53 protein-coding genes, 1 tRNA gene and 1 riboswitch (1 of these 55 running past the window's edge) are annotated in these 57,671 nt (G+C 56.4%); of the genes, 12 read left to right on the top strand and 42 right to left on the bottom strand.

The annotated features are described in order from the left end of the window. Positions 1-391: 391 nt before the first annotated feature. The 3 genes from WMO26_RS08920 to WMO26_RS08930 all read left to right on the top strand — a co-directional run bounded on the left by WMO26_RS08920 (position 392) and on the right by WMO26_RS08930 (position 3,773). Positions 392-2,311, top strand: a complete 1,920-nt coding sequence (locus WMO26_RS08920; protein ID WP_349219752.1) for a GTP-binding protein — start codon at positions 392-394, stop codon at positions 2,309-2,311. Between the two features lie 101 nt (positions 2,312-2,412). After that, on the top strand, positions 2,413-3,105 hold the full coding sequence (locus WMO26_RS08925) for an MIP/aquaporin family protein (RefSeq protein WP_349219754.1): 693 nt from the start codon (positions 2,413-2,415) through the stop codon (positions 3,103-3,105). 125 nt (positions 3,106-3,230) lie between these two features. Beyond that, positions 3,231-3,773, top strand: coding sequence for a glutathione peroxidase (locus WMO26_RS08930; RefSeq protein ID WP_349219756.1), 543 nt, complete (start codon positions 3,231-3,233; stop codon positions 3,771-3,773). Between the two features lie 122 nt (positions 3,774-3,895). Here the strand turns inward: WMO26_RS08930 and nadA are convergent, their stop codons facing one another. The 24 genes from nadA to WMO26_RS09050 form a co-directional block, all read right to left on the bottom strand. Further along, positions 3,896-4,807, bottom strand: a complete 912-nt coding sequence (gene nadA / locus WMO26_RS08935) for a quinolinate synthase NadA (protein WP_349219757.1) — start codon at positions 4,805-4,807, stop codon at positions 3,896-3,898. After that, positions 4,804-5,730 carry a bifunctional riboflavin kinase/FMN adenylyltransferase gene (gene ribF, locus WMO26_RS08940; RefSeq protein WP_349219759.1) on the bottom strand — a complete coding sequence of 309 codons (927 nt, stop codon included), beginning with the start codon at positions 5,728-5,730 and terminating at the stop codon, positions 4,804-4,806. Before ribF ends, nadA begins: the two co-directional genes overlap by 4 nt. Positions 5,731-5,831: 101 nt before the next feature. Then, on the bottom strand, positions 5,832-6,731 hold the full coding sequence (gene truB / locus WMO26_RS08945; RefSeq protein ID WP_349219760.1) for a tRNA pseudouridine(55) synthase TruB: 900 nt from the start codon (positions 6,729-6,731) through the stop codon (positions 5,832-5,834). After that, positions 6,709-7,677 (bottom strand): DHH family phosphoesterase, encoded by a 969-nt coding sequence (locus WMO26_RS08950; protein WP_349219762.1) that lies wholly within the window; start codon positions 7,675-7,677, stop codon positions 6,709-6,711. Before WMO26_RS08950 ends, truB begins: the two co-directional genes overlap by 23 nt. Then, positions 7,674-8,030, bottom strand: coding sequence for a 30S ribosome-binding factor RbfA (gene rbfA / locus WMO26_RS08955; protein ID WP_349219763.1), 357 nt, complete (start codon positions 8,028-8,030; stop codon positions 7,674-7,676). The genes WMO26_RS08950 and rbfA overlap by 4 nt, the downstream gene beginning before the upstream one ends. A 27-nt stretch (positions 8,031-8,057) precedes the next feature. Then, complete coding sequence (infB, locus tag WMO26_RS08960; RefSeq protein WP_349219765.1) at positions 8,058-10,670, bottom strand: translation initiation factor IF-2; 2,613 nt, start codon at positions 10,668-10,670, stop codon at positions 8,058-8,060. Continuing rightward, on the bottom strand, positions 10,667-10,993 hold the full coding sequence (locus tag WMO26_RS08965) for a L7Ae/L30e/S12e/Gadd45 family ribosomal protein (RefSeq protein WP_349219767.1): 327 nt from the start codon (positions 10,991-10,993) through the stop codon (positions 10,667-10,669). The genes infB and WMO26_RS08965 overlap by 4 nt, the downstream gene beginning before the upstream one ends. Further along, positions 10,983-11,252, bottom strand: coding sequence for an RNase P modulator RnpM (gene rnpM / locus WMO26_RS08970; RefSeq protein ID WP_349219769.1), 270 nt, complete (start codon positions 11,250-11,252; stop codon positions 10,983-10,985). The genes WMO26_RS08965 and rnpM overlap by 11 nt, the downstream gene beginning before the upstream one ends. 49 nt (positions 11,253-11,301) lie before the next feature. Beyond that, positions 11,302-12,351: a transcription termination factor NusA gene (gene nusA, locus WMO26_RS08975; protein WP_349219770.1), complete on the bottom strand. Its 1,050-nt coding sequence runs from the start codon at positions 12,349-12,351 to the stop codon at positions 11,302-11,304. A 7-nt stretch (positions 12,352-12,358) separates the two neighbouring features. Continuing rightward, complete coding sequence (rimP, locus tag WMO26_RS08980) at positions 12,359-12,844, bottom strand: ribosome maturation factor RimP (RefSeq protein ID WP_349219772.1); 486 nt, start codon at positions 12,842-12,844, stop codon at positions 12,359-12,361. 591 nt (positions 12,845-13,435) lie between these two features. Next, complete coding sequence (locus tag WMO26_RS08985) at positions 13,436-14,653, bottom strand: AfsR/SARP family transcriptional regulator (RefSeq protein ID WP_349219774.1); 1,218 nt, start codon at positions 14,651-14,653, stop codon at positions 13,436-13,438. Positions 14,654-15,228: 575 nt separating this feature from the next. Continuing rightward, on the bottom strand, positions 15,229-16,212 hold the full coding sequence (gene hypE / locus WMO26_RS08990) for a hydrogenase expression/formation protein HypE (RefSeq protein WP_349219775.1): 984 nt from the start codon (positions 16,210-16,212) through the stop codon (positions 15,229-15,231). After that, positions 16,209-17,252 carry a hydrogenase formation protein HypD gene (gene hypD / locus WMO26_RS08995; protein ID WP_349219776.1) on the bottom strand — a complete coding sequence of 348 codons (1,044 nt, stop codon included), beginning with the start codon at positions 17,250-17,252 and terminating at the stop codon, positions 16,209-16,211. The genes hypE and hypD overlap by 4 nt, the downstream gene beginning before the upstream one ends. After that, complete coding sequence (locus WMO26_RS09000) at positions 17,249-17,461, bottom strand: HypC/HybG/HupF family hydrogenase formation chaperone (RefSeq protein ID WP_349219778.1); 213 nt, start codon at positions 17,459-17,461, stop codon at positions 17,249-17,251. The genes hypD and WMO26_RS09000 overlap by 4 nt, the downstream gene beginning before the upstream one ends. 5 nt (positions 17,462-17,466) lie before the next feature. Beyond that, positions 17,467-19,731 carry a carbamoyltransferase HypF gene (gene hypF / locus WMO26_RS09005; RefSeq protein WP_349219780.1) on the bottom strand — a complete coding sequence of 755 codons (2,265 nt, stop codon included), beginning with the start codon at positions 19,729-19,731 and terminating at the stop codon, positions 17,467-17,469. Beyond that, a complete protein-coding gene (locus WMO26_RS09010; RefSeq protein WP_349219782.1) occupies positions 19,728-20,069 on the bottom strand; it encodes a hydrogenase maturation nickel metallochaperone HypA/HybF in 342 nt (113 codons plus the stop codon). Before WMO26_RS09010 ends, hypF begins: the two co-directional genes overlap by 4 nt. A 57-nt stretch (positions 20,070-20,126) precedes the next feature. Further along, positions 20,127-20,510: a 4Fe-4S dicluster domain-containing protein gene (locus tag WMO26_RS09015; RefSeq protein ID WP_349219784.1), complete on the bottom strand. Its 384-nt coding sequence runs from the start codon at positions 20,508-20,510 to the stop codon at positions 20,127-20,129. 22 nt (positions 20,511-20,532) lie between these two features. Continuing rightward, the gene (locus tag WMO26_RS09020) at positions 20,533-21,612 is read right to left on the bottom strand and encodes a hydrogenase large subunit (RefSeq protein WP_349219786.1); all 1,080 of its coding nucleotides are present in this window, start codon (positions 21,610-21,612) and stop codon (positions 20,533-20,535) included. 13 nt (positions 21,613-21,625) lie between these two features. Further along, on the bottom strand, positions 21,626-21,961 hold the full coding sequence (locus WMO26_RS09025) for an NADH-quinone oxidoreductase subunit C (protein ID WP_349219788.1): 336 nt from the start codon (positions 21,959-21,961) through the stop codon (positions 21,626-21,628). A gap of 1 nt (position 21,962) precedes the next feature. Then, positions 21,963-22,418, bottom strand: a complete 456-nt coding sequence (locus tag WMO26_RS09030) for an NADH-quinone oxidoreductase subunit B family protein (RefSeq protein WP_349219790.1) — start codon at positions 22,416-22,418, stop codon at positions 21,963-21,965. 13 nt (positions 22,419-22,431) lie between these two features. Then, positions 22,432-23,304: a respiratory chain complex I subunit 1 family protein gene (locus WMO26_RS09035; RefSeq protein WP_349219792.1), complete on the bottom strand. Its 873-nt coding sequence runs from the start codon at positions 23,302-23,304 to the stop codon at positions 22,432-22,434. Position 23,305: 1 nt separating this feature from the next. Further along, complete coding sequence (locus WMO26_RS09040) at positions 23,306-25,213, bottom strand: NADH-quinone oxidoreductase subunit 5 family protein (RefSeq protein ID WP_349219851.1); 1,908 nt, start codon at positions 25,211-25,213, stop codon at positions 23,306-23,308. 331 nt (positions 25,214-25,544) lie between these two features. After that, positions 25,545-25,760, bottom strand: coding sequence for a nitroreductase family protein (locus tag WMO26_RS09045; RefSeq protein ID WP_349219794.1), 216 nt, complete (start codon positions 25,758-25,760; stop codon positions 25,545-25,547). Positions 25,761-25,837: 77 nt separating this feature from the next. Then, entirely contained in the window at positions 25,838-26,152 is a 315-nt protein-coding gene (locus WMO26_RS09050; protein ID WP_349219796.1) for a nitroreductase family protein, read from the bottom strand. 320 nt (positions 26,153-26,472) lie between these two features. On the opposite strand from WMO26_RS09050, the gene WMO26_RS09055 reads away from it, so the two are divergent. Beyond that, positions 26,473-30,012 carry a lipocalin-like domain-containing protein gene (locus tag WMO26_RS09055; protein WP_349219798.1) on the top strand — a complete coding sequence of 1,180 codons (3,540 nt, stop codon included), beginning with the start codon at positions 26,473-26,475 and terminating at the stop codon, positions 30,010-30,012. Positions 30,013-30,232: 220 nt separating this feature from the next. On the opposite strand, the gene WMO26_RS09060 is transcribed toward WMO26_RS09055, so the two are convergent. From WMO26_RS09060 to WMO26_RS09070, 3 genes are all read right to left on the bottom strand, one after another. Continuing rightward, a complete protein-coding gene (locus WMO26_RS09060; RefSeq protein ID WP_349219800.1) occupies positions 30,233-31,396 on the bottom strand; it encodes a YibE/F family protein in 1,164 nt (387 codons plus the stop codon). A 111-nt stretch (positions 31,397-31,507) separates the two neighbouring features. Further along, complete coding sequence (locus WMO26_RS09065) at positions 31,508-33,496, bottom strand: metallophosphoesterase (protein WP_349219802.1); 1,989 nt, start codon at positions 33,494-33,496, stop codon at positions 31,508-31,510. A 9-nt stretch (positions 33,497-33,505) separates the two neighbouring features. Beyond that, the gene (locus tag WMO26_RS09070; RefSeq protein WP_349219803.1) at positions 33,506-34,348 is read right to left on the bottom strand and encodes a hypothetical protein; all 843 of its coding nucleotides are present in this window, start codon (positions 34,346-34,348) and stop codon (positions 33,506-33,508) included. 65 nt (positions 34,349-34,413) lie between these two features. Between WMO26_RS09070 and WMO26_RS09075 the strand changes: the two genes are divergently transcribed. Then, positions 34,414-34,842 (top strand): hypothetical protein, encoded by a 429-nt coding sequence (locus tag WMO26_RS09075; protein WP_349219805.1) that lies wholly within the window; start codon positions 34,414-34,416, stop codon positions 34,840-34,842. Here the strand turns inward: WMO26_RS09075 and WMO26_RS09080 are convergent. The 8 genes from WMO26_RS09080 to WMO26_RS09115 form a co-directional block, all read right to left on the bottom strand. Then, positions 34,839-35,369, bottom strand: a complete 531-nt coding sequence (locus WMO26_RS09080) for a CarD family transcriptional regulator (RefSeq protein ID WP_349219807.1) — start codon at positions 35,367-35,369, stop codon at positions 34,839-34,841. The genes WMO26_RS09075 and WMO26_RS09080 overlap by 4 nt on opposite strands. Positions 35,370-35,766: 397 nt before the next feature. Further along, positions 35,767-38,295, bottom strand: coding sequence for a diguanylate cyclase (locus WMO26_RS09085; RefSeq protein WP_349219809.1), 2,529 nt, complete (start codon positions 38,293-38,295; stop codon positions 35,767-35,769). Positions 38,296-38,469: 174 nt separating this feature from the next. Next, on the bottom strand, positions 38,470-38,973 hold the full coding sequence (locus WMO26_RS09090) for a MerR family transcriptional regulator (protein ID WP_349219810.1): 504 nt from the start codon (positions 38,971-38,973) through the stop codon (positions 38,470-38,472). A gap of 778 nt (positions 38,974-39,751) precedes the next feature. Further along, complete coding sequence (locus WMO26_RS09095; RefSeq protein WP_349219812.1) at positions 39,752-40,087, bottom strand: thioredoxin family protein; 336 nt, start codon at positions 40,085-40,087, stop codon at positions 39,752-39,754. A 12-nt stretch (positions 40,088-40,099) separates the two neighbouring features. Further along, the gene (locus WMO26_RS09100; RefSeq protein WP_349219813.1) at positions 40,100-41,104 is read right to left on the bottom strand and encodes a permease; all 1,005 of its coding nucleotides are present in this window, start codon (positions 41,102-41,104) and stop codon (positions 40,100-40,102) included. Continuing rightward, entirely contained in the window at positions 41,095-41,391 is a 297-nt protein-coding gene (locus WMO26_RS09105) for an ArsR/SmtB family transcription factor (RefSeq protein ID WP_349219815.1), read from the bottom strand. The genes WMO26_RS09100 and WMO26_RS09105 overlap by 10 nt, the downstream gene beginning before the upstream one ends. Positions 41,392-41,671: 280 nt before the next feature. After that, a tRNA-Ala gene (locus WMO26_RS09110) sits at positions 41,672-41,747 on the bottom strand. 220 nt (positions 41,748-41,967) lie between these two features. After that, on the bottom strand, positions 41,968-42,528 hold the full coding sequence (locus WMO26_RS09115; RefSeq protein ID WP_349219817.1) for a nitroreductase family protein: 561 nt from the start codon (positions 42,526-42,528) through the stop codon (positions 41,968-41,970). A gap of 203 nt (positions 42,529-42,731) precedes the next feature. On the opposite strand from WMO26_RS09115, the gene WMO26_RS09120 reads away from it, so the two are divergent. From WMO26_RS09120 to WMO26_RS09140, 5 genes are all read left to right on the top strand, one after another. Next, positions 42,732-42,917, top strand: coding sequence for a hypothetical protein (locus WMO26_RS09120; protein ID WP_349219818.1), 186 nt, complete (start codon positions 42,732-42,734; stop codon positions 42,915-42,917). A 72-nt stretch (positions 42,918-42,989) separates the two neighbouring features. Then, positions 42,990-43,430, top strand: a complete 441-nt coding sequence (locus WMO26_RS09125) for an FHA domain-containing protein (protein ID WP_349219819.1) — start codon at positions 42,990-42,992, stop codon at positions 43,428-43,430. A gap of 14 nt (positions 43,431-43,444) precedes the next feature. Continuing rightward, on the top strand, positions 43,445-44,716 hold the full coding sequence (locus WMO26_RS09130; protein ID WP_349219821.1) for an FtsW/RodA/SpoVE family cell cycle protein: 1,272 nt from the start codon (positions 43,445-43,447) through the stop codon (positions 44,714-44,716). After that, positions 44,713-46,098, top strand: a complete 1,386-nt coding sequence (locus WMO26_RS09135; RefSeq protein WP_349219823.1) for a penicillin-binding transpeptidase domain-containing protein — start codon at positions 44,713-44,715, stop codon at positions 46,096-46,098. The genes WMO26_RS09130 and WMO26_RS09135 overlap by 4 nt, the downstream gene beginning before the upstream one ends. Positions 46,099-46,153: 55 nt before the next feature. Then, positions 46,154-46,309: riboswitch (FMN riboswitch) on the top strand. Positions 46,310-46,508: 199 nt separating this feature from the next. Then, the gene (locus tag WMO26_RS09140; protein WP_349219824.1) at positions 46,509-47,024 is read left to right on the top strand and encodes an ECF transporter S component; all 516 of its coding nucleotides are present in this window, start codon (positions 46,509-46,511) and stop codon (positions 47,022-47,024) included. Positions 47,025-47,030: 6 nt separating this feature from the next. Here the strand turns inward: WMO26_RS09140 and WMO26_RS09145 are convergent, their stop codons facing one another. From WMO26_RS09145 to WMO26_RS09165, 5 genes are all read right to left on the bottom strand, one after another. Beyond that, complete coding sequence (locus WMO26_RS09145) at positions 47,031-47,594, bottom strand: flavodoxin family protein (protein ID WP_349219825.1); 564 nt, start codon at positions 47,592-47,594, stop codon at positions 47,031-47,033. Between the two features lie 120 nt (positions 47,595-47,714). Further along, entirely contained in the window at positions 47,715-47,900 is a 186-nt protein-coding gene (locus WMO26_RS09150; protein ID WP_349219827.1) for a DUF6440 family protein, read from the bottom strand. Beyond that, complete coding sequence (locus WMO26_RS09155) at positions 47,897-48,493, bottom strand: hypothetical protein (protein ID WP_349219829.1); 597 nt, start codon at positions 48,491-48,493, stop codon at positions 47,897-47,899. Before WMO26_RS09155 ends, WMO26_RS09150 begins: the two co-directional genes overlap by 4 nt. 29 nt (positions 48,494-48,522) lie before the next feature. Then, complete coding sequence (locus tag WMO26_RS09160) at positions 48,523-48,792, bottom strand: TIGR03905 family TSCPD domain-containing protein (RefSeq protein ID WP_349219830.1); 270 nt, start codon at positions 48,790-48,792, stop codon at positions 48,523-48,525. Positions 48,793-48,900: 108 nt separating this feature from the next. Then, positions 48,901-50,073, bottom strand: a complete 1,173-nt coding sequence (locus WMO26_RS09165; protein ID WP_349219832.1) for an NAD(P)-dependent malic enzyme — start codon at positions 50,071-50,073, stop codon at positions 48,901-48,903. A 249-nt stretch (positions 50,074-50,322) separates the two neighbouring features. Here WMO26_RS09165 and WMO26_RS09170 point away from each other — a divergent pair, with 249 nt between their 5' ends. Both WMO26_RS09170 and WMO26_RS09175 read left to right on the top strand, forming a co-directional pair. Further along, positions 50,323-51,984 (top strand): class I adenylate-forming enzyme family protein, encoded by a 1,662-nt coding sequence (locus tag WMO26_RS09170; protein WP_349219834.1) that lies wholly within the window; start codon positions 50,323-50,325, stop codon positions 51,982-51,984. A 24-nt stretch (positions 51,985-52,008) separates the two neighbouring features. Further along, positions 52,009-53,076, top strand: coding sequence for a polysaccharide pyruvyl transferase family protein (locus tag WMO26_RS09175; protein ID WP_349219836.1), 1,068 nt, complete (start codon positions 52,009-52,011; stop codon positions 53,074-53,076). A gap of 341 nt (positions 53,077-53,417) precedes the next feature. Here the strand turns inward: WMO26_RS09175 and WMO26_RS09180 are convergent, their stop codons facing one another. Beyond that, positions 53,418-57,290: a rhamnogalacturonan lyase family protein gene (locus tag WMO26_RS09180; protein WP_349219838.1), complete on the bottom strand. Its 3,873-nt coding sequence runs from the start codon at positions 57,288-57,290 to the stop codon at positions 53,418-53,420. A 252-nt stretch (positions 57,291-57,542) separates the two neighbouring features. Continuing rightward, positions 57,543-57,671: the end of a PHP domain-containing protein gene (locus tag WMO26_RS09185; protein ID WP_349219839.1), read on the bottom strand. The gene runs 1,185 nt beyond the window's last position; the window shows 129 of its 1,314 coding nt (coding positions 1,186-1,314); its start codon lies off the right edge, out of view; it ends in the stop codon at positions 57,543-57,545.

The raw sequence follows: 57,671 nt of genomic DNA on the forward strand, positions 1-57,671 counted from the left end.
CACCGTAGGGTGCGCGCCCTTTTCTTTGTTTCGTCTTCCCGGTGGCCGATTCTTTCCACCCTAGGCACCGAACGCGCCAGGCTGCCTTCGGAATCCGGCAGTCCAGCGACCTGAGCGGGCGCTACCGGCAAAGCAGACTCTTTCAGGAGGGCTGACGCAGGTGGAAAGGAATCTCCGTTCGGATGCGCCATGCCATTGCATCCACTGCCGGCAATCTACGAAAGGCCGTTTCTCATTGAGTACAAGCTGGGACGCCCAGGGTATGAACGCCGTAACTTTCCCGGTTTTGCAAGGCTTTTCCGTCTGGTTACGAAGCGGACGTTTCGGACAGACGCTTTGGTATCCCCGGAAGCGCGGGGCTTCTATCTTTTCATAAGGCAGGTGTCGATTCTTGTCCGTTTCTCCAAACGTCGTAAACATCGGTCTGGTGGCCCATGTGGACGCCGGCAAAACCACACTGACTGAACGGCTTCTTTACGCGGCCGGCGCCATCCGCGCTCCTGGCCGGGTGGACGAAGGCACCGCCCAGACCGACTTTCTGGATCTCGAGCGAAAACGCGGCATTTCCATCCGCACGGCTTCCACGGTGCTTTCCTGGAAGGGGCGCACCATCAATCTCATCGACACCCCCGGTCATACCGACTTTGCGTCCGAGGTAGAGCGGGTGCTGCGGGTGCTCGACTGCGCGGTGCTGGTGATTTCGGCGGCGGAAGGAATCCAGTCTCAAACTGAGGTGCTGGCCGGGGCTCTCGCCAAACTAAAGACTCCCACCGTCCTTTTCTTTAACAAAATCGACCGGGCCGGGGCGGACCTTTCCCGGGTGCTGCAAGAAACAGGCGAACGGCTGGGACTGTCGCCGGTGGTGGTAGACCGTCTTTTTGAAGACGGTCCGGCGGAGGATAGATTGGTGGAGGCGCTGGCGGAGGAGGACGACGGGCTTCTGGAAGCCTACCTGTCGGGCGAGCCCCTTTCCAAGGAGCGGCTTTTTTCGTCGCTGGCGGCCGGCGTAAGAGCCCGCCGGCTCTTCCCCGCTCTGACCGGCTGCGCCCTCAAAGGGACCGGCGTTGGGGCGCTGCTGAATCTACTGGCGCTCACGGCGCCCCAAAACAAGGGAGATGCGCAAGCACCAGTGTCCGGCGTTATTTTCCGCATGGAGCACGATAAGTCCATGGGTCGGGTTTCTCACGTCCGTCTTTACGCGGGAACCTTAAAAAACCGGGATACGGTACGAAACGCCACCCGAGATCTGGAGGAAAAGGTGGTGCAGATCCGGAAAACCAGCGGCGCGAAGTACGAGGACACCGGGCTTTTGCAGGCGGGAGACATCGGGGCGGTCTGCGGCCTTGCCCACGCCAGGGTAGGGGACATCTTGGGCGATCCGGGACCAGTTCCGGGCGGATGCTCCTTCGCTCACCCGCTCTTAAGCGTGCGGGTGTTCCCCTATGAGGAGGGCGACTACCCCGCTCTGGTGGCGGCGGTGGAGGAGCTTTGCGCGGAAGACCCGCTTCTTACGATGGCGTGGGTCCCGGAGGAACGAAACCTGCTCATTCGCATCACCGGGCTCATCCAGCTGGAGGTTCTAGAAGCGCTGATGATCACCCGTTTCGGCCTGCGGGTTTATTTCTCCGATCCTACGATTATCTATAAGGAGACGCCCGCCTCAGTCGGGGAAGGCTTTGTGGCTTACACCATGCCCAAGCCCTGCTGGGCGGTGCTGCGGTTTTTAATCGAACCGGGACCACGGGGCAGCGGGATCGCTTACAAAAGCATCGTCAAAAACGACGACATCCTTTACCGCTACCAGGCGCAGGTGGCCCAGGCCCTGCCGGACGCCCTTCGCCAGGGTCCCCTGGGCTGGGAGGTCACCGATGCAAAAATCACCCTCATCGCCGGCGAGCACCACAATGAGCATACCCACCCGCTGGATTTTATCGTGGCCACTCCCATGGCTATCATGGATGGGCTTGTAAACACCGGCACGACTCTCTTGGAACCCATGCAGGCCTTTCGTCTGTCTCTCCCGGAAGAGGCGGGAGGCAAAGCCATGGGGGAAATCATCCGGATGCGGGGTCAGTTCGATACGCCGGTGATCCAAAAGGGGATGTTCACCTTGGAAGGGCGGGTCCCCGCCGCCACCTCGATGGAATTCCCGGTCTGGGCGGCGTCGGTTTCCTCGGGGCGGGCAAACCTGTCGGTGCGGTTTGACGGCTACGAGCCCTGCCCGGTGGAGCTGGGCGCGACAACGCCTTACCGGGGCGTCAATCCCCTGGATCAGGCCCGGTATATTCTCAGTATCCGGGGCGCGCTTTGAACCGGCACAAACTTGTGAATTCTGTTGCAAAGTCCTTGCAACTTCGGCCAGAAAATGGTACAATCATTGACGAAAAAATCAAAACAGTAGGAGGAACCCACATGGATTTTGCCAGAAAATGCATCGCTGAATTTTTCGGGACCACCATGTTTGTCCTGATTGGCTGTCTCGGAATCAGTATGTATGCGAGTACCCTGGACGCTCTGGGGCTGTGCCTAATTTTTGCCTTTGTATTCATCGCCATGTATTTTGTAATCGGCCGAGTGTCCGGCTGCCACCTCAATCCCGCCGTTTCCTTGGGAATGGCCATCACCGGTCGGATCTCGTGGAAGGAATTCGCCGGTTATGCCGTCAGCCAGCTAGTGGGCGGGTTCGCCGCCTGCGGCCTGATTACCCTGTTCAATTCTTTGTTCGGTGTTTCTGGGTACAGCGCGAATGCCGTGTATGTAGACACGTATAAATACCCCTATGTGGTGGAATGCCTGGTCATTGAGATTATTTTGACTATGCTGTTCGTCCTGGTCTTTCTGGCCGCCACCAAGAAGGGCAGGTTCTCCGGCGTGGCCGGCATCGGCATCGGCCTGAGCCTGCTGGTCTTCTATGTAATCGACTACGGGTTTACCGGCGCGTCCCTTAACCCCGCCCGCAGCCTGGCCCCCGCCATTTTCACCGGCGGTACCAGTCTGACGAACGTATGGGTCTTTCTGGTAGGTCCGCTGGTAGGTGCAGTGCTTGCCGCGTTTTTGTACAAGTTCTTTGCAAAAGGAATGGCAAACGACGAAAGCGCACATTAAACCGAGGAAGAGGGCCGCATGATAGCGGCCCTTTTTGGGCCCCGATTCTGCATTTGCGTTTGTTTGCATGAATCGGCCCCGCTATACATACACTAACCCTATCGTGAAAGCTTAGGAGGCAGATTATGAACGTATACGATTTCAAAGTGAAGAAAATGGATGGAAGCGAGGTATCTCTGCGCGACTACGAAGGCAAGGTGCTGCTCATCGTCAACACGGCCAGCAAATGCGGCTTTACCCCGCAGTTTGCCGAACTGGAAGCGCTCTACCAGAATTATAAGGACAAGGGCCTTGTGGTTTTGGGCTTTCCTTGCAACCAGTTCAAAGAGCAGGACCCGGGCAGCAATGAAGAAATCATGGAGTTCTGCACACGCAATTACGGCGTTACCTTCCCCATGTTCGCGAAAATCGATGTAAACGGCCCCAATGCCGCGCCCTTGTTTCGGTTCTTGACGGCGCACACCACGTTCGAAGGGTTTGACATGAGCCACCCCATCGGCCCGGTTCTAGACGAGCTTTTGTCCAAAGACGGGGACTACAAGGCGGACAACCAGATCAAATGGAATTTCACCAAGTTTCTCATTACCAAAACCGGCGAAATCGTCAAACGGTTTGAGCCGACCACCACGCCCGCCCAGATGGAATCGAGCATCCAAAGCTTACTGTAAGGAATTAAAAAAGCCGCCCCCAATTGCGGGCGGCTTTTTTACCGGCTGGGACGACGGTATGGTTCCAAATTCAGAAAGCAAAAACCTCGGCGGCTTCTAATATGCCGCCGAGGTTTTTCTATTCATTCACCCAGCCGGATCATCTCCATGATCGGCCGTCTGGCCGCCTGGGCCAAGGCCGGATCAATCTGGATTTCCGCGCCGCCCGTACCCAAGAGCGCCCGGTAAACATCGGTAAGCCCCGTCAGGCGCATGTTGGAGCAGAGAAGCTTCTTGCTCAAAACCGGGAACCGGCGGTCCGGATGGTGGAGGGACAGCCAGTCAGAAATGGATTTTTCCGTACCGATGATCACGTCCTCCTTACACTGCTCGGCAAAGGACAGGATGCCGGAAGTAGAGCCCACATAGTCCGCATATGTGAGCACCTCTTCCCGGCATTCGGGATGAACCGCCAGCTTTGCCTTGGGATAGCGTTCCTTCATCAAGGCGCAGTCCCGGGCAGTTACCGCCGCATGAACCGGACAGCACCCGTCCCACAGCTCGATTTCCCGCTCCGGCAGCTGCCGCTTGATCCAGCCGCCCAGGTTTGCGTCGGGAATAAACAGAATCGGGTTATCCGGCAGCTTTTTGACGATGGTAAGCGCACTTGACGAAGTGACGCACACATCGCACTCCGCCTTGAGCCGGGTGGTGGTGTTTATGTAAGCGACGACCGTAAAATCGGAGTTGTTTTCCTTAAAGCGCCGTACCCGCTCGGGCGGGATTTGGTCGGCCATGGGACATACCGCCTGGTCCACCGGCAGAATCACCTTTTTCTCTGGGTTCAGCAGCTTGACGGTGTCCGCCATAAAGCGCACGCCGCACAGCACAATGGTGCTTTCCTCGCGCTTCTGGGCCGCCACCGACAGGGCGAACGAATCCCCACGGATGTCCGCAATCTCCAAAATTTCCGGCGACTGATAGCTGTGCGCCAGAATGGCCGCACCCGTCTCCTTTTTGAGCCGCAAAATTTCTTCCTGGAGTTCCTTCATCATTGGCCTTTTTCCTCCTCAAGCACCAAAGCGGGCTTCAGCCGCCTGGCGATCTTTCCCGCCTCCACCCCGTCGAGATGGATACGGGTACGCAACAGGTCGATGCTGTCAAACTTCTGCTCGGGCCGCATGAAGGACAGCAGACAGACCGGCACCTTTTCCCCGTACAGATCCCCTTCGTAATGGGGAATCCAGGTCTCATAGAGAGGGGCGGGCGCGCCCACCGTGGGCCGCACGCCGAAATTGGTCACCGCGGGCCAATAGCCTCCCTCAATTCGGGCAAGAGACGCATAGACGCCGAACTTCGGTTGTACAAATCCCTTGGGAACCGATTGGTTGAGGGTGGGCGTGCCCATCAGGCGACCCAGCTGCTGGCCCCGGACCACCTCAAAATCAATGACAAAGGGGCGCCCCAGCAGCCGGGCCGCCTCTTCCATTTTTCCTTCCCGCACCAGCGCCCGGATCCGGGTGGAGGACACCGGCGCCCCGTCCACCTCAATGGGCGGGATGATGGACGCGGCAATTCCCCGCTCCTCACACAAGCGCACCAGCGTAGAAGCATTCCCGCCGGCGTTTCGGCCGAACCGGTAGTTGTAGCCGCACACCACACGTTTGGCATGCAGCGATTCAATGAGCACCCGGTCTACAAATTCCGGCGGGGTCATATGGCGGATGCTCTCAAATTTCGGACGGACCAGAAGCCCCACCCCTTTTTGGACGAGCAGCCCTTCCATGATAGAAAAGGGCATCAGCTCCTCTTCCAGTCCTGGCTTTGTAAAGGTGAACACACAGGCGAGCAGCCCGTCGCTAGCAGCGGCCAGCGCCCGGTCAATCACCGCCATATGGCCCAGATGCAGCCCGTCAAAGCACCCCAGCGCCACTGCGGTATTCTCTGTCTGATTGGGAAGCTCTCCGGTTATAACCACAGCATAAGCTCCTTTGTTCTAGAAAAATCCTCGTTTCATTTACGATGCTTTTTCCAAAGAAAAACCGGTTTTCTTTGGAAAAAGCGCCGCAAAAGCGGCGATCACTCGGAAAAAATCCGTTTGACCTTTAGTTCCTGGGCCTTTTCATCCACCAGCCCCAAGCCGGCGAACTGTCCCTGTGAATTATACACCCGCACGAACGCGCCGTCGGTTTTCGGAGCCTGGTCCACCCGCGAAAGAAACAAAGCGCCCCCGTTTCGAAACCGGGTAAACTGGGCGTCGGTCACCCGCACCGCCTGGTAGCCCGAAAGCCCTAAGTCCACCGGCAAAAGCCGGTCACAAAGAGTCCCTTTTTCCGAAAGGGCCCGGGCTTCCTCCAGGGTCAGGCAGTCATCCAGCGAAAAGCCGCAGGCCTTGGTCCTTCGCAGAGAGGTCATCACCGCGCCGCAGCCTAGGGCTTGTCCCAGATCATGGATGAGCGTGCGCACATAGGTTCCAGCTGAACAGGAGATGGAAAGGTTGTATTCCCCTGCCTCCTCCCTCTCGCCGGTTAGCGCGAGCGTAAACACCGTCACCTTACGGGCTTCCCGCTCCACCTCAATCCCCTGGCGGGCCAGCTCATAAAGCCGTTTGCCGTCTTTCTTTACCGCCGAATACATGGGCGGCAGCTGCAAAATCCCCCCAGTAAACCGGGGCAGGAGCGCCTCGATCTCCGCTTTCCCGCAGGAAACGGGACGTTTCTCCATTACCGTACCCCAGATGTCCTGGGTATCGGTGGTGATCCCCAGCCGAAAGCCAGCCTCATATTCCTTGTCGTGGCTGGGAAGTAACTCGGCGGCGCGGGTGGCGCTTCCGGCCAGAATCGGCAGTACGCCGGTGGCCATGGGATCCAGGGTTCCCGTATGCCCTACCTTGCGGGTGCAAAGCAGCCGCTTCATCACCGCCACCACGTCAAAGGAGGTAAAGTCCTGAGGCTTGTCAATGCACAGAATTCCGTTCATCTTCCCGCTCCGCCGCAATTTCTTTCAAGATCTTGTCGCAGGCCTCCCGGGCCGTGCCGGTCACCGTACAGCCGGCGGCGCGCATATGGCCGCCGCCGCCAAGTCTCCCGCAGATGGAGCTGGCGTTGAACTCTACGCCGGTACGCACGGAAATCTTCCATGCCCCGTCGCTTTTTTCCCGCAGGGTCACACCGATTTGCACCCCATCGATCTGCCTGGGGATCGGGGTCAGGCCGTCTAAGTCGCTTTCCAGCGCTTTCGACTTCTGCAGCATCTGCTTCGTTATGTACATCACCGCGCAGATGCCGTCAAAATAATATTCCACCGACTCCAGCGCCAGCCGCTCGATCTCAAACCGGGCCCTCGACTTGATCTCGAACATAAGCCGGTTGATGGGATACGTGTCGATCCCCACCCGCATCATCTGGGCCGCAATGGCATGGCTTTGCGCCGTGGTGTTTGCATATTTGAAGCAGCCGGTATCGGTGGAGATGCCGGTATAGATGGCGGCGGCAATGTCCTCATCAATGGTCACGTCCAGCTCCAGCAGCACCTCAAATACCACCTCGGCCGCCGCTGCATATTCCTTGAGCAGCAGGTTTGCGGCATACTTGGTGTTAGAATGATGATGGTCGATGCACAGGTCCACCCGGTCGGCGTATTCGCTCAGGCCGCTGCCCAGCAGAGGAGCGTCGGCCACGTCCACCGCCAGGATAAACCCTGGCTCGAACGCGCATTCCTTCATGTCATGATAGAGATAGGAGTACTTTTGCGGGATCGGGTCGGAGCAGACGACGCGCGCCCGTTTTCCCATGGAAAGCAGGCCGCGGCACATGGCAAAGGCGCATCCCAGGGTATCCCCATCCGGGTACTGGTGGGTGAGGATCAGAATATCGTCCGCTTCACGCAACATCTGCGCCGCCTGGGCGGTGGTCACCTCTCTCACCCTTCTCCCCCCTCTTTGCTGATCTTGTTCAAAAGCGCGGAAATGTCCGCGCTGTGCGCGATGGAATCGTCGGGCACAAAGCGCAACGCCGGCGTATGACGCAGGTGCAGCCGAGTGCTCAGCTCGTGCCGGATGAAGCCGGACGCGCTCTTTAACCCTTCCACCGCGGTCTTGGCCGACTCCAAGCCGTTGACCGAGCTGATATACACCTTTGCCACCGACAGGTCGTTTGCAACCTCACAGCGCACAATGCTGATGATGCCCGCTACCCGCGGGTCTTTTAAAGAACGGAAGATATCCGTCAGTTCTCTATGAATGTCTTCGGTCGTCCGGTCCATTCGATGTCCTGCCATTGCGAATCCCTCCCCGTATATCGGATATTATTCCTGATATTCTTCCATGATATACGCTTCAAAGATGTCGCCCTCTTTGATGTCGTTAAACTTCGTCAGGCCGATGCCGCATTCGTAACCCTGGGCCACTTCCCGCACGTCGTCCTTAAACCGCTTGAGGGAATCGATCTTGTCCTCGGCGATGACGATGCCGTCGCGCACCACCCGGATTTCCGACTGGCGGGTCACCTTGCCGTCGAGCACATAGCAGCCCGCCACAGTGCCCACGTTTGAAATCTTGTATACCGCGCGCACCTCGATGCGGCCCTGAGCCACTTCCCGGAACTTGGGCGCGAGCATTCCCTTCATGGCCGCCTCGATTTCCTCAATGCAGTCGTAAATGATGCGGTACAGACGAATGTCCACCCCGTCGCGTTCGGCGTTGGTCTGAGCCACCGGGTCGGGACGCACGTTAAAGCCGACAATGATGGCGTTGGAGGCGTTGGCGAGCATCACGTCCGACTCGGATACGGCACCCACCGCTCCGTGGATGACGCGGACCTTCACCTCGTCGTTGGAAAGCTTTTCGAGGGACTGGCGCACCGCTTCCACCGAGCCCTGTACATCCGCCTTGACGATGATGTTGAGTTCCTTCATTTCGCCTTCCTGCATCTGGCTGAAGAGGTTGTCGAGGGTAACCTTCTGGTACGCGGCGAACTGTTCTTCCTTCATTTCCTGCTTGCGCTGCTCCACCAGTTCTCTGGCGAGTTTCTCGTCGGAGACGGCGTTGAACACGTCGCCGGCACTGGGCACTTCCGCAAGGCCCGTGATTTCCACCGGTACGGAGGGTCCAGCTTCTTCCACGCGGTTGCCGCGGTCGTCCACCATGGCGCGCACACGGCCAACCGCCGTGCCCGCCACGATCACGTCCCCGGCGTGGAGCGTACCGTTTTGCACCAGCACCGTCGCCACCGGGCCGCGGCCCTTGTCAAGCCGCGCTTCGATGACCGTGCCCTTGCCCGCACGGTCGGGGTTGGCTTTGAGCTCCATCATATCCGCCTGGAGAATGATCATTTCCAGCAGGTTGTCGATCCCGGTACGCTGCTTGGCGGACACCGGCACGCAAATGGTGCTGCCGCCCCATTCCTCGGGCACCAGCTCGTATTCGGTCAGTTGCTGCTTGATGCGGTCCGGGTCGGCACCGGGCTTATCGATCTTATTGATGGCCACGATAATGGCCACGCCTGCGGCCTTCGCGTGGTTGATGGCTTCCACCGTCTGAGGCATGATGCCATCGTCCGCCGCTACCACCAGCACGGCGATGTCGGTCACCTGAGCACCTCTGGCCCGCATGGAGGTAAACGCCGCGTGGCCAGGGGTATCCAGGAAGGTTACTTCCCGGTCGCCCAAATACACCCGGTAAGCACCGATGTGCTGGGTAATGCCGCCCGCCTCGGTGGAGGTGACGTTTGCGTCGCGGATGGCGTCGAGCAGGGAGGTCTTGCCGTGGTCCACATGGCCCATGACCACCACCACCGGCGTTCTGGGCTGGAGATTCTCATCGGTGTCCTCACTGTCGTCGATGATGCGCTCTTCAATGGTAACCACTACTTCCTTCTCGGTCTTGGCATGGAATTCCATGGCGACCAGCGTAGCGGTATCGAAGTCGATCTCCTGGTTGATGGTGGCCATGACCCCCATCATCATAAGCTTTTTGATGACCTCGGAGGAAGTGGCCTTCAGCCGTGCGGCCAGCTCGCCTACGGTGATCATCTCCGGGATGGTAATGGTCATCTGCTTTTTTTGACGCTCGGCCGCGATTCTCTTCAGGCGCTCGGCCTCGGTCTCCCGGCGGGAATTGTATTGTTTGCGGCCCCGGTTATAGAACTGGGAACGCTGGGTCAGCTTCTGCTTTTGGACAATATTGTCCTTCTTGGCACGGTCGGGAGCCAGCTGCTCGAACTTTTCGTTGTACTTGTCAAGCTGCACCACTGCGCTGCGGGTATCCACCGTACGGCGCTCCCGCGGGCCCTTGATGGGAGCCTGCTGCTGAGGCCGCTGGGGGGGCTGGGCCGCGGCCCGCTGGCTGGTGGGACGGGGCTGACCGCCCACCGGAGTGATCTTTCCGCCGGGTCTTGCCTTGCTCTGGCTCTGGGCCGCCGGGCGGGCCTGTGAGCCTGGCGCGGGGCCCACGGGGGTAATCCGTCCGCCGGGACGGGCTTTGCTCTGGCCCTGGCCAGCCGGCGCTGCGGGACGAGCCGGTGAGCCCGGCGCAGGCGCTACGGGCGTGATCTTTCCGCCGGGACGGGCTTTGCTCTGGCCCTGGCCAGCCGGTGCTGCCGGCGCCGCGGGAGGCGCTGCCGGCGCTTTCGCGGCCGGGGCCTCGGCGGGTTTCGCCGGCTCCTCTTTAAAGACCGGGGCAGGCGCCTTAACAGGCGCTTCCTTCGGCTCTTCCTTGACGCCGGAGGCAAAATACTCGTCGAAGTTCTCCACCTCGTTGTCTTTTGTAAACTTTTCGAACACCACGTCCAGTTCTTCTTCCGTGAGCGCGGTCATGTGCTTTTTGGGCTCCTCAAAATATTCCCCCAGCAGATCTACCACCTGCTTACTGGGCAGGTTGAAATCCTTTGCCACCTCGTGGACTCGGTATTTATTCATCATAACGCAGTTCCTCCTTCATTCTCGAAGCGGCAAAGCTCCCTGACCTTTTTGGCGAATCCGGCGTCGTTGACCGAAATCACACCCACCCGTTTTCCGATTGCCATGCCGATTTCATCCATACTCTGCCCAAGGTGCAGGCATTCCTGCCCCCACTCTTCGCAGACCGATTCGATTCCCGACGCCGAACGGCTTGAAAAATCCCGCGCCAGAAGCACGACCCTGGTTTCGCCCTTGGCGATGGAGCTTTTCACCGGGTCCATCCCCATGGTGATCTTCCCCGCCCGCCTGGCGATCCCTAATAGGTTAAGCAGCTTATCCTTCATCTGTCGCGATTTCCTCCTCCATCTGGTCGTACACCTGCGGGGAAATGGCGCAGGAAAACGCGCGTTCCAGCCGTCTGGCCTTTCTGGCCGCCCGCAGGCACGTCACATTCTTGCACACATAGGCGCCCCGCCCCGGCTTCTTTCCCGTCAGGTCGAGCGAAATCTCGCCCTGGGGGCTTTTCACTACCCGCACCAGTTCCTTCTTCGGCTTCATCTCGCCGCAGCCGGTGCACATTCGCATGGGAATCTTTTTTTGCATTCGAATACCTCTTGTATCATAAAATCACGGTCAAAAGAGACCGCTTTGGTTATTCGCCGTAAAAGCCGCTTTCGGGGCGGATGTCGATCTTCCAGCCGGTGAGCTTGGCGGCAAGGCGGGCGTTCTGGCCCTTGTTGCCGATGGCCAGGGAAAGCTGCCCGTCGGGTACCGTGGCCTTACAGGCATGGGCGCCGTCCGGATCCACTTCCACACCCAGAACGGTTGCCGGAGAAAGAGCCTCGGCGATGAACTTGGCCGGGTCGTCGCTGTACTTGACAATGTCGATCTTCTCGCCGCCCAGCTCGTCGACGATCTTGCCGACCCGCACTCCCTTGTTGCCGATGCAGGCGCCCACCGCGTCCACCTTGTCGTCCCGGCTCATCACCGCCAACTTGGTGCGTGAGCCTGCTTCTCTGGAAACCGCTTTGATCTCCACCGTGCCGTCGTAAATCTCCGGCACCTCCATCTCAAAGAGGCGCTTGACGAGCCCCGGATGGGTCCGGGAAATGATCGCCTTGGGTCCGCGCTCGGTCTCCTTGACCTCCACCACGTAAACCTTCACGTGATCGCCCTCGTGCAGCTCCTCGTCAGGCACCTGCTCGTTCTTCATCAGAATCGCTTCCGCCCGGCCGATTTCCACTGTCACCGCTCCGGTCTTCGGGTCGATGCGCTGGACCACCGCCGTCACCAGCTCCTGCTGGCGGCTTTGGAACTCCGCCGCGATCTGGCCGCGCTCCGCTTCCCGGATGCCCTGGCGGATGACGTGCTTGGCGGTCTGGGCCGCGATACGCCCGAACTGCTTGGTCTCCAGCTTCACCCGGACCACATCGCCCATTTGTGCCTTCTTCGAAGACTTGCGGGCTTCGTCCAGCAGAATCTCCGTATCCGGGTCCTCTACCTCTTCCACCACCGTCTTTTTCAAATAGACCTCAAACTTGTTCTTATCCGGGTCCACTTCGATTTCCACATTGTCGTGCCCGCCGTAATCGCGCTTGACCGCGATGACGATGGCCGCGTTGATCTTTTCGAGCAGATAATCCGCCGGAATTCCCTTTTCCTTCTCAAGCAGGCGCAACGCCTCAAAAAACTCGGTGTTCATTTTTTCCTTAACCTCCAAAATAATCGTCAACCAAACGGCACAAAGCCGTGTCCTTCTGCGAAAAGCGCAGTACGCCGCCCTGTTCGTCCGTCAGTTCGATCACGCCGCCCTCGAACCCGGTCAGCGTGCCTTTGAATTCCCGCCTGCCTTCCAAAGGGCGGATCAGGCGCAGATATACCGTTTCTCCCATGCACGCTTCAAAATGAGCGGGCCGGGTCAGCTCTCTCTCAATGCCCGGGGACGAAACCTCCAAGCAATAGGATTGCGCAATCGGGTCGGCTTCATCCAAAACCGGGTCAATGGCCCGGGAAAACGCCTCGCAGTCGTCCAAAGACACGCCGCCCTCCTTGTCGATGAAAATGCGCAGATACCAGGACGCGCCTTCCTTCAAAAAGCGCACGTCCCACAAATCGAGATGCAGCTCGGCGGCCACCGGCTCGCACAGGTTCCAGACCGTGGCGGCCGTATTGCCGCCGTGGGATGCATTTGCCATAGATTCCTCCACATCCGCCGCCAAGCCCGGTTCCCGCAGCTTTGGTCCCCGGTGAAATCGGCGTAATACAAACGAAAGAGCGGGTGCAGCACCCACTCTTTCATCAACGGTTTATTTACAAGTATGTATTATAGCACGTGTCTTGCCGATTTACAAGCCCTTTTTGAAAAAATCCCCATAAAAACACAGTTTCTTGTATCAAAACGGCTGCTCACCCCGCCCCCGCATCCGTGCCGGTATATCGGATGGGACGGATGCCTTTCGCTATATCGCATTCAGCGATGTTATAAATGCCCTGGTATACCCTTATCCGGGACATACCGGGCTTTCCCGAACAAGAGGAATGCCGACCAAATCATTGGCCAAGAAACTGCTTTTCTGGGATAAAAAGCAGAGCCTCAAACCATAGATTGGCCGGCAATATGGAGAAGGTACAGCCGCGCCGTTCCAAAATTGGGGATCCTGAAACAAGCGCTGCTGTAAAACGTGATAACGAAGAAAAAGAAAGGAAACCATCCATTTTCCTATTCGATAAACCGAGTATACCGTCTCCCAGTCACACGACGGTCACAAATTCCAGATTCTCTCTTTTTAGCTTCGGTCCCTATAAGAGTCTGCCGGTTCAATGGCGCGCAGATTGGTGTGAATCTTCACGTCATCGCCCTGATAGGTCTGCATAAAAAAGCGCGTGATCCGCTCGAGCACCCCTAGCCCGTCTTCATACCGGCTCAGCGGCAGCATCACTACCAACTGGGTAGAGCTGTAAGTGGAAACTACGTCGCCGCGCCTGAGCTGGCTGCATACGCAGCTTCGCAAAACCGCCATCACGTTCGGAATGGTGCTGGAGTCGGGAAGCTCGTCCTGTCTGTCCGTGAAGGTGAACAACGCAATATAGATGCTTTGGCCGGTGCGCAGGATCCAGCGCGCCAACATCCGATAAATATTTCGAAATACGTCATAGTCGCAGTAAAACGCGCCTGCACACTGGCTGCTTTCCTGCAAATCTTTCTGGATCACGTGCAAGTCCATCTCCAAGTTGTGTATTTTCCGGCGGATGGTCCGATAAAGCTGGACGGTTGCTTCCGACAATTCCACCCCCAGCTCATTATAGAACGCATCACGCAGCCGTTCGTAATGAGGGATTGCCTTGGAGGGCTGACCGGTCTTGTAATACCCGTATAAAAGGGCCTGGTGGATGTCTTCCGATAGCGGGCAATGGAGCACCGCTCTCTCACACGCCACCACAAGTTCATCATATCGGTGAAGAGCCACCAGCATCTCACAAAGGCTAAGGACACACTCATTATAAATAGTGGAATAGTATGCGCTTTTGGAGACCACCCAGTCCATATAAGAAGACTTGGGAAGGAATTCCCCCTGATAGAGGGCCACTGCCGCCTGGTATAGCCGGACGCGCTCTTCCTTGGCCAACCGTTCGTCTCCCGCCTTTTTCCACAGCGCTTCGAATTCCGCCGTGTCCATCCGGCAGGGAATCAGAGAATTCCACACATAGGTGCTTCGTTCAAACTGAATGAACGATACCGTTTCCCCCGGCGGCATCAGCTCATTGAGCTGCTTGCGCGCCCGGTAGACTAAATTTTTCAGAGTCCCCAAGGGATTGGAGAACTCCTCGTCTCCCCAAAGCGCTTCCATCAGGTTTTCCTGGGAAACGTCTTTGCCACGGTGTGCCAGCAAAAACTCGACCAGCGCCCACACCTTTTTGGTCCGCCCGACATTTTCCGTAAGCTTCTTTTCCCCATACTGGATGGAAAAGCCGCCGAACATGCGCACCCTCAGCTCTTTCTTCATGGTTTCTCCTTCCCCGTATGGGATCTACCAGTTTACTTTTCCGATGGATAAATTCCCGTTTTTTCCTTTCTAAGTTCCCCCGCCTTCCGAATGTCTTGATTATACCATAGGAGTAAAAAAACACAAGGATTCTTTCACCTGCGTCTTTTTACTTTTATAGGAAATCTTGATTGTGTTTTCAACCATTTTCACATTTCTTTGAAATATTTTTACAGGGAAAGCGCCAAAATCCATATCATCCGTTTCATTCTGGATCCCAACCTGAAAAGGGTCCGGCTATTGCCTTCGCCCGGAAAAGCGCGTCTTCCGTGCTCTTTTACTGCAAAAGAAAACGGCGCCGCTTTCAAGCGGCGCCTGTTTTCTATGAAAGAAGAAGGAGATGAAAATGAAAAAGCATGTGGTTTGTAGCTCTTGTTTTTCCCTGCAACTATAGAATACCAAAGGGATGTGAAGAAACTTTTCGATTCCCGTAAGCAAAGAGAAAACAAAGCATGAATGGAATGTGTCTATGGCAAAAGGATCCGCATGAAACTGCTCGTTTTTATTGCATTCGCACGGACCTTTTCCCGCCGCCTTTAACAAATCCGAGGCAGGCTTTCTCCGTAAAGCGCGGGAACCCGTCTGGTTCCTCCCAGCCTTGTGTTCATCCGTACCCCGTCGCCTGGTCCTTCCACCCTTCCGATGACCGCCGCGTGTGCACAGTACCGCGCCGCTTTCAGCGCCGCGAAAGCCCGGTCCTCGTCCTGCTTTGCCACCGCCACCACAAACTTTCCCTCGTTGCCCATGGTCAGGGGGTCGAGGCCCAGAATGCCGCAGAAGGCCTCCACCTCTTTTGACACCGGCAACGCCTCTTCCTCCAACCGGATCCCATGACCCGACCGTCCTGCCCATTCGCCTAAAACCGTGGCAAGCCCGCCCCGGGTCACATCCCGCATGGCTTTTACCTGCACGCCCGCTTTCAAAAGGGCGGCAACTCCTTCACACAGGGGGGCACAGTCGCTTCGGATTTCATTCTCAATCCCCATGCGCGCGCTGAGGATGGCCGCATGATGATCCCCTAAAGTTCCCGACAGAAGCAACACGTCCCCTTCCCGGCAATGGTCGGCACCCAGCTCCCGGCCTTTAGGAACAAAACCAACGCCTGCGGTGTTAATATAGACGCCGCCCTTGCCTTCCACCACCTTGGTATCTCCGGCCACAATGCTCACGCCGGCCTCCCGGGCAGTGTCCGCCATGGAGGCGGCGATGTGCTCAAGCTCCTCAATCTCCACTCCTTCCTCCAGAATGAAGCCGCAGGTCAGGTACTGAGGGATGGCCCCGCTCATGAGCAGGTCATTGACCGTACCGCAGACCGAAAGACGGCCGATGTCCCCGCCGGGGAAAAAGAGGGGCGTGACCACAAAACTGTCAGTGGTGAGGGCCAGGCGGTGCGCGCCCGGCACCACCGCCGCGTCCTCCATTTTCGCAAGGACCGGGTTTTGAAACCGGGACGCAAACACCTGCTCAATCAGGGCTGCGGTTTCCTGCCCGCCGCTTCCGTGGGCCATGGTGATTTTCATCGGCTGATTCCTCCTTCTGCGCTCAAAAACGCGTGATAGCAGCTCCCCTCGGTGGACACCATACACGCTCCCTGGGGCATGGCGGGCGTGCAGGCCTTCCCAAAGAGAGGGCAGCCGGCAGGTTCCAGTCTGCCCACCAGCACCTGCGCGCACCGGCAGGAACGGTTTGCCTCCCGGTCTTCCATAAGCCCTCCGCTTCCCGCGTCGAACCGTTCGTACTCCGCCTTCAGCCGGAGGCCGGAGCCTTTTATGATCCCAATGCCCCGCCAGGCCGCGTCACAGGGGGCGAAACATTCCTCCACCGCTTCCCTCGCCTGGCGGTTCCCGTCCCGGGTCACCACCGAAGGATACAGGTTTAGAACCGTTCCCCGGCCTCTGCATTTGGTCAGCCCGTACAAAGCGGCAAGAATGGATTCCCCGGAGAACCCGGCCACCGCAAAGGGAAGCCGATAACGTTCGGCTAAGGGCTCGAAGATGCGGCTACCGGTGACTACGCTTACATGACCGGGGGCCAGAAAGCCGTCCACCTGTCCCTTCCGGCAGACCCATTCGATCACCGGAGGCATGGTTTTCAGAGAGGTGAGCAGGCGGATGTTTTCGATCCCCTGTTCCTTCGCCTGCTTTAAAAGCAGGGCATAAACCGGCGCGGTGGTTTCAAACCCCACCGCTGCGAAAACAAAGGTCGTATCCGGGTTTTTCCCTGCCAGATCCAAAACCTCCATGGGCGAATACACCATTCGCACCCGGCCGCCCTCCGCCTTCCCGTCGGAAAGGCTTCCCTTGCTCCCCGGCACCCGCAGCAGATCGCCGAAGGAAACCACCACCGTGTCCGGTTCCTTGGAAAGGGCGATGAGCCGGTCAAGATACGCGGTCACAGTGACGCAGACCGGGCAGCCCGGACCCGATACCAGGCGGATGGTTTCCGGCAGAAGGCTGCGGATGCCGTTTTGGGCGATGGCGGCGGTATGAGTGCCGCACACCTCCATAAACCGCACCGGTGGGCCGTCGTATTGCCGGATGGCGGTTACCAAGCCGGTCATAACGCCTCCAGCTCCAAGAACAAGTCGGTGAGGCTGTCCCCTTCTTCTTTGGAAAGCACCTGTAAAATGCAGCCCGCGTGCACCAGAACATAGTCCCCAGGTTTTGCCTTTACCAAGCCAGCCTCCGCCGGAACCCGGTTGCCGTTAAAGTCCACCGTGGCCTTGGTCCCTTCCAGTTTAATTACCTTGCCCGGCAATGCCACACACATGCTTTTCATCCTCCGCCTTTCTTTTGCATCCATATACCTAGGTACGCCTGGCCCAAAGCCAGCGAGCCGTCGTTCACCGGTGTTTTTTCATTGCGATAGACCGAAAATCCGTCCGCTTGCAGCCGGTCAAGGCACTCAGTCAGCAGCAGCCGGTTGAAAAACACCCCGCCGCACAAGGCCACCTTGTTTTCTCCCGTCTCGGCCCGGATCTGGCGGCAGACGTTTGCCACCATCTGCGCCGCCGCTTCGTGAAATCCCAGCGCCAGGGCGCCCGGGTTTGCCCCTTCGTCAGAATACCGTCCAAGCTGTGAAAATAGCTCCGCCTGCCCGATCTGGAGGATTCCATTTCGTTTGGAAAGCGGGAAGGAAAGGGACATGGGGGCAACGCCCGCTTCTTTCGCAGCCGTTGCCGCGTTTTCCAGGGCCTGCGCGCATTCTCCTTCGTACCGGTTTCGCTTGCCCAGCCCCAGCCGGGCGCTGATCCCGTCAAACAGACGGCCCATGCTCGAATACGCGGCCACGTTTATCTTCGCCTCAACCGCCCGGCGCACCAGAGGAAACCTTTCATCCTCGCATTCCTCTCCTGCCGCCAGATGGTAGCAGAGGCTGGTCAAAGACGCGTCCTTCGCCGCCTGGTCCCCGCCGCAGATGGGCAGGTAGGACAGGTGCGCCATACGCGTCATCCGCTCCTCCTCGCAAAGCAGAAACTCCCCGCCCCACACGGTCCCGTCCATTCCGTAGCCGGTGCCGTCAAAGGCAACGCCGATGCAGCGGCTAAGTCCATGCTCGGCCATCACCGACGCCGCATGCGCATGGTGATGCTGTACCTTAAGAAGGGGGATACCCTGTTTTTGAGCCAGCGCCTGCGCCAGGCGGGCGGACTGGTAGCCGGGATGTAGGTCGCAGACAACGGCGCTTGGATGAATGCGAAAAATCCGTTCCATCCGCGCAAGGGTATGCTCAAACAAGGTCTGGGTTCTCTCGTCGTCTAAGTCCCCCAGGTGCTGGCTGAGATAGAGGGAGTCTTCGTGCAAAAGGCCGAAGCAGCTCTTTAGATCTCCGCCCATGGTCAGCAGGTCCGCTTTTGTTTTCACCGGCAGCGTCACCGGCAGCGGAACGTATCCTCTCGCCCTTCGGATGAGCTGCACCTTTTTCCCAATTACCCGGGCAACCGAGTCGTCGAGAGGGGTGAGAATCTCCCGGTCGTGGGATAGGACCCCGTCCACCGGTCTGTCCAGCATGGAGAGGGCGTTCCCGTCCTCAAACACCATGGGCCGCCCGCTTTCATTGGCGCTGGTGGCCACCAAGGGGCCGCATTCGTCCAGAAGAAGCTTCTGCAAGGGCGTGCAGGGCAAAAAGGCGCCCAGCTCCCGGCTTTCCCCCGCCACCGCCCGGCAGAAAGGGTCCTTCCCCTTCCGAAGCAGCACGATGGGACGAGCCGGGGAACCAAGAAGTTCTTCCTCCGCGGGGCTGACTGGGCAATGAGCCCGGATTGCGGTCATGTCCGGGTAAAGGACCGCAAAGGGTTTTCCTTCCCGGCTCTTCGCCTTTCGCAGGCGGCGAACCGCTTCTTCGTCATAGGGCGAGCAGCACAGCTGGTACCCCGCCATTCCCTTCACGGCAATTACCCCGCCCGCCTTCAAAACCTGGACTGCCTGCTTCACAGCTTCGTCCCTATGTATAGTTCGGCGCTTTGGACCATCCGTCCAGGTAAACGTCACCTGTGGGCCGCAGTCCGGGCAGGAAATGGTCTGGGCGTGCCGCCGCCTGCCGTTCCCCTGATACTCGGCCTCACAGGCCGGGCACATATCGAAAGCATCCATGGCGGTGGTTTCCCGGTCATAGGGAATGTCCTTTAAAATGCTGTACCGGGGCCCGCAGGAGACACAGCTGATGAGAGGATACCGGTAGCGGCGGTTTTGGGGGTCTCCAAGCTCCCGCAGGCAATCGTCACACACCGGTAGGTCTGGGGGCAGCACCGGAACGGCCCGGTCACCGTCCTCGCTTGAAACGATGGAAAACCCGTCGAACGCCCCCTCCTCTGCAGGCGAAACCTGCACGTCGGCTACCACCGCGCCCGGCGGCGCAACGCAAGAGAGGCGGTGGACCAATGCATCCATCGCCTCTTTCGAACCGTTGGCGACGATGGTGACCACCCCGCCGTTATTGCGCACCGTTCCCGTCAAGGAAAGGGCGGACGCCTGGCGGGCCACAAAGGGGCGAAATCCCACCCCCTGCACCACGCCCCGCACGGTCACCGTCCAGGTCATAGCAGCTCGGCGCTCTTGATCTCGATCTGGGTGCCCACATCGGTAGGCTCCCCTTCCACGCCGCAGTCCGGGCAGGCTAAGTGCATGGGTTTGCGCTCGAAAAGCTTGCCGCACTGGGGGCACTTGAGCTTCGCCTTCACATGTTCGACGCAGATTTGGGCGCCTTCGCAAACAGTACCCGCGGACACTTCGTCAAAGTACATGCGGATGCTCTCTTCCGAATAGCCGCAGCTGTCCCCCATCACCAGGGTGATCTTCGTGACCTTGCGCTTGCCCTGCTTGCTTGCCTGGGCCACGCCGTAGTTTACCATATCCACGGCCTTATGATAATCGTGCATGGATTTTGCGCCTCCTATTCGTAGCAATCTGATAAAACATTACAATATGTATTCCTATTATTCCGATTTTGCAGCGGTTGCCGGCGGTTCCTTGGGCGGTTCGGGTGGCTTTTCCACCGTATCCACCCGTTTGTGCGCGTCCGGCTGTGGGTAGCTTTGCTCCATATGCAGGCACTTCTTCGGGCAGCTTTCCACGCAGCTGTTGCACTGGATGCAGCCGAAGCGCTCGATGCTCCAGGTCCGCGCCGCCCGGTCCACCTGAATGGCTCCCGCCGGGCACTTGCGCATACACATACCGCACAGGATACAGGCGTCCATGTCGATGGCCACCTGGCCCCGGGTACGCGCGGGATAGTCTCTGGGCTGGGCCGGGTAAGGCCGGGTGACGGGTTTGGAAAACAGGTTTTTCAGCGCCACCCGGGTAAAATTCATCATGTTCATCCCAATCTCCCCTTTCCTGTGGTTACCGCTCGGTGCAGCTGATGCACGGGTCGATGGTCAGAATCAAAATCGGCACGTCCGCCAGCTGGCAGCCCTTGAGGGTTTCGAGCATGGCCGGCAGGTTTGCAAAGGTAGGGGTGCGCACCCGCACCCGGTCTAAAAACTTGGTGCCGTTTGCCTTGACGTAATAGACGGCCTCCCCTCTGGGCTGCTCCACCCGCATGAAATGCTCCCCGTCCGGGAACCCCTTCACCGGTACGGCGATCTCCCCGTCGGGGATTTTCGCCGCCGCCTGGCGGATGAGGTCAAAGCTCTGGAAGATTTCTTTGATACGCACCTGGGTGCGGGCGTAGCAGTCGCCCACGTCGCTGGTAATGGGTGCAAAGTCCAGGTCCGGGTAAGCGGCGTAGCCCAGCTTACGGGTGTCCCGGTCAATCCCGGAGGCCCGCATAAAGGGCCCGACCGCACCGAAATCATGGGCCTGCTGCTTGGTTAAAAAACCGACTCCCTGCAAACGGCTGTTGACCGCGTAGTCGTTCAAAAACGTCTTTGAAAGGATATGCAGCTCCTTCTCCATGTCGTCAAACAACGCCACAAAGCTTTTGAGCATGTCCGCGTCCATGTCCTTACGGACGCCGCCGATCTTGTTGACCGAGAAGATGACCCGGCCACCGGTGGACACCTCAAACATATCGAGAATCTTTTCTCTCAGCCGCCAGCTCTGCATAAACAGGCTTTCAAATCCGAACGCGTCCGCTAAAAGCCCCAGCCACAAAAGATGGCTGTGGATACGGGACATTTCGCACCAAATGGTGCGCAGGTAATGGGCCCTCTGGGGAACCTCCACCTTCATAATCCGCTCCACCGCCTCGCAGTAGCCCATGCCGTGCATGAAGCTGCAAATGCCGCAGATGCGCTCGGCCACGTACACATATTCGTGAAAATCCTTCTTTTCCACCAACTTTTCCAGGCCCCGGTGGACAAAGCCGATGGAGGGAACGGCCTCCACCACCTTTTCGTCCTCCAGCACCAGATCCAGATGGATGGGCTCGGGCAGCACCGGATGCTGGGGACCGAAGGGCACTACACTTCGCGTCGCCACGTTCAACGCCTCCTTATTGGAAGGGCGTTTGCTGCTCGATGCGATACAGCTTGCCCTTGTAGTCGGGTGAAATCAACTGAATAGGAACTCCAAACAGGTCGGTAATTTCGTTTTCATAGAGAAACGCAGGCTCATAAATATTACTGATGCTCATAATTTGCGCATGCGGACCGACAATAAGACGCAGGTGCGCCATCTCATAGCCTCTACCGAAAGAATAGGTCAACTCGTACCCTTCCTTTGTGGTCGTGGCGCAGATCTGGATGAGCCGGTAGCCGTCGTGCTTAATCTGCAGCACGTGGGGAACCAGGTCCCCCGGGCCGATGGTGAGGATTTCGCCGTCGATCATGTTAGCCTGCCTCCTTTGGGTCCGGCGCCGGCTGCTCGGCCGCCGTCTTTCGTTTCTGGTCCAACAGGGCCACCGCCTTGACCACCCCGTCCATAATAGCCTCCGGGCGGGCGGCGCAGCCGGGAACATAAATGTCCACCGGCAGCACGGTATCCACCCCGCCCTGGATGTTATAGCATTCCTTAAAGATGCCGCCGTTGCAGGCGCAGATGCCCACCGCCACCACTACCTTGGGATTTGGCATTTGATTATAAATCTGCCGGACCACCTGGGCGTTCTGGTGGTTGATACCGCCGGTGATCAAAAAGATATCCGCGTGCTTGGGGTTGCCGGTATTGATGACGCCGAACCGCTCCACGTCGTACACCGGCGTCAGGCAGGCGAGCACCTCGATGTCGCAGCCGTTGCAGCTGGAGCCGTCGTAATGGAGCAGCCACGGGGATTTGGATACGTTCATGCGCTCTCCCCCTTTACTTAATCATGGTTAGAATCAACAGATTGATCACGCCAGCCACTAAGGTGACCACCCAGGTGGTTTTGAGCATGTTCTGCCACTTGACCCGGGGAAACACGTTGTCAATGAGGATTTCGAGAAAATAGGAAACGAGGATCACAGCCACTGCCACAATCCAGCTCCACCACGTGGAATTGACGATAAAGAGACCCACTACCCCCAGCAAGAACACGTTTTCATACCAATGAGACAGCTCTACACAGGCTAGGATATTGCCGGAAAGCTCGGTGGTCAAGCCCTTGACCATCTCCTGATGGGCATGGTGGGTGGTGCTCAGGTCATAGGGGGACTTGCGGAATTTGATGGTGAGGATAAACAAAAAGCCGATGAAAATCCCCGGCAGGTAGGCGATGGCCGACTCTTTGGCCGCGATGATGTCCATGACCGAAAAGCTACCGGTAGAGATGTAAAACCCGATGGCCGCCAGCAGCACCATGGGCTCGTAGGCCATCATCTGCATCAATTCCCGCTGGGCGCCCATGGAGCTGTAGGGAGAGTTCGCCGAGCAGGCGGACATGATGAAAAAGATGCCTGCCAGCGTCAAGGCGAAGAAGACCAGCAGGATATCCCCGCCGAAGAAGAAAAGCCCGCCGGTAAAGACAATGAACAGCAGAAAGCCGTAAACCAGGAAATCCTGGACGTTGTTGACCACCACCGACTGCTTTTGAAAGAGCTTAAAGAGATCGTAGAAGGGCTGCCAGACGGACGGGCCCCTGCGCCCCTGCATCCGGGCGGAAATCTTCCGGTCAAAGCCCGCCAGCAATCCGCCCAGCAAGGGGGCAAGCAGCACATAGCCCGCCACCCAAAGAATACGCCAGATTAGTTCCATCTTAGACGGCACCTCCGATCGCAATGGTCATCAGCACCAGAAGAGCGGCTGTGGACAAAATCAGAGAAGGCTTTAGAAGCTTCTTTTCCCCGAAGTATTCCTCCATATACCAGTTGGCCAGGTACATGGGCTTTTCTTTTCCGTAGGAATCCACAAAGGCCCGGTCGTTGCCGGCATTGGCCCCGCCCATGTAGGACATGACGATTTTCCGCTTTTTGCCGAAGGTGAGAAACCGCACCGCAATGGGCAGAATCACAATGGCGCACAGCATAATGAGCATGATAAAGAGATTGCCTGAGCTGATGATGGCCGGCAGGGTTTCGTGGAACATGTCCGCCAGGAAAGGCTCCACTAAATAAGTGGAAACAAAGGGGAAGGAGATGCACAGGCCGATCATCAGAAAGGCCTGGGATATCAGCGAAAACCATTCGCTTCCCTTTACGGTGTTGGGAAGGCGCTCCGAGTTATGGATCATGGCCACCAGCTTTCCGAGCCACTTGGTCCAGTAAAAGAGCGTGGTGGCGGAGCCGAAGATCAAAAACACCACCAAAAGAATGCTCTTAGAGTCCACAAACGCTTTCAGCGCTGCCCATTTGGAAATGAGCATCCCGAAGGGGGCTAGGAACATGCCCGCGATTCCCACGATCATGACAAACGCCATTTCCGGCAGCTTGACGATCAGGCCGTGCATGTCCTCAATGTTGCGGCTGCCGATGCTGTTTTCCACCGCGCCCACCGACAAAAACATCAGCGACTTGGACACGGCGTGGAACATCATCAGCAAAACGCCCGCCCAGACCGCCTCGTGCATTCCAATCCCCGCGCAGGCGGCGATCAGCCCTAAGTTGGATACCGTGGAATAGGCCAGCACCTTCTTGCCGTCGCTCTGGGAGATGGCAAGCATGGAGGTGGCCAGGAAGGTAAAGCCGCCGATGGTGGTGACCATGGTGCCCGCCAAGTTGCCGCACATGGCCGGGGCCAGGCGGATGAGCAGGTAGACTCCCGCCTTGACCATGGTGGCCGAATGAAGCAGTGCAGAAGTGGGGGTGGGCGCCACCATGGCGCCTAAGAGCCAGCCGCTGAAGGGAAGCTGGGCGCTTTTGGTAAGCCCTGCAAAGGCAAGCAGAATCACCGGAATGATAGCGACGGTGGTGCCGTTGCCCATGGCCACCAGATCCTGTAAGGTGTTCACATGCAGTACCAGTGCCGCGTACACGATGGCCACGGCGAATCCGAGGCCGCCCAACAGATTCATCCACAAAGCCTTAAAAGAATTGCGCACCGCTTCCGGCGTCCTGTTATACCCGATGAGCAGAAAGGAGCAAAGGCTGGTAATTTCCCAAAAGAAATACATCCAGGTTAAGCTGCTCGAGAAGATCAGGCCGAACATGGCCCCTAAGAACACAAAGAGCATAGCGAAGAAAAAGGCCCGCCGATCCTTATATTCCTTGTGCCTTTCGTGGTAATCCTTCATATACCCCACCGCGTAGACACAAATGAGGCAGCCGACCACGCCCACGATCAGCACCATAATCACCGTAAGCTTGTCGGAAAAAATACGATTGCCCGCAATCTCATTTTTTCCGGTAAGCTCCAGCCATGCAATCAGCCCCGTCTGCGCTACCGACAAAAGCGCCACATAGTACTTCCGAAATTTGAACCCATAAAATACGATCAGGCCCATCAGGCCGATTTCCGCCGCCAAGATTCCCATGTCGACGGTTTTAGCCTCCGGCAGCAGCGACAGATCACCGCTCCCGAGGAGCGCGTCACCAGCAAACCAGACCACTCCGGCCACTATGGCGATGCAGCAGGCAAAAATAAAATATTTCCGCCCTTTCCCATGCCGCTTCATGAACGCAAGCGCAAGCGCCGCCAAAAAGGGGAAAACGATCAAAAACGCAATCATTGGCAAAACGAATCCCTCCTTCTTCCAAAGTCCGTACCGGCAAAACAAAACGAAACCCCTGCCGCAAAACCGGCAGGGTCCCTTACAGGCATATCAAACGGTCCGCCCTGTGAAGAGAGCAAAACCGGTGAAACGTAGTCTGTTTTTTTGTTTAAATCAGACGAATTTTGTTTTTTTCTGCTCTTATATTACTTCACTCGGCTGAATAAGTCAATAACCCCTCGCCTTCGAACCTCCCCGTTTCCTTCTTTTTACAGCCATCCGTATGCACATGTACAAGAAGGTACGCCCGGCAGAAAAGTCTATCCCCTGCCGGGCGTACCTTTTTCGATTACGCAAACATCTTCACACGCGGCTCGGCAGGCGCGAAAGACTTCTTTGCCGGTTCTGCCGGAAGCATGCCAAAAGGCATCTGCGCAAGCAGCGTCCGGCTTTCCGGGATGCCAAAGCGTGCCTTTACCCGCTCGTCGATGAGCGGGTTATCATGCTGCAGCGACGCGCCAAACCCTTCCGCCTCCAGCATGATCCAGACGAAAACCTGAAACATTCCGGCCGACTGCTGGGTCCAAACCGGGAAGTTCCCGAAGTTCTCCTAATACGAGGGATACGTTTGCGCAAATTCTTTTACCACCCCGTCGTCGTTGAAAAAAGAACCGTCCCATACCCAGCGGCGAAGGGCTCGAACTTTTTCCGGGTCGCGGGAAACTGCTTGAGCGCCACCCGCTCCTTTAACACTTCCAGCACAATCTCCCCCAGCGTCCTGTGGTGCCCGCCGAACAGGGCCGCTGCCCGGCCGCTTTGCATATGAAAGGAGGACGGGGTATGCAGCACCGCTTCCTTCACCAGTTCCACAATGCGTTCGTTGGGAACGCTGGTCTTATCCGAGATGGTATAAACGCTCCGGCGGTTTCGAATCGCTTGTAAGAATTCCTGGATCATCTTGACGCCTCCCTTGCTTTTGGTAGCAAACGCAATTTCCCCGGAAAACATCCTTCCAGCGCCGGCGCCGCTTCTCCCTTTTGCCGCCTGCAGGCCCGCTTTCTGCTTTTCCTACGGGAAAAGGGAAGAAAAACACGATAAAAATTCACCGATGCAAAAAAGCAGTACAAACAGCTATATTTTTTTGCTTTCGTATTGTACATACATATGTTACGCTTGAATTAAAGCAAATCATCTAAAATTAATTATGAAAGGGGTGTGTTTTTATTCTCTATTACGAGCACAAATTTCAGTTGTACAATTGAAAAGGAGAAAGAAAAATGAAAGGAAAGAAAACACTCGGCATTCTTCTTGCGGCAGCAATGACATCCTGTTTATTGTTTCCCGGAGTTCCGGCGGGAGCTGCCGGACCGGTGATCACCGCCTCCATGAGCCAGCCGGCTTATGGGTTGGACACACCGGCTGTGGCAACGGTGGTCACCTCGGGCACGGTAGAAAAATGTTACCTGGCAAACGAATCCGGCATGGGCCTGGTTTCAGAACAAACTTGTAAAGACAACTCGGATGGTACCCGCACCTGGACCATTTCCCTGTCACTGGCCACCAAAGGTGTACGGACGCTCAAGGTGATGGCCGACGGGGCGGATACCGGGGTTACCGTCTCCTTTTCTCTGGTGGAGCACTATGAGCCGCCCCACTCGGCGCCTGCCCTGCTTCGCGCCGAAGGGCCGCAAACAGGCTCGGTCAACCAACCCTTCCCGGTGACGGTGATCACCAACGATGCGGTGGAATATGTGGCGTTATTCAATGAATCGGGCAGCGGCATGGTTTCCACCCGGGTCTTCTCAGACAATGGGGACGGCACCCGCACCTGGCTGCTGATGACAAGCCTCAGTACCCGGGGAAGCCGCAGCTTCTCGGTTAAAATTGCGGACGCCTCCAGGGTCTGGCAGGACACGGAGGCTGCCGTTTCCGTCCAACTCGGCGTGGACCAGGAGCCGCAATACGAAGCGGCACCGGCAAAAAGCCGCTCTTCTGTACACGACCCCTCCATCGTCCAGGACAAGGACACCGGGGAATACTACATCTTCGGCTCCAATCAGGGAGTCGCCAAGTCCTCCGACCTGATCAATTGGAGCACGGTGCGCTGCCAGCTTTACGGCGAGGACATAGCCTCCAATTTGGCCGGTTCTTTCGCTTGGGCCGGATATAAGGACGGAAGCACCAACGCCGGCAACGGGATGGCCCTGTGGGCGCCCGATGTGATTTACAATCCCCGGTACGAAAACGCAGACGGCAGCAAGGGCGCTTACATGATTTATTACCCCGTCTGTTCCAATCACAAGCGGGGCGCCATCGGCTATGCGGTGTCCCAAAGCATCACCGGCCCCTATCAGTACGGGGATACCATCCTTTACTCCGGCTTCACTCTCACCGGCGGGCCGGACGAAGAAGGAACTACGGCAGACACCATCTGGACCCGAACCAACCTGCCTGAGCTGATCGAAAACGGTACCATCGAAGGGCTTCGGGACAGCTGGTTCAACGAAGACGGCAGCTACAACATTGTCGACCACGCCATGCCCATCGACCCGGCGGTTTTCTTCGATGAGGACGGGCGGCTGTGGATGGTCTACGGCGGCGCCATGCTCATTGAGCTCGACCCCGCCACCGGCGCGGCCAAGTACCCCGGAAAGGACGGCAAAACCGAAGGCGGCAACGACATCGACCGTTATTTCGGCATCCGCATCGCCGGCGGCTTCTATAAGGGCGGCGAAGGCGCGTACATCGAGTACGACCAGGAGAGCGGCTATTATTACCTCTATGTGACCTACGGACAGATCACGGAAGGATACAACCAGCGGCTCTTCCGCTCCAAGAACGTCACCGGCCCCTATCTGGACGCCAAGGGGCAAAACGCTGCTTTTGCAGACGATGCGGTAACACCCTCCGACTATGGCGTCAAAGTAATGGGCAACTACAAGTTCTCTGGAATGAGCCAAGGCTACAAGCACGGCGGACACAACTCCATCTATACCGACGGAAACGGGCAGATGTACAACATCTATCACCAGCGCTTCGAACGGGGAAGCAACCACCAGGACCGCATCCACCAGCTGTTCCGCAATGAAGAGGGCTGGCCGGTGATGGCGGTATATGAAAACGCCGGCGACGTCATCTCCGAAACCGGCTACGCCAGAGACGAAATTGTGGGATACTATGAGTTTGTCAACCACGGCACTCTTTCGAGCTCCGGTATGCTCGATACCTTCCTCATTCGCCTCAACGAAAACGGTTCCATCACCGGCGACCTGGAAGGACGCTGGAGCATGACCGACGGCACTTATTATATGAGCGCCGCCATCAACGGCGTGACCTATAACGGCGTTTTCTTCAAGCAGCAGGACGAATCCGGCCTCAAGCGCCAGGTGATGACCTTCTCGGCCATCGGGTCAAACAACGAAACCATCTGGGGCAGCCGGCTTACGCAAAGCGACCGGGACCTGGCCGCGGCTGAAAGCGCAGCGAATGCCCTGTCCCTTGCGCCAAGCGTGCACGCCGACCTGGCGCTGCGCACTGCCGGCGATTATGACACCCGCATTTTCTGGACCACCAGCGATGATTCCGTTTTGACTGCCAGCGGCGTGGTGCATCGCCAGACGGAGGACCGGCCCGTCACTTTAACGGCCTACGTGATGAAAAACGGGGCGGTGGCTGTGCGTACCTTTGACGTAACCGTGGAAGCCGCCCAAAGCGGCGTGCAGGCTTTTGACGGCAAGCCTCTTTACCAGTTCTCCTTCTCCAACACCGACGGGACCTTTACCAAAAACACCGGCTCCCTTTTGGGCGCGGGGCTGCTCACCGGCGACGGAACGGTGGTAACCGATTCGGACAAAGGCCTGGTGCTCTCCACTTCCGGCGCAGGAGCTCTTACTTTGCCCGGCGACACTCTTTCCGGCCTGACCGAGGGTTTCTCACTATGCTTCTGGGTTAAAACCGACGGCTCCTCCTCCCTCTTTGAAGCGGAGGGAGAAGGATTCTCCACGGTCATCGGCTCGGATCTGCGGGCAACCGTGCAGGCAAACGGCCAAACCATACGCACCGGGGAGGCTTCTCAGGCGCTGCCTGCGGGCGAATGGGCCTGCGTCACCTACAGCGTGGGGCGCACCGGCATGGACGTGTATCTCAACGGCAAACTGGTTTCCTCTGCGAAAGCGGATCTTTCTTTTGTCTTTGGAGACGGCAGGCTTAACCATCTCTGCGTAAAAGCAGGTGGCGGTTTTGGCGCGGCCCTTCTCGATGACGTGGCCGTCTATGCGCCCGCCCTGACCGCCGACCAGGCAAATGCCATGATCGACCCGGACATCGCCTGGCAGACCGATTGGCAGATCGACTTCGGTACCGAAACCTCCGCCGTCTGGGGCGGCTTTACCCAAATGACCGACCAGACCCTATACAAAAAGGTAGGGCTTTTGCAGGGATACGGTTTTAAAGGGCCGGTTCAGGCGGGAGTCACCCCCACCGGCGGCGCAAAAATCTGTGACTTTGTGTATGCAAAGGGCGGCGAGAAATACACCTTCCAGATGGACCTGCCAAACGGCACCTATCGGGTGTTCATGTACACTGGTGCCAAGGACGCCGTCAATACCACCAACTTTTATTTCCAGGATCATGCAGACGACATACATACCCAGGTGACGCCGGAAGGGGTTGCGTCAGACAACTACGGCGGGCCCAACACCTACACGGTTGAGGTTACCGACCAGCTGCTGACGGTCACCATTTGGGGCGACGCTTCCCTAGGGGCAGACGCGATCACCGGCCGGCTCAATTCCATTGAGATTACCCGGTTAAGCTGATTGCTCTTTCCTTAATCCAACCAAAAGAGAGGGCGGGAATATCCCCGCCCTCTCTACTTTTGTTTTCCCTGTATCGCAGACCAACCTGCGTTCCTTCGCCTTTACCCGGTGAAAGGCCGTATGTCGGTGTCCTCCGGTCCGGCCGGTCAACGTGACGCCTCCCGTTTTGGACGTCATCTTAATACCGAGTTTTCTTTTTTCCTGCAGCGGCTTTCCCGTCTCATTTCGCCGCAGGTATTTTTCTCCGCTCTTCCTTGCCGCCGTGCAGCGCCCGGGAAGCGATCAGCGTGGTCACCGGGATCGCCAGGATTACCGCGATGCTGCCGGAAAGGCCGCGGATCACTTCCACCACCAGCAGATCCAGGTTGATCAGCGCAATGTAAGGCAGCGAATACATATAGTAAACCAGCAGGATATTCAAGCTGCTGCCGGTAAAGGCCAGAATGAGGGTGTTGGTCATGGTGCCCATAATGTCCTTGCCCACGTTCATCCCCGAACGCCACAGCTGCTTCTGGGTCAGGGTTGGGTCGATGCTCTTCATCTCCGTCAGAGAGGACGCGATGGACATGGCCGTGTCCATCACCGCGCCAAGAGCGGCGATCAGAATGCCCGCAAAAAGCAGGTCTTTGACCCGCAGAGCGGTGGAATCGGAGATGAACAGCAAAAGCTCCGCTTCCGATTCGTTTAAGGTGGAGATATGGGAAAGGACGCCCGTGGCGTAGGCGATGACGCCGGCGAACATAGTGCATACGCTGCAGCTGACGGCGGCGATGACGGTCTTTTTACAAAAACCGTTGAGGGAAAGAAGGGTTACGGCGGTAGACAACACCACCACAACCACGGCGGCTAGAATGGGCTCCACGCCTTTGATGATCATAGGAAGGAACAAAAAGAGGACGCAGAGAATGGTAAAGGCCAGGGACGCGATGGATTTGAGTCCTTTCTTTCTTCCAAAAAGGAGCACCACCGCTAAAAACAGGGCCAGCAGGACATAGAGGTAGTTTTCCCGGCTGTAGTTGACGACGCTGGTGGTCACAAACCCGTCAAAGCTGGAGATGACAAGCTCGGTGCCTACACTGGCGGGCTTATTATTGACGCGCTGGACGTAGTTGATGGCGGTGGTGCTGCGTCCGGAAAACTCGCCGGTGAGGATCTCCAGCTTGAGCCATTGCTTTCCGATCTGGATAAAATCATAATCCGGGTCGGGGCCCATGTCCTCTTTCTCCACCTCAATGACCCGGGCCTTTTCGTAAACAATGCCGTCCTGGTAGTCGCCGGGCTTCTGATAATCAAGGGTGGTATTGAAAACGTAGAGAAACGCAAAAAAGCCGGCGAGGAACACAATCCAGGCAGCCGTGCCGATCTTTTTCTTGGGATTTTTCATAAGGCGGACATCCTGTCTTTTTATTTGTTGCAACCAGGTGGGACCAGGGCGGCGGGAGGGCCGCCCTGGTCCTTGGCGAGGGGATGTGTAAGGAAGAATCGCGTAAGGGGGTTACGCGGCGAGATAGCTCTGAATCAGGATATAATCCTTGGTGTCAACCACACCGTCGCGGTCAATGTCGCAGCGGGTCTCGGTGGTGGACTGGTAGTAGGACAGAGCAATGGAGAAATCCGCCAGAGTTACTTTTCCGTCGCCATTGATGTCGGAAGCGGCGCGGTAGGAGTAGATTTCAGTGACCACCGTATCCTCACCCATGTTGGGAGTAACGTCGACGGCGTCAAAGCTGCCGTCCTCGTTTGTAATCTTCTGGGCACTCTGGGCCTTCACCAGGGTGACGGTGGTGTCGCCCACGGGAGCGGTTTCCTTGAGCTTGAAGGTGAAGGTGGCCACGTTGGTTTTGCCTTCGTTGGTCACGGTATCGCTGGTACCGATGACGATACCGGCCTTGCCGTTTTCATCGGTGGTGTTGGAGAAAAGGGTGTTTTCCAGATTGCTCTGGGCAGAGACCAGTTCGAGCACGTTCTCGTCGTAGCTGATTTCAGCCTGGTAGGCGTTCACATCCTTGAGGTTCTCCATAGAAACGGTGTAGGAAACGGTATCGCCCTTTTCCACGACGCCCAGATCGGAGCCTTCGATGGAGGCCACCTGCACGTCACGGGTCACGGTCAGGGTGTCGTAGAGGTATTTCTCGGTGGTGATGGTATCGGTGTTGGGGTCATACTTGAACATGTAGGTGTTGAGGGTGAAGGAATCCTGGGAGACTTCCATCTCCACAATGACCTGTTCCTTCTTCACGTCGCTGCCGGTGTCGGTGGAGTTCACGTCCAGGAAGGCGTAGTTGGGAAGGAGCGGGTCGCCATCGGAGACGGTATAATTCTTCTGGGAATACCATTTCAGGCCGCCGGCATGTCCGCCGACCATGTAGAGCGGCGCGTTTGCAGGCTTCTGGGTCTCACCGGCAGCATTGACCACCCGGTCGGCTTTCTGGCCGTCCTCGGTGACGAAGCCGCGGGAATACACATGGTCGTGGCCCTGGAGAACCATATCCACATCCAGCTGGGCGAAAATCGGGCACCAGAACTTTCTGGCCGCCATGACGTCGGAGTCGGTGATGTGGGAAGCGCCGGTGTAAAGAGACTTATGGAAGCCCACGATGGTCCACTGGCCCGCCGCCTTGGCCTCGGCCACCGCCTCGCGCAGCATCACTTCCTGCTGAGCTCTGGCGTCGGCATTGTTCTTAGCCTCTTCCAGGTTGAGCATGATGAACTTGGCGGGTCCGTAATCGAAGGTGTAAGCCACCTGACCCGCTTCAGCGGGAGCGTTGATGTGACTGTTGAGGGTATTGTTGTCATGATTGCCGCGGACCGCCGCGATGGTGTTGTTGGCGAACATGTCCTGGCCGCCGTTGGGGAACGCGCCGGAGTTGTTAAAGAGCATTTCCCACTGGCTCTCGCTGGTGGCGGTGTCGGTGATGTCGCCGGCTAAGTAAACGAAATCCAGATCCGGGATCTTGTTTACCTCGGCAAGGGTAGCGCCCAGGGCCTTCGCATCGCTCTCTCTGGCGACTTGGGTGTCCGCCAGATAAGCGAACTTAAAGCTGTCAGTGCTGCCCTTGGCGGGAGCGGTCTTGAACTTACCCTCGTAGGTATCGGCGCCTTCGCCCACCGTGTAGGTATAGGTGGTGTCGGGTTCCAGGCCGGAAACCACAATCTTATGGAAGCACTTGTTTGCCTGTCCGAAGGCAGACTCGCCCACAAAGCTTTGGGTGGCGGTGTCCCCCTGCTTTTGCACCGTGATGACCGAGGGGCATTCCACGGCGGTGGTGTAGGTAACGTTTACCTGAGTGGAGGGATCGTCGCCCATATGGACGTTGAGCTGACGGGGCGTTTTGTCGGTAGCGCCTTCGGCAGCCGCGGCCACAATCGGCACAGGCTCGCTGGCGGCAGGCGCCGCGTAGGCCATAGACGTGGTGAACGCGCCCATCAGCAGGACGGACGCAGCCGCCAGGCTGATGGCTTTCTTCATGCTTTTCATCTTCATCTGGAAAAACTACCTCTCTTTCTTACTCGCCGATTTTTTCGACTGTATGATCACACACACCAAAACCACATTCAGCGTAACGCTTGCAAGCAGGCCAATGAGCAGACCCATATTCACGCCGCTGGTGGAGGGGTTTGGGGTGGCATCACCCTGAGAAGGACTAGAGGAAAGCTGAGAGCTGTCCTCGTCCGGGTTGGAAACCGGCGGATTGGACGAAACAGAACCGGCCGGATCCGAAGAGGTCCCGCTCTGGGACGGGGCGGAGGAGCTGGACAAATTTCCGCTGCCCAGGCTTTCCGAAGGCGGCATCTGCCCGGAGCCAGAGGACGGCTCCGACGAGGAACCCGGTTTCGCGCCGTCGGGTGGGGTCAGCGGAGGCACCGGTGTTTCGTCCCCCTCCCGGTCTAGAAGTATCTGCTTTTGGGGCGTTAGGAGCGTTTCGTCCACCCCGCCGCCGCTAAGTTGGTAGACGCTTACGTATTGCAGGGCGACGGCGCTGTCCGTCTCCCCGGAGCAGGACAGGGTGACGACGGCATTCACCGGACCTTCAAAGGCATTGCTGCCGGAGAAAAAGCTGAACCAGGTAATCCCGCGCGCCTCGGTGGGCGCAGTAACCGAACCGGAGGCGTTTTCAAAGCGGACCGATTCCACCTTAACGCCGTCGGCGCATTGCAGGCCGAATTCCGCTCCGGCATAGGAGTCGCCGTTGTCCACCGTCAGGTTGATCTGAACCTGGGTCTGCCCCGCGCTTAGGGAAACCCGGTCGGGCGCGGTCACCGAAGCGGCAAACGCCTGAAACGGTAGACACAGCACAAGCATCCCGCAAAGCAGGACGGCGATGCATTTTTTCATCTGATTTATTCCCTCCCTTTTGACAGACTCAAGTGTATCCGGTTAACGTAAAGGAAAGACGGGCAGTGGATAAAAAACCAGGTAAAATCCGGATAAACTCTCATTTTTTCGGCCTTCTCTCCTGCTCAAGGCGCACATTTTTTACATGCGTCTTCTGCGCACAATCGCCAAACTTTCGTCAGAAGCGAAATTTGTGTTTGCGCCTGGAAAAGACGCTTCATTTTCAGCTCAAAGAAGACCTGGAGCGCAGCAAAACGAAATACCGCATTCTTGAGGAAACTGCACAGCCGGACGGTTCGGTGATTCTCAAACTGAACATGCAATATAGCCTTCTCCGGTCGGCGATTATCCCGACGACTGATTTGCCGATTTCTCTTTTGGCTGCTTTTCATCCAAACTCCTTATCACCAAAAAGGCAGAGCCTGCGAAGGGAATTCCTTCGCAGGCTCTGCCTTTTTCTTCATCTTTCTATAACCCATTCCTTTTGCTATTAGGACGCGTGCGCTCCGCTTTTCTCTCCGGCGGCCATACCCACGCGCGCTTCGATGTAACGGGGCACCTCCTCCTTAGGAATCCCCAAGGAAACCGAAAGCTCTCCAAACAGCAGTTCCTCCGCCCGTTTCATAAACCGCTCGTCCAGAGCCCCGAACTTTTTCTTTTGCCGCTCCATCCCCTGCTTCTTGGCATACAGGGACATGGTCAGCGCAATCAAATCCGCGCAGTCATGGGTTTTCAGCGACGCCTCGTAGTGTTCCACCAGCTCGCGCAGCACATAGGTCTCAAACACCTCTGCCCGTATAGACGGAATCCGTTCGATCAACTGCTCGGCCTCCTCCCTGGTGAGGACCGGCCGCATAAAGACCTTGCCGTTCTCCGCCGGCGTGGAGATGGTGCATTCCTGATAGAGAGGCTTTAACACATAATAAAGCCGCTCCTCTCCTTCGATCTCCAGCGGCTTAACGTCCGTCACCTTACAAACGCCAGTGCTTCCATATAAAATCAATTCTCCAACCTGGTACAACGATTCCTGCCTCCGATCCGTCGATTCTGCTCAAGCCCAGGGACGGCGTCCGCCGTAATCCCTGCGCGCAGTACGCTCCTGTTCTTCCTTCTTTAAGGAAGAAAGACGTTCCCTAGCCCGTTCCTCACTGGTTTTGCCTTGGGAAGAGCGGTTCTCTGTTGCGTTCGGGCCGCGCCTGGGCGCCGTTACCGAATCTCCTCTGTTCTGCGCCGTTTCTCCCATTTGCAGCCGAAAACCGGTGAAAAGAAAAAACGTGCGGTTTTGACAACTGGACTTACGTTTGCCAAAACCGCACGTTGTATCTTTATTTTACCACAAAACAGGATCAAAATGTAAGAGAGAAATAAAGCCGACCCGGCAAAATGTGTCCGTGCCCTGTGCGCGTTGCGGCGTCCGGCTAGGAATTCCCGCTCTGCCGATGCATTTGATCCGCAGGCGCAATCTCAAACCGGTCCCGCCCGCCCTCCTTGGCCGAATAAAGGGCCCGGTCCGCCTGGCGGTACAGCTCCTCATAGTCCATTCCCGGGTATGACAGGGCTACCCCCACGCTGATGGTGACCACCCGCGCCGCATCCAGCCGGATTTGGTGCACTGTCTCACACAGGCCGGCGCATTTCTTCGTCAGCGCCGGTATATCCTGAATGCGGGGCAGATAAACGAGGAACTCATCGCCGCCCGGACGGCCGATCACATCCCCGTCCCGAAAGCTGCTTTCCAGCAGCCTTGCCACCGCTTTTAAGGTTTCGTCCCCGCACATGTGTCCATAGGTGTCGTTGATGGACTTAAACAGATCCACGTCCAGAAGAAGCAGCGCCCCCACTTCACCCGGCTGGAGCTTTGGGAGATGCTCCTCAATCAGCCGTTTGCTGGTTTCACTGTTGTACAGATGGGTCATACTGTCGCGCTGAGCCTGTTCGCGAAGACTTTCCTTCTCGCTCTTCTCCTCGTCAATGACGCTGATCTTTCCGATGGCATAGACCGGAACACCCGCACTGTCGCAAATGGTCTCCACCGTGACGCGGATCCAGTGCCACTTTCCATCCCTGCAATAGACATATATCTCCTGTACATGGTTCTGGGCAGAATCCAAAATCTCCAGAAAAAGCCGCTGACTTTTCCCTTCCGGGCTGTCCTTCCCTAGAAAACGGCTTAAGTCGTAACGTACGATTTCTCCTCCATTTCCGTTTACTCCATTTGCGTCTTTGAGAATCAACCGCTTCTTTTTAAAATCATATTCAAAGAATGAATCGTTGGTAATGGAGTAAAGGCGGACATGCTTTTGCAGTTCCAGCGAAATCGCCTTGCCGGCCCGGATCCGCTGTAATAAAATAACGACAAGCAGCGCTACGACCAGCAAAAACACGCATCCTGCCGCCGCCAAAACCGGAATGGGATTCTTCTGGATAAAATACTCGACGGAAAAATCAACCTTGTGCACAATGTTCTGATAGATTACCGACTGCAGATCGTCCGAATCCATGGACAAAACGGATTTGTTAAGCAAGCCCAGCAGAATATGATCCCTCTGCTTTACCACGCCGAAGCAAATACGATAAGAGGTATAGGTCTGGGGGACCATTTTGAGTTCCTCAAAGCTGGGCAGGTTGAGATAATACTGCGCCGTGTAGGTATCCACATAAGTATAGTCCGCTTCCCGGCGGTTCACCGCGCGGATGCATGCGTCCACTGAGTCATAGGGCACCGCTGTCCCGACAAAATAACCGTCGTAGGTGCTGGTTCTGGACAAAGCCAGCCGCTTTCCCTGGATGCTGTCTTCGCTCATCTCTTCATGCATCAGGAGGGTATAGGGGCTGGAAAGATAGGGCCTGGACATGGCCAGATCCCGCTCTCGGGCAGTGGTATAATCATAAGGCATCCCTGCGATCAAATCCACCTGGCCGTTTTTGGCCTTAGTATAGAGTTCCTCCCAGGAGGATGCCTCCACCATTGCAAATTGCAGGCCGGTGGTTTTCGAAATATCCCGCAAAAGGTCCACGCCGATTCCTTTGAGCGCACCGGTTTTTTCATCCTTGTACTGAAAAGGAGGCTGGCTGGACATCACTCCTACCCGCAAAACACCCGCCTGTTCGATATAAGCCTCTTCCTTGTCCGACAGCACAAACGTCCGGCTTGCTGGTGCGAAATACTTTTCATTAAGGGTGGTCTGAAAATAAGGATCGGCCTCGGTGACGCTGACGATGGCTTCGTTAAGCTCGGCGATCAGATCGGAATCGCTGTTTTTGGAGGTGACAAAATAAAAGGGCTTGGGTGCGAACCGGATCACCGGACGCACGTTTTCCAGGTAATTCATGCTGGTATTGAGCAAAACGTCCGCCCGGCCCTCCTCAAGCGCGCGGATCATTTCCTCATTGCTGCCGCACTCAATAAGCTCCGGCGTAATCAGGTTCATCTCACAGTATTCATATAATTCCCGCACCATTCTCCCGGAGGTGGAATAAACCGCCACCCGCAGGGTCTGTTCCTTCTGGGAGTCAACGATAATGTTATGACCGCCTTCGTTTAACACCTGCAGCACCGTTTCCGATGTGCCGTAGCTATACCCGGAATAATCGAACTGCTTTCCCAAATCTTCACTGTAAAGCATGGCCCCCATTAGGTCCACTTCCCCGCCCTGGACCATCTTCATCAGCGTGGACAGTTGTTCGTCCACGCTGCCTGGGATTTGCACAAATTCATAATTCCATCCGGTATATTGAGCAATTTCCTCCAAATATTCGTAGGTATATCCAAAGTATTTTCCATTTTCGTCCACATCGGTAATGTTCTTCTGGATCGGGTAGGCGACCCGGATGGTCCTGCTTTCCTCGGGTGACGCCATAACAGGAAAAAGTCCTCCCCACAGCTGCAAAAGCAGGACGAGCAACAAGCACACGGCCTGGATTTTGGATCGTCGTTGCTGCCTCACATGGCTCCTCCTTGCACAGTGCGGCTTCCTGCTTACCCCAAAATTGCCACACTCTCTGCTCTTTTCTCCTTATTATAGCGGCGCTTTGTCCAAATAGCAACCGCAACCCGTGCAAGATGCCTCCTGCAGCCCGGTTCAAGACGTAAGGCTGCGATGCCCGTCAGCGTGTCAAGTTCACGCACTCTGGGTCTTCACGCCAGACGGCTTAACCGCATGCGTGCCGTCGAGCCGGTGCATCCGCTTGCTTTTTTCCCGGATGTAACGGATTTCCTGCGGAATTTCCTCCTCTGCCAGAGTGTCGTGCACCGCACAGGTCCCCGCGTTTTCCGCCGTCTCATAGTACCAGCATTTGTATTTGATCACATCCAGCTGCGCCTGCAGTTCGGCGATCTGTTCCTCTACCCGTTCCTTTTGCTTGCGAAACAGCTCCAGCCGCTGTCCGATGGTGTGATCCCCCTGCATTCCCAAATCAATGAATGCTTTGATATCCTTGATGGGCATTCCCGTTTTCTTCAGACACTCGATTAAAAACAGCCACTCAAAATCGCTTTCCTTAAACATGCGCACTCCGCTTTCGCTGCGCTCCACAAAGGGCAAAAGCCCTTCCTTGGAATAAAAGCGCAGCGTATGAGGAGACAGGCCGATCTCTTTTGCAATTTCACCCACGGTATAGTACATACAAAACACCTCCAAAAATGTTTTATTCCCCTTAGCTTAGAGTCAACTCTCAAGTCTAAGGGGAATGTAGCACAGGTGCAAACCCGTGTCAAGGAAGCGATCCGAGGACGTTTTCTGATTGAACTACCCGCATGCTTTGCCGTGATGCAAAGCATGCGGGCCATGGAATTCAGGCGGCCTGACAAAAGCGCGCAAGGCGGTTCTGTCTTACCTGGATGACAATGGTTGCCGATAAGCGGCGCCACCTGCTTTCGAAATGGGCAAAAGAGAAGGAAAGAAAAAAAGAGCAGAGCCCGCGGACTCTGCTCTTCAAAATTAAGAATGGGCCGATTGCTGTTTTTTTGCGTTTTGCCCGTAGCGTTATCTACTCGATCCATTTATTGGGATCCCCGTAGGTACCGCTTGCCTGTTCAGCTCTCTCATTCGCTGCCATCTGTAAAGCAACAAATCCGAACCCATCACCAATTGGCGGTAGATTCGGATTTGTTTGTTGTGTCTAAAAGGCATGATTTGATAAAATTTGGCGGATACATCTTCTCTCGCTTTTTTCATAGAGGGGGATCAAACTAAGCTGTACATTCATTCTCAAGTCTCAAACCGTTTTTTCAAAACTTTAAAATGATTATGGTTCGATTTATCACCGTCATTATCGGGAAACAGACAAAATGGTAGACTGTCAGTGGTGCGGTGCTTGATGACACACTCACAGCATTTTCCATGATTCGGGCAGGTCTGTTTTGGACAGACACACTCCTTCACATTTTTGCACGCCATAGGATTACCGTACCTTTTTCAGAATGGCTATCACTTCATCGGTTTTCAGCACCTTGCCGAAGGAAATGACCTCGCCGTCCACCACAAGGGCAGGGGTCGTCATCACCCCGTATGCCGCGATTTGCGTAAAGTCGGTGATATGGTCGATTGCCGTGTTCATACCGAGTGTTCTCAAAGCTTCCAGCGTATTGGCCTCCAACTGATTGCATTTGGCACAGCCGGAGCCGAGTATTTTCACGCTTGCACTGCCTGATTTGCTTTTCCCTGCTGCCTGCATGGTTTGTGCATTGCAGTTTCCACCGCGGCAGCATCCTTCATTCTTTTTGCTAAATAGACTCATCTTGTTCTCCTCCTAAATGAATAGATAGTGAAATACATTGAACAAATAGCCGACAAGGATAATCCCCGCTGTGCAGATGCCGATAAATAGTGCCAGCAGCTTCGGCTTCACCGCTTTGCGCAGCATAATCATAGACGGCAGGGATAGGGTTGTGACCGCCATCATAAAGCTGAGAATTGTGCCAAGCTGCGCTCCTTTGAAGAGCAGTGCTTCGGCTACGGGGATCGTCCCGAAAATATCCGCATACATGGGAACACCGATAATCGTTGCCAGAATTACGCCAAAAGGATTGTTGCTCCCCAAAACCGCTTCGATCCAGTGTTCGGGAATCCAGTTGTGGATGACTGCACCGATACCGACACCAACAAGGATATACGGGAATACCTTTTTGAAGGTATTTAGCACTTGATCCTTTGCGTAAGCCAGCCGTTCTTTCTGCGACAACGCCGGGGATTCGACATCGACTGCACTTGCACTTTTGATAAAGGATTCCACATACTCTTCCATGTGCAGCTTTTCAATCAGTGTACCGCCCGCGACGGCAATCATCAAACCTACCGCCACATAAGCGACGGCGATCTTCCATCCGAAAATACTGGAAAGCAGCAACAGGCTTCCAAGATCGACCATAGGAGATGAAATCAGAAACGAAAAAGTCACGCCAAGAGGAAGTCCCGCGCTAGTGAACCCGATAAACAGCGGAATGGAGGAACAGGAGCAAAAAGGAGTCACTGTTCCCAGCAGGGCCGCAATGATATTCGCCCATATCCCATGAAACCGGCCTAAAATCTTCTTGCTGCGCTCCGGTGGGAAATAGCTTTGGATATAGCTGATGAAAAAAATCAGGAAGCAGAGCAACACTGTAATTTTAATCACATCGTAGAGAAAAAACTGAACACTGCCGCCGATTTTACCAGTAATATCCAGTCCCAAAGCGGATAGGCCCATGCCAATCAATTCATTTAGCCATTTCATGCCGAGAAGCTGATTTTGAATAAAGTCCCAAACTACCGGCATTCACAGTCACCACCTTTGCGGCAGCTTAGTGTGCCTATAAACGCCTTAAATGCAGACAGTGTTTCGCAGTTCAGAGAGTAGTGCGACCATTTTCCTTCCTTACGGGTTTCCACCAAACCACACTCACACAGGATTTTCATATGGTGGGAAAGGGTCGGCTGAGTAATTTCAAAAGCCTCCAGCAGCTTGCAGCCGCATTTTTCACCGTCCGATAACATTTTTACAATCCTTAACCTGTTAGAATCTCCAAGAGCCTTGCAGATCAAAGCAATATCCATTTCATTCATGGCAAGCACCTCACATAGATCATTATCTATACGATAGCATATGCATAGATGATTGTCAATGTGTTCTTGTATATGTTATTTGGAAGTAAGGGTTCAGAAGTTATTTTTTACAGGTTTTTGTGTTTATTTTTATATGTTTGTCCATTGAACAGCAAGCTTTGAGCCGTAAACATAAAAAACGCCCAAACCCTGATAAATCAAAGGGTTGAGCGAAAAAAATGACGGTATGAGAAATGGACATTCCAAAAGAAATGTTCATTTCTCATACCGTCGTTTCATTTGGTGGAGCCTAGGGGAGTCGAACCCCTGACCTCTGCGATGCGAACGCAGCGCTCTACCATCTGAGCTAAGACCCCACATATTTTTCTGTCTGCCGCTGTCACCGCTGTACTTCCTAGAACGCAAATCGTAGGACAGGTCAACCAAGCAAAAGGCTATGAACGTTTCTCGCAGCACGCTTTTCTCAGCCGGCCTAACTATTATATCGGCAACAAAACCTTTTGTCAACACCCATTTTCCGTTTTTTTCTGCACGCTTTTATTGCTGCCTGCATGGTTTTTCAAAGAAACCTCGTCCTTATAAAATATGATACCGGCCCTCCTTCACCACATGAGCAGGCGGATTTTCCTGCGGAACACCGACTCCAACCGAAAGAACCACTTCATGCCCCTGTGGAAGTTTAAGTAGCTTGCGCAATTTTTCTGCCTGCGGCTCAACGAACGCCTCATTGGGCGAACCTAAAATCACGCTGCCAAGGCCTATTCCCTGAGCGGCCAGAGCAATGTTCTCAGCGGCAATGCCGCAGTCGAGATAGCTCCAGAAAGAAGCGGACGGCTCACAGGAAATGAAAAACACCGTGGGCGCGTGAAAATAGATATCCGCATCGGGCTGATTGAGCTTTTGGAGGGTCTCTTCATCGGCGGTTCTCTTCTGCTCCTCAATGGAAGCACGGCTGATTTGCGCGAGAATTTCGGGGTTTTGCACTACAGTAAAATGCCAAGGCTGCCGGTCCATGGCGGAAGGAGACGCCAAAGCCGCTGAAATCAACGCCTGAAGCTGTTCGCCGGTAATCTGCTCGGGACGGTAATCGCGGATGCTGCGGCGGTCTAATATGGCTTGCAAAACACTGGACTTCATGTGACACCCTCCTCAGCTACAGGCGGAATGTCCTATTTTTTCCCTGCCTGTCATAAAATTATTTATAACACGTATTCCCGACGATTGTCAACCTTCTTTCGGTTGCGGGAGTTCTCCGGGCATGCTATAATCGAAATATGAGTACCTTTTCTCCTTTTTCCACATAGGATAGGCTGTATTCTTATGTCCAAGGAGGAATCGGTATGCTGGAGTTCTATGATGGGCTTTCTGTAAATTTAGCGGCGGCAGCCTTCGCCTCTGCTCTGGCCGAAGGCCTGACTTCCGCCGAAATCGGGCTTTTGGCGTCATTTTTCAATGTGGTGGGAGACAGCCTGAACACCCTTGCAATTGCCAAAGCGCGCTGTACCATTTCGGAGCAATCCAAATAAGCGCCCGCCTTTCCCCGTGCGGTCCGGCGGGAGCCTTCCCTGATTCCCGCACGGAAAAGGAGTCTTGCCCAAATGGCTGAATTCTTCGCCGCTTACCCGGCTTTGCAAACCCTTGCGCAGATTCTGTCGGAGGTGCTTCGCTGGCTGGTGATTCTGCCGGTTCTGGGGTTCGCGATCGTATGGTTTCGTTCCATGCGCCAGGACCTTCCGGAAAACACGCCCATCGCCGTGCTGGTAAACGCGGCGACTCGGGATGTAACCCGGATTGTAAACCCGGAAACGGCCATCGGCCGTTCCCGCAACTCGGACATCATTCTGAATTTCCCCACCATTTCCCGCAACCACGCGGTGATCAGCCATCGGAAAAACGGCTGGCTCATCTTCGACACCAACTCGAAAACCGGCGTGTTTGTCAACGGGGAGCGGGTGAAAAAAAGCGCGCCGTTAAAAAACGGGGACGTGATTTCGCTGGGCGGAGTGACCTATGCCTTCAGCGACCGGATTATGGACTAGAGAGGATGTGACGCATGTTGGACAGCATCCGCATAGGCAAGCAAAAAAGCGCAAAGCAAAAGCTGCGCAAACCGGTAACCCAGGCGGGCTTATTCGGCCTGCTGACCATTTTTCAGCTCATCTGCCTGGTCCGCCTTTTGTTCTCCGACCGGGTGATGGAGAATCCGCTGCACCTACTGGCGTTTGTGCTGCTGATCGGAGTGGAGTGGGTCTATTACGGCTTTAGCCGGGCCATCGGGCGGGAACATATCGAGCTGGAGGCTTCCGCCTTTTTCCTCACTTCCATCGGGTTTGTGGCCCTCACCGGGGTGCTCCCCTCGTCCACCTGGATGCAGCTTTTGGGCGTGGTGGCGGGCCTGGTGGTATATAACCTGGTCATCTGGTTTATGGGAAGCATTGACCGGGTGGTGAAATACAAGGTGTGGATCGGGGTCGGCGGCGTGCTGCTGCTGGCGGCCAACCTCATTTTCGGCAGCATCATCTACGGGGCGCAGAACTGGATCAAAATCGGCCCCATTACCTTTCAGCCGTCCGAATTTGTGAAAATTGCTTTTGTGATGACCGGGACGGCTACGCTGGACCGGCTTCAGTCCTCCAGGCACCTGACCTGGTTTCTGGCCTTCTTCGCGGTATGCATGGGCGCCCTTTTCTACATGGGGGATTTCGGCACCGCCTGCATCTTCTTTGTGACCTTCTTGGTCATTGCCTTCATGCGCTCGGGGGACTGGAAGACTCTCATCCTTTTCTGTGCGGGCGCGGCGGCGGGCGCGGCTTTGATTCTTCAATTTAAACCGTATATCGCCAAGCGCTTCGAGGCCTGGCGGCATGTGTGGGAATTCGCGGACACGTCCGGCTATCAGCAGACCCAGCTTCTCATGTCGGTGGCGAGCGGGGGGCTTCTGGGCCTGGGGCCGGGGCTGGGGGTGCTGCACACGGTAGCGGCTTCCACCACCGACCTGATGTTCGGCATCGTGTGCGAGGAATGGGGGCTGCTTTTGGGCGCGGCGGCGGTATCGGTCTATGTGGGCTGGGCGTTGTTTGCCGGCCGGCTCGCCGGGCGCACCCGCTCCTCGGTTTATTCCATCGCCGCCTGTTCGGCTGCTAGCCTGCTTTTGTTCCAGGCGGCGCTCAACCTGTTCGGCGTCACCGATATTCTCCCGCTGACCGGCGTGACCCTCCCCTTCGTCAGCCGGGGCAGTTCTTCTATGATTGCTTGCTGGGGGCTTTTGGGATTTATCAAAGCGGCGGATTCCAGAACCTATAAACAAGGGAGGCTTGCCGCATGAAAAAAGTCATTCATCGGGCCATTTTGGTCTACATCCTCATCGGTCTGTTCTGCATTGGGATGGCCGCCTTTTTCATCACCTGGTTTTGCAACGGGTCGGATTGGGTGATGAACGAACGAAACCGGCACATCTACGCAAACGGCCTGATGCAGAACACCGGCGAAATCTACGACCGGGACGGGGTGAAGCTCGCCTACTCGGAAAACGGACTTCGCTATTACGCAGAGGATCCTGCTGTGCGGGAAGCTTTGCTGCACACGGTGGGCGATACGGAGAACTTCATCTCCAAGAGTATCCAAAAGCAGTTTGCCGCCGGCCTTTCCGGCTATAACCCGGTGGGCGGGGTGCACATGCTGGAGGAATGGAACCAAGGGGGCAAGGTCAACCTGACGGTGAGCGCCCAGGTAAGCCGCGTGGCGCTCGAGCAGCTCGCCGGGCGTAAAGGCGCCGTGTGCGTCTACAATTATAAGACTGGCGAGGTACTCTGCTCGGTGAGCACCCCTTCCTACGATCCTCAAAACAAACCGGACATGGATCCCGATTCCGAGCAGTACCAGGGCGTTTACGTCAACCGGGTCCTGTCCGGCCTCTATCCGCCCGGCTCCACCTTTAAGCTGGTGACGGCGGCCGCCGCCATTGAGAACATTCCCGACATTATGACCCGGGAATTTGTCTGCTCCGGCCAGTATGAGGCTTCCGACGGGGTCATCAAGTGCAACGGCGTGCATGGAAAGCTTACGTTCGAAGAAGCGCTGGCCGAATCGTGCAACACGGTGTTTTCCCAGGTGGCCATTGAACTGGGGACGGTGCGCATGACCGAGCAGGCGCAAAAAATGGGTTTTAACGGGGACTTTACGGTGGACGGCCTTACCTATCCCGGCGGAAGCTACAAGGTGTCGGATGCGGGCGCGGCGGATTTGGGATGGTCGGGCATCGGCCAGTATACCGATATGGCAAACCCCTTTACCATGATGACCATTGCGGGAGGCATCGGCAACGGCGGCACAGTGGTGCAGCCCCGGCTGGTAAACAATGTGCTCGGGCCCTTAAATATCCCCACCCACATCGGTAAAACCGTCGAGGGGGCCAAAATCATGGAAAGCTCTACCGCCTCGATTTTGGCGGACATGATGCACGGGGCGGTGCTCAACAACTACGGGGCCGACAATTTTGCAGGGCTCGATCTGTGCGCGAAAACGGGTACGGCGGAGGTCAACGACTCCTCGAAGCCCCATGCCTGGTTTGTGGGCTTTGTGCGAAACGAGGAAGCGCCGCTGGCTTTCGCGGTGGTGATTGAGAACGGCGGCTCCGGGTTCAAGGCGGCTGGTTCGGTGGCAAACGCGGTGCTGCAATCCTGCGTGGAGGTCTTAAACAAAAAATAGGGGTTGACAAATTGCCCCGTCTTGTTTTACAATGCAAGCCAAAGAAAAAAGTGAATACATTCCTTTGGGCAGGGCGAGCAGGACCTTTTGCGTTCCTGTGATTCCCGACCGGTGGTGATGCCAGCTTTGACTGGATAAGTCCAACAGCCCCAACAGCCGATGCGGTGAGAATCCGCAACCGCCAGTATAGTCTGAATGGGAAAGGAAGAGGAACCCAAATAGCAGGAATTCTCGTGCAGATTGGCGAATTTTCAGTATATTTGGTTTATATTATTACGTTTTGTAATAAAAAATCTTCTTTCCAAAGGAACTTTTGGAAAGAAGATTTTTTTATTTGCGGCGTTAGTCACAGGGTTTGGATCCGCCCTGCGCAAACGTCAAATCTCATTTTGTAAGGGGAGGAATTACCTATGACCAAATCCATGACCACCTTGCAGCGCATTGTTGTCATCGCGCTGTTCGCCGCGTTGACCGCGGTTGCCACCATGTGCATCTCCATCCCGATCCCCGCCACCAACGGCTACATCAACATCGGGGACACCATCGTGTTTATCTCCGCTCTCTTTTTCGGGCCGATTGCCGGAGCCTTGTCTGGCGGCATCGGCTCAATGCTGGCGGACCTTCTGCTGGGCTACGCCCACTGGGCCCCCTTCTCCCTGCTCATCAAGGCAGCGGAAGGTGCGGTGTGCGGCCTGATCGCCTACAAGGCTCTCAAGGGCAAAAAGTATTCCTGGCGGGCAATTGTTGGCATGATTGTGGCGGGGCTCGTAATGGTGCTGGGTTACTTCATCGGCGGCACCATTCTCAAGGGCTCCTGGGAGGTGGCCCTCACCTCCGTTCCCTCCAACCTGATTCAAGGAGGCGTATCGGCGGGGCTGGCCCTTGTTTTGTCGGTGCTGCTCAAGCAGGTGAAATACTTCCGGTAACGGGACCTACTTTTTCAGGGTGTTTAAGAGGGCGGCCATGTTTTTGCCCAGCGTTTCAAAGGTGCGGACTCCTTCTTCGTCCTTCTGGGCGTCTCCGATGTCCCGGGCGAGAGTCAGGTTCCAGTAAGTGGAGCCGGGGACAATCATCTGTTTGATGCCGAAGAAGAAGTTGATGGCGGAATAGGCGAAGGCACCTCCTGCCCGCCGGGCGGCAACCACGGGAGCGCCCACCTTGCCGGCCAGGGTCTGGCCCAGGGCGGAACCCGCCCGGTCGATGAGGGCTTTGGTTTCGGTGTTGATGTTGGCAAAATAGACCGGCGAACCGATGAGGATGCCGTCGGCCTCCCTCATCTTGTCTATATACCCGTTCATCCCGTCATCTGGCAGAACGCAACGGCCGCCGTTTTTCTTACATCCGCCGCAGGCCCGGCAGCCGGCCAAGGTATGGCCGCCTACCTGGACAAGCTCCGTGTCGATTCCCGCTTGTTCCAATTCTCCGAGCACCACCTTCAGGCTGAACGCGGTGTTCCCGTTTTTGCGGGGGCTTCCGTTGAACGCGACTACTTTCATAGATAATGCTCCTTTCTCCAAGGGAGGATGGAAAACCATCCCATCGTTATGTACAAAAGCCGGAGCTCCCACGCTGGACAAACAGCGCGGGGCCCCGGCTTAGTTGCTTACGATACCGGATTATTCCTCCTGCTGCACCGGTGTGATCACCGGCTTGCCGTCGCGCCCGAGCATTACGGTCAGCCCGCCCGCGTATCCGGAAGCATGGTATAGGTAATTGACCCCGGTTTCCTGGTCCACCCAGATTTCGAAGATGTCCATAACTCCTTGACTGAAGATTTTTCGAAATCGATCGGATTTTTTCATCGGCTTTCTTCCTTTCCTGCCGGTTCTTCCTTGACAAAACCGGTGTGTTCGGCCATGCTCTGGATCACGTCCAGAAAACGCAGGTAGAGCGCCTTGCCTAACTGGGCGCAAACGCTGTCCCCCGGTCGGCCGCAGAGCATGGCAAAGGTCTGGCCGATGGCGGCCGCTACATCGCGGCCCCGGTGGTACTCGAGAAAATAGAAGGAGAAGGCAAAGGAGCGCTCCACATCGTCGTAAATTTGGGGCGCGTCCCGTTTGAGCGTTTCATAAAAGGTGGACAGAGCCGCCCGGGCACAGTGGGCATTTGGAACATATTTGTCAAACCCCACCACGGCCGCAAAGGCCAGCAGCATCTGGCGCTGCTCGCGCATCTGGGCGTTCTCCGAGCTGTCCATTCCGAAAAAGCTTTCCCCGTTGTCGGCGTATACCTCGGCTGCCGCTGCCGCACCCAAGCCCCGGGCTTTTTCCAGGTTTCCGTTTTCCTTTTCCCGGCTGAGTTCCCGCAGGGACGCTTCCGCGTCTAAGTCCGCCGAGGAGGAAATCTCCCGGGACGGATGGCTGCCGGCAATGCGGATGTCGTTGTCTTCACACATGGGAATGCCTCCCTTTGTTTCTTTTGAATCTAGTCTTTCTGCTCGCGGTCCTGCTTGTCCTTGGCCTTGCGCACGGCGATGGCTAGCTGGTCGGGACAGGAGGTGGACTTAAACCCGCAGGTTGTCCCCTTCAACAAGGTTTCCACCTGATCGACGGTCATTCCCTGCACCAGCTTGGCGATCCCCTTTAAGTTGCCGTTGCAGCCGCCGTCGAACCGGACCGATTCAATTTTGTCCCCGTCGAGCGTCACATGGATGGCCCGCGAACAGGTACCTTTGGTTTGATAGACGTATTCCATGAATTTCGTTCCCGCCTTTTGCTGTTTGGTCCGCAAGCGGGAAAAGAGGCCGTTCTCTACGGTATATGCAGCCCTGTCCCGCTCTATACTATGGATGAAAAAGAATGGTCAAATCCGCGCGATTCCTTCCGCCTTTGCGGCTGCGGCCACCGCCTTTGCCACCGCGTCGGCCACGCCCGGTTCAAAAGCCTCGGGCAGGATATACGAGTCACAGAGCTTGTCCGCCGGGACAAAGTCCGCCAGCGCCTTGGAAGCCGCCACCTTCATGCCCTCGGTAATGTCCCGCGCCCGCACGGCCAGCGCCCCTTTGAAGATGCCGGGGAAGGCCAGCACATTGTTGATCTGATTGGGATAGTCCGACCGGCCGGTGCCCACCACGGCCGCGCCGCCCGCCTTGGCTTCGTCGGGCATGATTTCGGGGATGGGATTTGCCATGGCGAACACCACCGGATCCTTTGCCATGGAGGAGACCATTTCCCTGGTCACAAGCCCCGGGCGGGAAACGCCGATGAACGCGTCCGCCCCTTTGAGCACGTCGGCCAGAGTCCCTTGTTTTCTCTCCCGGTTGGTGACCGCCGCCATCTCCTTCTGCGCAGGATTAAGCCACTCGGCCCCTTCGTACACGGCGCCTTCCTTGTCGCACAAAATCAGGCTGCCCACCGAAAGCTGCAAGAGGAGCTTGCCGATGGCGATGCCCGCCGCGCCCGCGCCGTTGATGACCACGGTAGCGTCCTTAAGCCGCTTGCCCACCACCTTGAGTGCGTTTTGCATAGCGGCGGCGGCGATGATGGCGGTGCCGTGCTGATCGTCGTGAAAAACCGGGATATCACAGCATTCCTTGAGGCGGCGCTCGATTTCAAAGCAGCGGGGGGCGGAAATGTCCTCCAGGTTGATGCCGCCGAAGCTTTTGGAAATGAGGCGGACGGTTTCGACAATTTCATCCGGGTCCTTGCTGTCCACACAAATGGGGAACGCGTCCATGTCCGCAAATGCCTTAAAGAGGGCACATTTGCCTTCCATGACCGGCATGGCGGCCTCAGGACCGATGTCCCCCAGGCCCAAAACGGCGGTGCCGTCGGTGACCACCGCCACTAGGTTATGCCGTCTCGTCAGCTCATAGGATTTCGACGGGTCCTTCTCAATAACCAGGCAGGGCTCCGCTACTCCCGGCGTGTACGCAAGGGACAGCTCCTCCCGGCTGTTCACCGGGACGGTGGCCTTGACTTCGATCTTTCCTTTCCATTCGTAGTGCTTTTGCAGCGCCAGTTCCTTGATGTCCATCCTTTTCCTCCCTATCGCCGCAGATTCCCTGTTAAAGCCCGAACCCGCGGCCGGGCAAGGGCAAAAAGAATTGCTTTTTCCCCCTGCCTGCTCTATAATGAATAACGAAATAAGTCTATTTATTATACACCATGCCAGTCTTCAAAACAAGTGTTCGCGGCGGCAAAGGGCAGAGAAAAGCAAGGCGCGGTTCCCTCCCCTTTGCCGCGGCCGGATTTCCATAAATCTACTGCAAAGGATGTATCCGAAATGAGCATCGATCTTCCTATGCTCGACACTATGTACGAGCAGCTGCACGCCACCGTGGAGCGGTATCCCAATTCCACGGCCCTGATTTACTACGGCACCCATCTTTCCTTTTCCCAGCTTGACGACCTGGTCAACGGCTGCGCGGCCGGCCTGAAAGCGCTGGGAGTCAAAAAAGGGGACCGGGTGACCATCTGTATGCCGAACCTTCCCCAGACCATCGCCGTAATTTATGCGGTCAATAAAATCGGGGCGGTGTGCAACATGCTCCATCCTCTATCTGCGGCGTCGGAGGTAAAGCATGGGGTAGAGCTGGTGAAAAGCAAGGTGGCGTTCTGCTTTGATATTTCGGAAAAGGCTTTTGACGGTCTCCCCGTTACCTTAATCTGCTGCAAAACCGCCCAGTTCTTCGAAAAAACCCCGGTGGGTTTTGTGCGGGGCAAGGTGTACCTGCACCGCACAAAGGACAAGCGGGCTCCGGCCCAGGTGGGGCATAAGCTCAGCTGGCAGGGCTTCTTGGACGGGGGCAAGGCCTACCTCAAGCGTCACGGGATTCCGCCCACGGTAGGCACACGGGACGATACGGCCGCCATTATGTACACCGGCGGCACCACCGGCAGCCCCAAAGGGGTCATGCTTTCCAACGACGCGGTCAACCACCTGTCCTTCCAGATGTTCCCCATCGCCAAGGACGTGCTGGCGTCCGACGGGATGCTGGGAGCGCTGCCGGTCTTTCACGGGTTCGGTTTCGCGCTGTGTATGCACACGGCTATGTGTGTGGGAATGCGGTACGCGCTCATTCCCCGCTTTGACCCGAAAGACTGCTGCAGCATGATTTTAAAAGAAAAAATCTCGCTGATTTTCAGCGTTCCCGCCTTCTTTGAAGGGCTTCTCAAGTGCGGCGGCCTCAAGGGACAGGACCTTTCCTTCATCCGACTGGTGGGTTCGGGGGGCGACATGGTTTCCGACGATCTGAAAGCGCGGATGGACGCTCTGCTCAAGGAGGGCGGCTCGAATACCTATCTCATCTCCGGGTACGGGCTGACCGAGTGCGTCACCGCCTGCACCATGGCCCCGCCGGCGGAGAAAGTGGGTACCGGCTGTGTGGGGACTCCTTTTGATGGAAACGAGATGAAGGTGGTGCGCCTTGGTTCCACGGAGGCGGTTTTAGAGGAAGACGGGGAAATCTGCATCACCGGCCCGACGCTGATGAAGGGATACTGGCAGGATGAGGAGGAGACCGCCAAGGTGCTCAAGCGCCATGCGGACGGCAAGCTTTGGCTGCATACGGGGGACATCGGGCGCATCGGCAGGGACGGGCAGCTTTACTTCAAGCAGCGGCTCAAGCGGGTGCTTAAGGTGTCCGGGTACCTGATTTATCCGTCGGTGATCGAGGAACGGCTGCGGTGCAACTCCCTGGTGGAGGACTGCTGCGTGGTAGGGGTGCAGACCGCAAGCGGCACCAAAGTCAAGGCTTATGTGGTGCCCCAGAGGCCAGCGAAAACGCAAACCGAACAGGAACTCCTGGCGGAAGAGCTCAAACGTTATTCTTCCCAGACCCTCAACCGGTGGAGCATCCCGGCCCAGGTGGAGTTTCTCCCGGAGCTTCCCCGTACCAAGATCGGGAAGGTGGACTTCAAGGCGTTGGAAGCCAGGCAGTCCTGACGTTGGGCAAAGGAGGACGCATTTTTGAAAATCCTGTTACTCGCCTATCTCGACCGCAATTTTGGAGACGACTGTATGGTCCGCCTCTTTTTTCAGTCCTTTCCAGAGCATGAAGTGTACCTCTGCTGCCGGGACGATACGCGGCTTCTCCCTTTTGCGGACCTGCCCAATCTGCGGGTATTCCGTGGTTCCCTGAAGGCTGCCTCTAAGGACAAAAGCTTTGACGCGTGCGTTTACATTGGCGGCTCCACGTTCATCATTCATTCTTGGAAACTCGCACTGGTACGGGTGCTGACGGATGATCTGGCCCTATGGCGATTTCTGCGCAAGGACGGGCTTCTGGTTTACCTGGGATGCAACATCGGCCCTTTTCACTGGAAGCATGGGAAGCGCTTGGTGCGGTACGAGCTGAAAAAGGCTTCTCTGACAACGGTGCGCGACCGGTATTCCCTGTCGGTGGCAGAGGGGCGCAACTGCCGGTATCACGCGGACCTGCTTTTTTCTATGAACCTGCCGCGGGTAGAACCGTTGGGAGATTTCCTCGGCATCACCTGCTACAACAATCTTCAGCATGCAGGCGTGTGTGAAAAGAACGCGGCATTTCTCGCAAAACTTGCGGACCAGTATATCGAACACACGGGAAAGGGTGCCCTTCTCTTCGCCTTCGACACGGGGGTGGAAAACGACCTGTTCGCCGCCCACCTGGTCCTTTCCCATATGAAAAACAAAGAGAAGGCGCAGGTGGTCGCTCATCTCGATAACGGGGAAACGGTGCTTGCCGCCATGCGGCAGTGCCGCACGCTTGTCTGCGTGCGGCTGCATGCGGCGGTAACGGCGCTGCAAATGGGTCTCCCATTGGTCCCGGTGACCTATTCGGATAAGATGAACCACCTGCTCGACGAGCTTTCCTTCCCAGGTAAGCGGTACCAATGGGGGACTCTGTGGGAACTCCCGGTCTCACAGGTGCTCGACGAGGTGCTGACGGCGCCCCGGCCTCAGGTGGATAAGGAAGCGCTGGCACGGGACGCGTATGGGCATATCGAGGAGCTAAAGGCGCTGTTCTCCCAGTGGGAAGCGCGGCACAAACGATAGGCTTCCCGACCCTTTGCAGAAAAAACCGATTGTGGGCGAATATAAAAAGGGGAGCTGCCGTCCGGCGGCTCTCCTTTTATTTATGGGTTGAGGGGTGTCGACCAGTGTCTAAGGCGATGGGTGAACGCTCTCGCCGGGAGCGGGAAGACTGTAAGCGGACAGCTGCGGTACCAGGTATCTTTTCCCGCCGCCCGGAATGATGAAAGGAGTGCTGCTCGCAGTTGGATTCCTCTACCGGCACATCCGATGATTCTACTGACTGAAAAACAAAGGCGCAGGGAAATCCCTGCGCCTTTGCCGCATTCCGCGGGATTATCTATGGATTGCTGTTATCTGCAAAACTACCGGATGATTCTCACCGTGTAGTCGACGTCGGTGGCTTGGTACACACGGTCCGCTCCGGCCACGCGCACGTTGAGGGTACGGGTACCGATGGAACCGACGCTGGTGGCGTAGGTCCAGGTACGGGTGCCGTCCGCATTGTCCACATAGCTCAGAGAAGACGGGGCAAGACCCATGCCACTCTCGTTGAAGAGACGCACGAAGGAAACCGCCTGGTTGGTCTTAATGGTGACCTCAAAGGTCTGGTTTACCTTAACGGTGGCCTTTCCGTTGACGGAGATGGCTTGCGGAAGCTCTTCGACAGGAGGCGCCACCGTCTCGTTTGCGATGGCGAAGCTCACGGTTGCACCGGTATCTTCGTAATCCGCAAAGACCTTCAGGGTGCGCGTACCCACTGTGCCGAGGCTCAGCTTAAGGGTCCAGGTCAGGGTATTGTCTTCGTTGAGGACAGGCTCCTCATGGGTGCTGACCAAGCCCGCGCCCAGTTCATTGGCCAGGTAGACGAAGTCCACATTCTTGCCGGTGGTAACGGTAACCGTGATCTCGCTGTTGGGCTTATAGCCGGGAGCATCCGTCGAGGCGGTCACCGGGGTGTTGGAATAGTACATGGGATAGGTGGGCAGTTCCATCGCCAGGACCTGATCCTTCACATCCTCGCCCAGGTAGAAGCCCAGGTGCGGCGGCTGGTTGTAGCAGCCGTTCTGATTGGCGACCGCATTGCGGTAAACCGGATCATGCATGAGGGTGTAGATCATGTAGTCGGTGGGGATATCGGTGGTATAGATGCGCAGCTCAGAAGAATCCGCCGCGCGGGTGACGATTTCCTCGCGCCAGTCGCCAAGAATGTCGGCGGCCAGATTGGGGGTGTTCTTAGTGCCGTTGTTGGTCATGGTGCCTTCGAACACATCCAGAACATCCATATTGTTGGTTTCCCAATTATACTTATAGATAGTTTGGGCGGTATAACCGTCGGGAGCGCCGATGTTTTCGCCATCGGGCAATTCAGACAGCAGGTCACCGTCCCAGTAAGCACGCCAGTTGCAGGAGAAGTTGACGCACTTGGTTTCAGCGATGACTTCACCGTAGACATTGTAGATGGAGCCAGCGGGAACCTGGCCGGGCGTTTCGTTGCCGGGACGCTGGGACCAAATTTCAAAGCCGGGATTCGGGGTGATGTTGGCAGCCACGCCGCGGCCGGCGTCGAAGTTGCCAATCTTGTGACCCAGCAGACGGGCGCCGTTGCCGGCGTCGCTCAGGGCATAGTTGACGACCGAGTTGCCAGATTCATAGGGCTGGAACACTTGAAGGCGATCGGATTCGGGGATCATGGCAGCCAGATGGATGGTATCGCCGTGAGCCACGTTATCCATGCCGTTCTTGCCGTTCTTGATCCAGAGGATAGAACCGTCGTGGTCCAGCGCGATGGAACCGAGGATCAACTCGTCATAGCCGTCCGCGTCCACGTCGCCGGCGGCATTGTTATGGTTACCCTTACCGCCGTAGCTGCTGCCAAGGGGCGCGGAATCAAAGGTCCAAACTTCTTGCAGCATGTCGTCAATCAGCTGATAGGCAACGACCGTGGTTCTAGCATAGTAGCCGCGGTTCATCAGCGCGGTCGGACGAACGGCGCCTTCCTCACTGGAAGACAGATCCGGCAGATAACCGAACGCGCAGTTGTAACGGTCAGAGCGGTTGTAAGAACTGTCGCCCCAGTCGCGGACATTGCCCACCGGGAACGCATAGTCACAGTAATCGATGACTTCGCCGGTGAGGCCGTCAATGGCGACCATGTACTCGTTGCCGCCGTTGATATGGCCGGTACCGGAACCGGAGAGAATCACATTGGTACCTTCCAGGGAAGGATCACCCACGATGTCGATAATGGTGGACTCGTCGTCCATGTCGATCTTGCCTTCGGCATTGGGGGCGTAGGTACGGGTGCCGTCGGCGCCCTTGATCAGGAACTCGGCTTTACCGTCCATATCGAAATCGTAGAACAGGAACTGGCTGTAGTGGGCGCCGGAGGATACGTTGTAGCCCATGGCAAGTCTCCACAGCACGGTGCCGTCGAGTTTGTAGCAGTCAAAGAAGGTGGGGCTGCTCAAAACGCCGGAGGTACCAGAATCGAACTGGTTGGAGGGATACCACTTCACGACGATTTCATATTCGCCGTCGCCATCCACGTCGGCAACGCCGGCATCATTGGCAGAGTAAGTCGCTACCACCTTGCCTGCGATATCCGGATGATCGCCCGGGTACTGCAGCGGGATGGCCATGTAGTTGTTCTCCCAAGCGGCCGTTTCCTCGCTCATGGAAGAAACGCCATTGAGGATCGTCTCAACCACATACTTGTCGCCGGGCTTGCCGTCCTTATCCACAAAGTTCGTCACATTGGTGATGGGCTGGGCATTGATCTTCTCACCGTTGCGATAGAGATTGAAGGAGATGTCCTTGCCGTATTCGGAGGCAAGCAGACGCCAGGAAACAAAGATGCCGTCGTCGGACTTCAGCGCAACCACGCCGCGGTCGAGCCATTCCATGGAACGCTCATAGCCGTTGTAGTTGGTGCCAAGGTCCGCGTAGCTGACGCGCTGGGTGGCGGTAAGGTTTCTAGTCAGCTCATAGGGAACCGCATCGCTGCCTGCGACCGGATCTCTCGCCACGATGTTGGTGGTGTAAACATAAATGCCTTCCTTGGACGCGTCAAAAGGATTGTCGGAAGTCCAGCCGGAGATATCCGCCTGAATCCACTGGCCGTTGCTCAGCTTCACCGGCACGGTAGCGGGCAGAGCGGGGGCCTCCGTCTGCGGATAGTCCACCTGAATGGTGATCATTTCCTGAACGGATTCCACGTAGTGGTACTTGTGATAGTCCATCTTAAAGGTGGCTACCAGATTGCGGGGATTCTCGGTTCCTTCCAGAACCAGCGGGGCGGTATAGGTATAGGTCTGGAACACGGCCGGGTCAAACGCCGGCTCACTGGTCCATTCGCCGACCTTGATGGTCTTCTCGGAGCCGTCGCCCATCAGAGCGTTGACTTCGGTGGGGAGGGCAATGGTATCCAGGGAGGATTCCACGCGGTCGGCAGGCTGCTCGATGGACAGGATGTTGTTGGCCGCATAGGGCTCGTAGGAGATCTTAAAATTATCCAAGTCCTCATATACGGTAACCGGGTTGCCGCCGTTGCGGCCGCCCCAAAATACCATACGGTTGAAATTGGCATGGTTGGCGGCAATGTCGATGTCACTGAATACGGTGGCGGTAGCGCCTTCCACATCCCGGGGCGTCAGGGAGACGCTCATTTTGTGGTTGACAAAATCGAAGTCCAGAACTACCTTATACCAAACCTTGGTGGCAAGGCCGGTATTGGTGATTTTGGTGGTGGCGGGGTCGCCGTCCACAACCAGGTCGGTAAGGCCGCTGACGCGGCCATAGTTGCCGGCGACAAAGCCCAACTGGCCCTTATTGCCGAACACGAACTGGAACATGGGCGTATTGGTCGCGCTGCTGTAGAAGCGCAGGGCGCCGATGTTGCGGGCGTTGGGCACATCGCCGGGACGGTAATCAAAGGAAATCTGAAGGGACTGCGAATCAATGTAATCGAATTCCTTCATGCTTCCACGGTCGCCGTTGCCCTGCTGATGCCAGGTTTCCAGGTAATGGTTTCCGTTTTCTTCGGCAAGGTGAACGTCAAAGACACCCGTGCTTCCTACGAGGTCTTTGTTTCCTACGGTTCCCCAGAATTGTTCGAAGTCGCCCTCGAAGTCATCAAAGAAGGGATTCGCAGGTGCCGCGCCAAACGCAGTCATCGGCACAATGCCGATGAGCATGACTGCGCTCAGCAGGATCGCAAGTAGTTTCTTTGCTTTCATTTTCTCTCCTCCTAATGCATTTTGGCCATAGATACTATGACCTTGCCTTTATTATGCATTTCGCTCGTTATCATGTCAATTCCAAAAAGGTAAAACTTTGTACTTAATTTTTTACACTATTATAATTAGTTACCAAATGTTAGTACAACTTTTCATTAAATAATACACAAAAAAATTCATATTTATGGCAAAACGCAAAAAAGCAACCAGATTACCATGTGTGTAATCTGGTTGCTTTTATATAGACAATTGTTACATGATCGGATTCTTTTTTCCGTGCCAGAAGAAATACTCCTGGGTTCCCATCTGCCGATAAGTCTGGATGCGCTTGGTAATGTCCTCATCCTTGGCGATGGATTCCTTGGAGAAAAGGGACTGCTC

It is taken from the genome of Solibaculum intestinale, assembly GCF_040096205.1.
Taxonomy (GTDB): domain Bacteria; phylum Bacillota; class Clostridia; order Oscillospirales; family Acutalibacteraceae; genus Solibaculum_A; species Solibaculum_A intestinale.

Excerpts from the sequence above, each read along its gene's own strand:
- WMO26_RS08925 (WP_349219754.1), top strand. The coding sequence starts at position 2,413 with ATGGATTTTGCCAGAAAATGCATCGCTGAATTTTTCGGGACCACCATG.
- WMO26_RS08930 (WP_349219756.1), top strand. The coding sequence starts at position 3,231 with ATGAACGTATACGATTTCAAAGTGAAGAAAATGGATGGAAGCGAGGTA.
- nadA (WP_349219757.1), bottom strand. The coding sequence starts at position 4,807 with ATGATGAAGGAACTCCAGGAAGAAATTTTGCGGCTCAAAAAGGAGACG.
- truB (WP_349219760.1), bottom strand. The coding sequence starts at position 6,731 with ATGAACGGAATTCTGTGCATTGACAAGCCTCAGGACTTTACCTCCTTT.
- rbfA (WP_349219763.1), bottom strand. The coding sequence starts at position 8,030 with ATGGCAGGACATCGAATGGACCGGACGACCGAAGACATTCATAGAGAA.
- infB (WP_349219765.1), bottom strand. The coding sequence starts at position 10,670 with ATGATGAATAAATACCGAGTCCACGAGGTGGCAAAGGATTTCAACCTG.
- WMO26_RS08965 (WP_349219767.1), bottom strand. The coding sequence starts at position 10,993 with ATGAAGGATAAGCTGCTTAACCTATTAGGGATCGCCAGGCGGGCGGGG.
- rnpM (WP_349219769.1), bottom strand. The coding sequence starts at position 11,252 with ATGCAAAAAAAGATTCCCATGCGAATGTGCACCGGCTGCGGCGAGATG.
- nusA (WP_349219770.1), bottom strand. The coding sequence starts at position 12,351 with ATGAACACCGAGTTTTTTGAGGCGTTGCGCCTGCTTGAGAAGGAAAAG.
- rimP (WP_349219772.1), bottom strand. The coding sequence starts at position 12,844 with ATGGCAAATGCATCCCACGGCGGCAATACGGCCGCCACGGTCTGGAAC.
- WMO26_RS08985 (WP_349219774.1), bottom strand. The coding sequence starts at position 14,653 with ATGAAGAAAGAGCTGAGGGTGCGCATGTTCGGCGGCTTTTCCATCCAG.
- hypE (WP_349219775.1), bottom strand. The coding sequence starts at position 16,212 with ATGAAAATCACCATGGCCCACGGAAGCGGCGGGCAGGAAACCGCAGCC.
- hypD (WP_349219776.1), bottom strand. The coding sequence starts at position 17,252 with ATGACCGGCTTGGTAACCGCCATCCGGCAATACGACGGCCCACCGGTG.
- WMO26_RS09000 (WP_349219778.1), bottom strand. The coding sequence starts at position 17,461 with ATGTGTGTGGCATTGCCGGGCAAGGTAATTAAACTGGAAGGGACCAAG.
- hypF (WP_349219780.1), bottom strand. The coding sequence starts at position 19,731 with ATGACCTGGACGGTGACCGTGCGGGGCGTGGTGCAGGGGGTGGGATTT.
- WMO26_RS09010 (WP_349219782.1), bottom strand. The coding sequence starts at position 20,069 with ATGCACGATTATCATAAGGCCGTGGATATGGTAAACTACGGCGTGGCC.
- WMO26_RS09015 (WP_349219784.1), bottom strand. The coding sequence starts at position 20,510 with ATGAACATGATGAATTTTACCCGGGTGGCGCTGAAAAACCTGTTTTCC.
- WMO26_RS09025 (WP_349219788.1), bottom strand. The coding sequence starts at position 21,961 with ATGATCGACGGCGAAATCCTCACCATCGGCCCGGGGGACCTGGTTCCC.
- WMO26_RS09030 (WP_349219790.1), bottom strand. The coding sequence starts at position 22,418 with ATGAACGTATCCAAATCCCCGTGGCTGCTCCATTACGACGGCTCCAGC.
- WMO26_RS09035 (WP_349219792.1), bottom strand. The coding sequence starts at position 23,304 with ATGGAACTAATCTGGCGTATTCTTTGGGTGGCGGGCTATGTGCTGCTT.
- WMO26_RS09040 (WP_349219851.1), bottom strand. The coding sequence starts at position 25,213 with ATGATTGCGTTTTTGATCGTTTTCCCCTTTTTGGCGGCGCTTGCGCTT.
- WMO26_RS09045 (WP_349219794.1), bottom strand. The coding sequence starts at position 25,760 with ATGTTTCAGGTTTTCGTCTGGATCATGCTGGAGGCGGAAGGGTTTGGC.
- WMO26_RS09050 (WP_349219796.1), bottom strand. The coding sequence starts at position 26,152 with ATGATCCAGGAATTCTTACAAGCGATTCGAAACCGCCGGAGCGTTTAT.
- WMO26_RS09055 (WP_349219798.1), top strand. The coding sequence starts at position 26,473 with ATGAAAGGAAAGAAAACACTCGGCATTCTTCTTGCGGCAGCAATGACA.
- WMO26_RS09060 (WP_349219800.1), bottom strand. The coding sequence starts at position 31,396 with ATGAAAAATCCCAAGAAAAAGATCGGCACGGCTGCCTGGATTGTGTTC.
- WMO26_RS09065 (WP_349219802.1), bottom strand. The coding sequence starts at position 33,496 with ATGAAGATGAAAAGCATGAAGAAAGCCATCAGCCTGGCGGCTGCGTCC.
- WMO26_RS09070 (WP_349219803.1), bottom strand. The coding sequence starts at position 34,348 with ATGAAAAAATGCATCGCCGTCCTGCTTTGCGGGATGCTTGTGCTGTGT.
- WMO26_RS09090 (WP_349219810.1), bottom strand. The coding sequence starts at position 38,973 with ATGTACTATACCGTGGGTGAAATTGCAAAAGAGATCGGCCTGTCTCCT.
- WMO26_RS09095 (WP_349219812.1), bottom strand. The coding sequence starts at position 40,087 with ATGAGTCTATTTAGCAAAAAGAATGAAGGATGCTGCCGCGGTGGAAAC.
- WMO26_RS09100 (WP_349219813.1), bottom strand. The coding sequence starts at position 41,104 with ATGCCGGTAGTTTGGGACTTTATTCAAAATCAGCTTCTCGGCATGAAA.
- WMO26_RS09105 (WP_349219815.1), bottom strand. The coding sequence starts at position 41,391 with ATGAATGAAATGGATATTGCTTTGATCTGCAAGGCTCTTGGAGATTCT.
- WMO26_RS09115 (WP_349219817.1), bottom strand. The coding sequence starts at position 42,528 with ATGAAGTCCAGTGTTTTGCAAGCCATATTAGACCGCCGCAGCATCCGC.
- WMO26_RS09120 (WP_349219818.1), top strand. The coding sequence starts at position 42,732 with ATGCTGGAGTTCTATGATGGGCTTTCTGTAAATTTAGCGGCGGCAGCC.
- WMO26_RS09125 (WP_349219819.1), top strand. The coding sequence starts at position 42,990 with ATGGCTGAATTCTTCGCCGCTTACCCGGCTTTGCAAACCCTTGCGCAG.
- WMO26_RS09130 (WP_349219821.1), top strand. The coding sequence starts at position 43,445 with ATGTTGGACAGCATCCGCATAGGCAAGCAAAAAAGCGCAAAGCAAAAG.
- WMO26_RS09135 (WP_349219823.1), top strand. The coding sequence starts at position 44,713 with ATGAAAAAAGTCATTCATCGGGCCATTTTGGTCTACATCCTCATCGGT.
- WMO26_RS09140 (WP_349219824.1), top strand. The coding sequence starts at position 46,509 with ATGACCAAATCCATGACCACCTTGCAGCGCATTGTTGTCATCGCGCTG.
- WMO26_RS09145 (WP_349219825.1), bottom strand. The coding sequence starts at position 47,594 with ATGAAAGTAGTCGCGTTCAACGGAAGCCCCCGCAAAAACGGGAACACC.
- WMO26_RS09150 (WP_349219827.1), bottom strand. The coding sequence starts at position 47,900 with ATGAAAAAATCCGATCGATTTCGAAAAATCTTCAGTCAAGGAGTTATG.
- WMO26_RS09155 (WP_349219829.1), bottom strand. The coding sequence starts at position 48,493 with ATGTGTGAAGACAACGACATCCGCATTGCCGGCAGCCATCCGTCCCGG.
- WMO26_RS09160 (WP_349219830.1), bottom strand. The coding sequence starts at position 48,792 with ATGGAATACGTCTATCAAACCAAAGGTACCTGTTCGCGGGCCATCCAT.
- WMO26_RS09165 (WP_349219832.1), bottom strand. The coding sequence starts at position 50,073 with ATGGACATCAAGGAACTGGCGCTGCAAAAGCACTACGAATGGAAAGGA.
- WMO26_RS09170 (WP_349219834.1), top strand. The coding sequence starts at position 50,323 with ATGAGCATCGATCTTCCTATGCTCGACACTATGTACGAGCAGCTGCAC.
- WMO26_RS09180 (WP_349219838.1), bottom strand. The coding sequence starts at position 57,290 with ATGAAAGCAAAGAAACTACTTGCGATCCTGCTGAGCGCAGTCATGCTC.